The organism is Nocardia sp. NPDC003482, from assembly GCF_053588115.1.
In genome coordinates this window covers 113983-162850 of the sequence record NZ_JBSFPI010000020.1, presented here as the reverse complement: position 1 = coordinate 162850, position 48868 = coordinate 113983, and the positions used below count along the sequence as shown (strand labels likewise).

At 68.0% G+C, this 48868-nt stretch carries 50 protein-coding genes (1 of these 50 cut by a window edge); 17 read left to right on the top strand and 33 right to left on the bottom strand.

The features are described 5' to 3' along the window. Together ACWDSJ_RS28445 and ACWDSJ_RS28440 are read left to right on the top strand one after the other, a co-directional pair. On the top strand, positions 1–486 hold a 486-nt coding region (locus ACWDSJ_RS28445; RefSeq protein ID WP_450035509.1), incomplete at its 5' end, for a hypothetical protein. 147 nt (positions 487–633) lie between these two features. Further along, positions 634–1326, top strand: coding sequence for a helix-turn-helix domain-containing protein (locus ACWDSJ_RS28440; protein WP_450035508.1), 693 nt, complete (start codon positions 634–636; stop codon positions 1324–1326). Between the two features lie 33 nt (positions 1327–1359). Here ACWDSJ_RS28440 and ACWDSJ_RS28435 read toward each other — a convergent pair whose 3' ends face one another. The 8 genes from ACWDSJ_RS28435 to ACWDSJ_RS28400 form a co-directional block, all read right to left on the bottom strand. Beyond that, entirely contained in the window at positions 1360–1674 is a 315-nt protein-coding gene (locus ACWDSJ_RS28435) for a hypothetical protein (protein WP_450035507.1), read from the bottom strand. Beyond that, positions 1671–1883, bottom strand: a complete 213-nt coding sequence (locus ACWDSJ_RS28430) for a hypothetical protein (RefSeq protein WP_450035505.1) — start codon at positions 1881–1883, stop codon at positions 1671–1673. The genes ACWDSJ_RS28435 and ACWDSJ_RS28430 overlap by 4 nt, the downstream gene beginning before the upstream one ends. Positions 1884–1937: 54 nt before the next feature. Further along, positions 1938–2639: a hypothetical protein gene (locus ACWDSJ_RS28425; RefSeq protein WP_450035503.1), complete on the bottom strand. Its 702-nt coding sequence runs from the start codon at positions 2637–2639 to the stop codon at positions 1938–1940. 102 nt (positions 2640–2741) lie between these two features. Beyond that, positions 2742–3401: a hypothetical protein gene (locus ACWDSJ_RS28420; protein ID WP_450035501.1), complete on the bottom strand. Its 660-nt coding sequence runs from the start codon at positions 3399–3401 to the stop codon at positions 2742–2744. 144 nt (positions 3402–3545) lie between these two features. Next, positions 3546–3866 (bottom strand): hypothetical protein, encoded by a 321-nt coding sequence (locus ACWDSJ_RS28415; protein WP_450035499.1) that lies wholly within the window; start codon positions 3864–3866, stop codon positions 3546–3548. A gap of 141 nt (positions 3867–4007) precedes the next feature. After that, on the bottom strand, positions 4008–4628 hold the full coding sequence (locus ACWDSJ_RS28410) for a hypothetical protein (RefSeq protein WP_450035498.1): 621 nt from the start codon (positions 4626–4628) through the stop codon (positions 4008–4010). 161 nt (positions 4629–4789) lie between these two features. Beyond that, the gene (locus ACWDSJ_RS28405; protein ID WP_450035497.1) at positions 4790–5275 is read right to left on the bottom strand and encodes a phosphoadenosine phosphosulfate reductase domain-containing protein; all 486 of its coding nucleotides are present in this window, start codon (positions 5273–5275) and stop codon (positions 4790–4792) included. Between the two features lie 333 nt (positions 5276–5608). Beyond that, on the bottom strand, positions 5609–6145 hold the full coding sequence (locus ACWDSJ_RS28400; protein WP_450035495.1) for a hypothetical protein: 537 nt from the start codon (positions 6143–6145) through the stop codon (positions 5609–5611). Between the two features lie 167 nt (positions 6146–6312). Between ACWDSJ_RS28400 and ACWDSJ_RS28395 the strand changes: the two genes are divergently transcribed. Then, positions 6313–7641: a hypothetical protein gene (locus ACWDSJ_RS28395; RefSeq protein WP_450035493.1), complete on the top strand. Its 1329-nt coding sequence runs from the start codon at positions 6313–6315 to the stop codon at positions 7639–7641. Positions 7642–7982: 341 nt separating this feature from the next. On the opposite strand, the gene istB is transcribed toward ACWDSJ_RS28395, so the two are convergent. The 11 genes from istB to ACWDSJ_RS28340 form a co-directional block, all read right to left on the bottom strand. Further along, on the bottom strand, positions 7983–8735 hold the full coding sequence (gene istB, locus ACWDSJ_RS28390; protein ID WP_450035513.1) for an IS21-like element helper ATPase IstB: 753 nt from the start codon (positions 8733–8735) through the stop codon (positions 7983–7985). Between the two features lie 62 nt (positions 8736–8797). Continuing rightward, positions 8798–10054: an IS21 family transposase gene (gene istA / locus ACWDSJ_RS28385; RefSeq protein WP_450035492.1), complete on the bottom strand. Its 1257-nt coding sequence runs from the start codon at positions 10052–10054 to the stop codon at positions 8798–8800. A gap of 28 nt (positions 10055–10082) precedes the next feature. Then, on the bottom strand, positions 10083–10274 hold the full coding sequence (locus tag ACWDSJ_RS28380) for a hypothetical protein (protein ID WP_450035490.1): 192 nt from the start codon (positions 10272–10274) through the stop codon (positions 10083–10085). Between the two features lie 266 nt (positions 10275–10540). Next, positions 10541–12421, bottom strand: a complete 1881-nt coding sequence (locus ACWDSJ_RS28375) for a tyrosine-type recombinase/integrase (protein ID WP_450035488.1) — start codon at positions 12419–12421, stop codon at positions 10541–10543. Positions 12422–12956: 535 nt separating this feature from the next. Continuing rightward, positions 12957–14153: a tyrosine-type recombinase/integrase gene (locus ACWDSJ_RS28370; RefSeq protein ID WP_450035486.1), complete on the bottom strand. Its 1197-nt coding sequence runs from the start codon at positions 14151–14153 to the stop codon at positions 12957–12959. Positions 14154–14214: 61 nt separating this feature from the next. After that, positions 14215–14541: a hypothetical protein gene (locus ACWDSJ_RS28365; RefSeq protein WP_450035485.1), complete on the bottom strand. Its 327-nt coding sequence runs from the start codon at positions 14539–14541 to the stop codon at positions 14215–14217. 56 nt (positions 14542–14597) lie between these two features. After that, on the bottom strand, positions 14598–15260 hold the full coding sequence (locus ACWDSJ_RS28360; protein WP_450035484.1) for a hypothetical protein: 663 nt from the start codon (positions 15258–15260) through the stop codon (positions 14598–14600). A gap of 81 nt (positions 15261–15341) precedes the next feature. Then, a complete protein-coding gene (locus ACWDSJ_RS28355) occupies positions 15342–16247 on the bottom strand; it encodes a hypothetical protein (RefSeq protein ID WP_450035482.1) in 906 nt (301 codons plus the stop codon). A 170-nt stretch (positions 16248–16417) separates the two neighbouring features. Continuing rightward, complete coding sequence (locus ACWDSJ_RS28350; protein ID WP_450035481.1) at positions 16418–16774, bottom strand: hypothetical protein; 357 nt, start codon at positions 16772–16774, stop codon at positions 16418–16420. Positions 16775–16917: 143 nt separating this feature from the next. Beyond that, positions 16918–17286, bottom strand: a complete 369-nt coding sequence (locus ACWDSJ_RS28345) for a hypothetical protein (protein WP_450035480.1) — start codon at positions 17284–17286, stop codon at positions 16918–16920. 2 nt (positions 17287–17288) lie between these two features. Next, positions 17289–17834: a hypothetical protein gene (locus tag ACWDSJ_RS28340; RefSeq protein ID WP_450035479.1), complete on the bottom strand. Its 546-nt coding sequence runs from the start codon at positions 17832–17834 to the stop codon at positions 17289–17291. A gap of 532 nt (positions 17835–18366) precedes the next feature. On the opposite strand from ACWDSJ_RS28340, the gene ACWDSJ_RS28335 reads away from it, so the two are divergent. From ACWDSJ_RS28335 to ACWDSJ_RS28320, 4 genes are all read left to right on the top strand, one after another. Beyond that, positions 18367–18747, top strand: a complete 381-nt coding sequence (locus tag ACWDSJ_RS28335; RefSeq protein WP_450035478.1) for a hypothetical protein — start codon at positions 18367–18369, stop codon at positions 18745–18747. Beyond that, positions 18744–20375, top strand: a complete 1632-nt coding sequence (locus ACWDSJ_RS28330; protein ID WP_450035477.1) for a relaxase/mobilization nuclease domain-containing protein — start codon at positions 18744–18746, stop codon at positions 20373–20375. Before ACWDSJ_RS28335 ends, ACWDSJ_RS28330 begins: the two co-directional genes overlap by 4 nt. Continuing rightward, on the top strand, positions 20372–22048 hold the full coding sequence (locus tag ACWDSJ_RS28325; RefSeq protein ID WP_450035476.1) for a hypothetical protein: 1677 nt from the start codon (positions 20372–20374) through the stop codon (positions 22046–22048). Before ACWDSJ_RS28330 ends, ACWDSJ_RS28325 begins: the two co-directional genes overlap by 4 nt. Before the next feature lie 137 nt (positions 22049–22185). After that, a complete protein-coding gene (locus ACWDSJ_RS28320) occupies positions 22186–22794 on the top strand; it encodes a hypothetical protein (RefSeq protein WP_450035475.1) in 609 nt (202 codons plus the stop codon). A 123-nt stretch (positions 22795–22917) separates the two neighbouring features. Here ACWDSJ_RS28320 and ACWDSJ_RS28315 read toward each other — a convergent pair whose 3' ends face one another. The 10 genes from ACWDSJ_RS28315 to ACWDSJ_RS28270 form a co-directional block, all read right to left on the bottom strand. Continuing rightward, complete coding sequence (locus ACWDSJ_RS28315; protein WP_450035474.1) at positions 22918–23193, bottom strand: hypothetical protein; 276 nt, start codon at positions 23191–23193, stop codon at positions 22918–22920. Positions 23194–23372: 179 nt separating this feature from the next. Further along, on the bottom strand, positions 23373–24137 hold the full coding sequence (locus ACWDSJ_RS28310; protein ID WP_450035473.1) for a hypothetical protein: 765 nt from the start codon (positions 24135–24137) through the stop codon (positions 23373–23375). 30 nt (positions 24138–24167) lie between these two features. Next, positions 24168–24857, bottom strand: coding sequence for a hypothetical protein (locus ACWDSJ_RS28305; protein ID WP_450035472.1), 690 nt, complete (start codon positions 24855–24857; stop codon positions 24168–24170). A 19-nt stretch (positions 24858–24876) separates the two neighbouring features. Continuing rightward, positions 24877–26748: a glutaredoxin domain-containing protein gene (locus ACWDSJ_RS28300; protein ID WP_450035470.1), complete on the bottom strand. Its 1872-nt coding sequence runs from the start codon at positions 26746–26748 to the stop codon at positions 24877–24879. A gap of 98 nt (positions 26749–26846) precedes the next feature. Beyond that, a complete protein-coding gene (locus ACWDSJ_RS28295; protein WP_450035469.1) occupies positions 26847–27050 on the bottom strand; it encodes a hypothetical protein in 204 nt (67 codons plus the stop codon). Between the two features lie 95 nt (positions 27051–27145). Beyond that, positions 27146–27574, bottom strand: coding sequence for a hypothetical protein (locus tag ACWDSJ_RS28290; protein WP_450035467.1), 429 nt, complete (start codon positions 27572–27574; stop codon positions 27146–27148). Beyond that, on the bottom strand, positions 27571–28143 hold the full coding sequence (locus tag ACWDSJ_RS28285) for a hypothetical protein (RefSeq protein ID WP_450035465.1): 573 nt from the start codon (positions 28141–28143) through the stop codon (positions 27571–27573). The genes ACWDSJ_RS28290 and ACWDSJ_RS28285 overlap by 4 nt, the downstream gene beginning before the upstream one ends. A 42-nt stretch (positions 28144–28185) precedes the next feature. Next, the gene (locus ACWDSJ_RS28280; protein WP_450035463.1) at positions 28186–29187 is read right to left on the bottom strand and encodes a hypothetical protein; all 1002 of its coding nucleotides are present in this window, start codon (positions 29185–29187) and stop codon (positions 28186–28188) included. 106 nt (positions 29188–29293) lie between these two features. Then, positions 29294–30487: a MinD/ParA family ATP-binding protein gene (locus ACWDSJ_RS28275; protein ID WP_450035461.1), complete on the bottom strand. Its 1194-nt coding sequence runs from the start codon at positions 30485–30487 to the stop codon at positions 29294–29296. Positions 30488–30504: 17 nt separating this feature from the next. Further along, positions 30505–30945, bottom strand: a complete 441-nt coding sequence (locus ACWDSJ_RS28270) for a hypothetical protein (RefSeq protein ID WP_450035460.1) — start codon at positions 30943–30945, stop codon at positions 30505–30507. A gap of 415 nt (positions 30946–31360) precedes the next feature. Here ACWDSJ_RS28270 and ACWDSJ_RS28265 point away from each other — a divergent pair, with 415 nt between their 5' ends. After that, a complete protein-coding gene (locus ACWDSJ_RS28265; protein WP_450035459.1) occupies positions 31361–31879 on the top strand; it encodes a hypothetical protein in 519 nt (172 codons plus the stop codon). Between the two features lie 32 nt (positions 31880–31911). Then, positions 31912–38538, top strand: coding sequence for a helicase-related protein (locus tag ACWDSJ_RS28260; RefSeq protein WP_450035458.1), 6627 nt, complete (start codon positions 31912–31914; stop codon positions 38536–38538). 598 nt (positions 38539–39136) lie between these two features. On the opposite strand, the gene ACWDSJ_RS28255 is transcribed toward ACWDSJ_RS28260, so the two are convergent. The 3 genes from ACWDSJ_RS28255 to ACWDSJ_RS28245 form a co-directional block, all read right to left on the bottom strand. After that, a complete protein-coding gene (locus tag ACWDSJ_RS28255; protein WP_450035456.1) occupies positions 39137–39931 on the bottom strand; it encodes a pentapeptide repeat-containing protein in 795 nt (264 codons plus the stop codon). Beyond that, positions 39928–40155 carry a hypothetical protein gene (locus ACWDSJ_RS28250; protein WP_450035454.1) on the bottom strand — a complete coding sequence of 76 codons (228 nt, stop codon included), beginning with the start codon at positions 40153–40155 and terminating at the stop codon, positions 39928–39930. The genes ACWDSJ_RS28255 and ACWDSJ_RS28250 overlap by 4 nt, the downstream gene beginning before the upstream one ends. An 826-nt stretch (positions 40156–40981) precedes the next feature. Continuing rightward, positions 40982–41215, bottom strand: a complete 234-nt coding sequence (locus tag ACWDSJ_RS28245; RefSeq protein ID WP_450035453.1) for a hypothetical protein — start codon at positions 41213–41215, stop codon at positions 40982–40984. Positions 41216–41601: 386 nt separating this feature from the next. Here ACWDSJ_RS28245 and ACWDSJ_RS28240 point away from each other — a divergent pair, with 386 nt between their 5' ends. The 5 genes from ACWDSJ_RS28240 (at position 41602) to ACWDSJ_RS28220 (ending at position 45177) form a co-directional block, all read left to right on the top strand. Beyond that, on the top strand, positions 41602–41853 hold the full coding sequence (locus ACWDSJ_RS28240; protein WP_450035452.1) for a hypothetical protein: 252 nt from the start codon (positions 41602–41604) through the stop codon (positions 41851–41853). Between the two features lie 277 nt (positions 41854–42130). Continuing rightward, positions 42131–43456, top strand: a complete 1326-nt coding sequence (locus ACWDSJ_RS28235; protein ID WP_450035450.1) for a pentapeptide repeat-containing protein — start codon at positions 42131–42133, stop codon at positions 43454–43456. Positions 43457–43599: 143 nt separating this feature from the next. Beyond that, complete coding sequence (locus ACWDSJ_RS28230) at positions 43600–44220, top strand: hypothetical protein (protein ID WP_450035448.1); 621 nt, start codon at positions 43600–43602, stop codon at positions 44218–44220. Positions 44221–44411: 191 nt separating this feature from the next. Next, a complete protein-coding gene (locus ACWDSJ_RS28225) occupies positions 44412–44678 on the top strand; it encodes a hypothetical protein (RefSeq protein ID WP_450035446.1) in 267 nt (88 codons plus the stop codon). A 67-nt stretch (positions 44679–44745) separates the two neighbouring features. Further along, on the top strand, positions 44746–45177 hold the full coding sequence (locus ACWDSJ_RS28220; protein WP_450035444.1) for a hypothetical protein: 432 nt from the start codon (positions 44746–44748) through the stop codon (positions 45175–45177). Between the two features lie 235 nt (positions 45178–45412). Here ACWDSJ_RS28220 and ACWDSJ_RS28215 read toward each other — a convergent pair whose 3' ends face one another. Next, the gene (locus ACWDSJ_RS28215; protein ID WP_450035443.1) at positions 45413–46783 is read right to left on the bottom strand and encodes an OST-HTH/LOTUS domain-containing protein; all 1371 of its coding nucleotides are present in this window, start codon (positions 46781–46783) and stop codon (positions 45413–45415) included. A 71-nt stretch (positions 46784–46854) separates the two neighbouring features. Here ACWDSJ_RS28215 and ACWDSJ_RS28210 point away from each other — a divergent pair, with 71 nt between their 5' ends. The 3 genes in view from ACWDSJ_RS28210 to ACWDSJ_RS28200 are tightly spaced (at most 17 nt apart) and all read left to right on the top strand, a layout consistent with a single transcriptional unit that may run on beyond the window. Beyond that, positions 46855–47541 carry a hypothetical protein gene (locus tag ACWDSJ_RS28210; protein ID WP_450035442.1) on the top strand — a complete coding sequence of 229 codons (687 nt, stop codon included), beginning with the start codon at positions 46855–46857 and terminating at the stop codon, positions 47539–47541. 17 nt (positions 47542–47558) lie between these two features. Then, complete coding sequence (locus ACWDSJ_RS28205) at positions 47559–48299, top strand: aKG-HExxH-type peptide beta-hydroxylase (RefSeq protein WP_450035441.1); 741 nt, start codon at positions 47559–47561, stop codon at positions 48297–48299. 1 nt (position 48300) lies between these two features. After that, on the top strand, positions 48301–48868 hold the 5' portion of the coding sequence (locus ACWDSJ_RS28200) for a TIGR02466 family protein (RefSeq protein WP_450035439.1). The gene runs 71 nt beyond the window's last position; the window shows 568 of its 639 coding nt (coding positions 1–568); it begins with the start codon at positions 48301–48303; the stop codon falls past the right edge of the window.

Here is a 48868-nt window from a genome sequence, read left to right as displayed (position 1 = left end):
GATCTTCCGCTGGTGGTCTGCGTCCCCCTCGACGCGGACACCTACGACACCTACGGCGTCACCGGGCTTCCCTATCACCAGCGGGTCGACTGGGGCGACGGCCGCGGCCTGGTCCCCGACGAGCGCTTCGTCGCGCTCGACGCCTTCGCCTTCGTCCAGGCGCTGCGCGACGAACTGGACATCACCCCCATCGACGCCGAAGCTTCACCCGCGCAACAGGTTTTGGCCGGCCAGGTTCGCGACGCCCTCGCTCAGTTTCCCGACGATCTTCCGCTGGTGGTCTGCGTCCCCCTCGACGCGGACACCTACGACACCTACGGCGTCACCGGGCTTCCCTATCACCAGCGGGTCGACTGGGGCGACGGCCGCGGCCTGGTCCCCGACGAGCGCTTCGTCGCGCTCGACGCCTTCGCCTTCGTCCAGGCGCTGCGCGACGAACTGGACATCACCCCCGCCGAACCCGAACCGCGACCCGACACTCGGTAGGAGGCCGGGGACGGTGACCCGCGCACGAGTGCCGACACCACCGCCCCCGGCCCGCGAGTAGGGCTGCTACCCACGCAAACACGTCCCCGTCGGAAGACGATTTAGATACATTAGAACAACTAGAAACAATGAGAGAGGACTGGGAAATTGGCGCACACCGGACGTAGCGCGGAGCACACCCGCACGACCCTGTCGCTGGCGGCGGGCTCGGCGGAGGATCTCCCTGTCGGAGGGCCGCAGCCGGGTGAGCGGCTGGCGTTGACGGACCTGATCCGCACTGCGCGCGAGCGGTCGGGATTGTCCAAGCGGGCGGCGGCGCGGCGCGCCAACATCAGTGAAGGCCGGTGGCGGCAGCTGGAGAGCGGCTACGAGGAAGCGCATGGCCACCGCACCCCGTCTCACCCGACGCGGGCGACATTGGTGCGGATCGCCGAGGCGGTGTCTGTTCCGCCCGCCGATCTCCTGCGGGCGGCGGGGTTCGCTCCCGACTCGGCCACCGAGGTCGTCGATGTCACTGGCCTGCGTCCCGACGATGTGGCGAAGGTGCGCGAGTTCGTCCGGTATCTCAGGGGCGCGACCGCGGAACAGGAGAGCGATGCGCGCGGCGGCGCTCCGGGTGACCAGGCGCAGCAACTGCTCGCCGCGCTGGCTGTGGTCGCCGAGTTCGAGCGCGACGCGCAGGCTCTGGTGACGGAGGCAGCGGCGGCCCGGCGGTCGTCCCGTGAACTGGCGAAATCCGCAGCGCGAGCTCGTGCCATGGCGGCGGCCTGCGCCGCCGCCTACGCGGAGGTCGTGCGACTCGGCGAGGCCCCCCTCGCAGCGGCCCCACCCCAGGAATGACCCACTGCACATCGCGGTCCGGGGGCGGGCCCGTCACAGATCGAACCGGACGCCGATCACCATCTTGATGAAGTCGAGCATCGCGGTGGTGACTGTCCCGTCGTAGGTCCCGGCCTCCAGCACGGCTCGCACGCAGGGAATGAATCGGTGCACCGCGAGCACGCGTTGCCCGTCCCAGTCCACCGAGAAGATCCGCAGGTCCTGCGGCATCTCCCGGGCGTCGACCACCGGCACCGCCAGCGCGACATCGCGATGGCGCAGCATCGCCGGGCCGTCGATGATCACCACGGTCAGGTAGCCATCACCGGCGGCGAGGGTGTAGATGTCGCCCTGGCGCAGTTCCCTCACAGAGGCAGGCCCATACCGATGCGCAGCAAGTCGGTGTCGCTGTACTTCGGCGGGTTCTGCTGCTCGTGCGCGGCGATGCGCCGCAACTCCTTGTCCGCGAGCCGCTGGAGCACGGCCCGGTTGATCTCGGCGCTGACGTTGCCGTCCCCGGCGCTCTCGCGCAGCGCCTGGGCCGTCGCGTCCGGGAGGCTGATGTTCAGTTCCGCCACGCCACCACGGTAAAGCGTGGCGCTTCACCGCGGCAAGCCGCGGGACTCGCCGAATCAGAGCGGGAACAGCGTCGGCTGCTGGGCGGCGTCGCGGGTCCAGGACAGGGCGGTGGGGAGGTTCGCGTCGGGGGCGAAGGTCAGATAGGTCCCGTCGACGCTGTCGCAGCCGATCGCATGGGCGTAGGTGTAGCGACGGCGCGAGTTCACCCGCCCCATATGGACATGCTTGCCGACGCTCGAGGCCACCGCGGCGAGGTTCGCCGCCGCCGGGCCGAGCTTCCAGGCGGTGTCCCCCGCGAGGAACAGACAATCGATCTCGTCCCACAGATCCCAGGCGTCGTACTCCAGGAAATTCTGGGCCGCGAAGGCGACGGGAAAGCCGAGATCGCGGATGCACCGCAGCATCGGCCGGGAACGGGCGTAGGTGGCGAAGTGGTTGCCGACGACGTCGGGAGCGACCGCGAACAGGCAGCGGTCGGCGTGCGGGCGCAGCTTGCCGAGCCACTTCAGGTAGGCGCTGTCGCCCGGGTAGGACCCGCCGAACACGCCGTTGTCGGCGCACCAGAGCGGGTAGTCCCCGGCGAGCCGGTTGCCCTGGGCGGGGGTCATGATGGCGCCCAGTTCCCCGGCGCGGATCCGGTCGCGGATCGCGGGCGTGCTGGGCGGGGTGAGATAGAGGGGAGCGGCGGGAGCGCGCTCGAGCCAGCGCTCGGCTACCCAGTCCTCATCGAACTCAGTGCGGAGTACGGCAGACATCGGTGCCGTCCCTTTCCTGCTGGGGGCGGGGGTTCGGAGACGGGAGCGGAGGGGGACGGCCGCCGAGGACTCCGTCGGCCGCCCCCTCTCTCGACAAGAGAGCTAGAAGGTGAGGGTGCGGGTGAAGCGCAGCGCGGCGCGGTACTCCTCGACCTCCATGTCGCCGATCGTGCCGGTGTGCCTCGTCCAGCCACCGACCACGACGAAGCCCCGCTCGGCCAGCTGGCGCGTGGCCTCCTCGATCGTGTCGACCGGGGTCGTGGGCGGGTCCAAGGGGATGAACTCCCCCCTCGGGTGGGCGTGGTAGTCGAAGACCTCCAGCGCGCCGCCCGGTTCCCAGGTGGCGTGCATGGTGATCGCGTGCCGGAACCGGGCCTCCATGGCCTTGACGATTTCGGTCAGCCGATCGACGGCCGTGCGCAGGGCGGCCGCGCGCTCGTGCAGGTCCGGACGGCTGGCGGTGAAGGTGAACGAGGGGTCCAGATACGCGCGGGCGGTATCGGTGTAGGTGTGCATGGTCTCGCCCAGAACGGTGAACACGCCGTCGACCTCGGTGCCGCCGTGGAACGGGCCGACTGCGGCCGCCGCCGCGAGCGCGCGGACGGTCAGGTCAGCGGCGCAGTCGAGGAACCCGTTGGGGTCCGGGACGGCCAGCTCCTGCGCGAGGTCGGCCAGGAACTGCACGACCTCGCTGGGTTCAGTCGCGGGTTGGTCGTCCTCGGCGGCGGGGCGCAGCGGGAACGGGTTGGTGTTGTTCTCCATGATCGGGAGTGCCTTTCGTGAGATGCGAGTGGGAGTGAAGGAGGCGGGGTGTCCGGTCCCGCGTCCCTTCGGGTTGTGGACCACCTGTCCATCGGACGGATGGGGAGGTGGGTTGGGGGGCCGATATCGACTCGCGCCGCCGGGTCAGCGGGCGTCGGATCCCTGGTCGGCTCCGTGCGCGGGATCATCGAACCAGCGCTCGATGGCCGCGTAGTAGTTGTTGTCGGCCAGCCATCGGCGGGCGGCGTCCGGCGGGATCGTCTCGTAGACGCTGCGCTCGGCTCCACCCGCGTCGACGACGATGCTGTTGAGGATCCAGATCGCGGTGTCGGTGCGGTAGAGGTACTCGGTCGTGCCCTCCGCCGATGCCTCGAGGGCCTCGAATTCATCAGCGCTGGTGCTGTCGAACACGCCGAACTGTGTGCGACCGCTGGCGGTGTGGTGGGTGTAACTGATGCGGGCCACTGCCGTTTCCTTCCGTAGGGGTCGGGGGTTCGATCGGGGCGACGTTCGCGGGGCGCGTCGTGCTCCCCTGACACGACGGTCGGGTGGGGCGGCGGGCGCGGAACCTCCTGTGTCCGCCGCCCCACTCCGTGGGGGCTTGTGCTAGAGGCCGAGGGTGAACCGCAGCGCGGCCGTGTACTCCTCGTCCTCGGCGTCGCGGATCTCCCACTCCCCGATCACGACGAAGCGCCGCTCGGCCAGCTGCCGTGTGGCTTCCTCGATCGTGTCGACCGGCGTGGGGTGAGGGTCGAGCGCGATGACGATCCCCTGCGGGTCGTCGTCGTAGTCGAAGACCTCTACCTCGCGACCGGGGGCCCAGACGGCGCGCAGCGAGATCTCGTACTGGAATTGGGCGGCCAACGCGGTGACGATCTCGGTCAGCCGGGCGGCCGCCGCGTCCAGGGCGGCCGCGCGCTTGCCCAGATCGGGGCGGAAGAAGGTGAGCGCGGGGTCTCCGTACGCGCGGGCGGTGTCCGCGAAGGTGTCGGCCGTGTCGCCCAGGACGGTGAGCGCGCCGTCGACCTCGGTGGCGCTGTGGAAGCGGCCCACGGCGGCCGCCGCCGCGAGCGCGCGGACGACCAGGTCGTTCTCGTAGATGACGAACCCGTCCGCGTCCTGGACCGACTGCTGCTGGGCGAGGTCGGTCAGATACCGCACGATCCTGCTGGGTTCGGTCACGTCCTCGGCGGCTGCCAGCGGGAACGGGTTGCTGTTGTTCTCCATGATCGGGAATCCCTTCGTGGTGTGCGAGTGAGGGGTGAAGGGGGCGGGGTGTCCGGTCCCGCTCCTTCTATGTCATATATTACCCGAATTTGTCTGGCGGGGCAACCCCTCATCCATGCGGGTCTCTGTCTCTCCCGTCGGCGTGATGGGCGGGGCCGGGCCTAGACCTGGGCCGCTGGAAAGAGAGCGAGCTGCTCGGCCATACGCTGGTCGCCGTCGGGACGTGCTGCGGCGGAGATGACTTCGGCCATGCTGAGGTCCTGCCGGAACCGGTGCCCGGTCCGGGCCTCCACGGCGGCGTATCGGGCTGCGAGCGCGGGATTCAGACGTGCGGAGCAGATGAGGTCAGCGCGGGAGGCGAGCACGCAGAATCGGCAGCTCAAGCGCGACATTCCTGCGGCATATGCCGGATGGGGGCGGGTTCCGGCTTGCTCGATGCGTTGCCATACCTGCGGAGTGGTCCAGGTGTGGATGGGTAGCCAGGTGTCGACGTGGCGGCGGCCGTTGCTGGCGGGCCGGTCGACGCTGTAGGACGCGCGGCGTCGTCGAGCGGGGGATTCCTCGGCGCGTAGGCCCAGGATATTGAGCAGCCGGACCGGACGGTCGATCACTCCGGCCTCGCGTTGTTCGGTGGCGAGCCTGGTCATGAGGGTGCGAATCGGTCCACGTTTGTGGTCGGAGGTGCTTCTCTGCACTACGCTGGATGCAGATAGTCAGAGTTGTGGTGGGGCCCTGTTGACGTCATGCTCCAATCTCGAAATAATTCAGTTTCAGTACTTGCGTACAAGCGGAGTTCCGCCCGAGCAGTTGTTTCGCAACAATACCGGGTACGAGCTGATGCCAGACGCTGAATAATTGGGAGGTACCCGAAGACTCGCCACCATCGAATACTTCGATAGATAGGAAGGCGCACCTGGCATGCGTCAATTGGATCAAGTAATTCTTGGAATTTACCGCTACGCGAAAGGCGAATTGTAGTCCTACAGGCTGTATCTATTGCGTCCGTAGATAAACAAAAAGTAAGCGATCAATGCCAGGTCGATCACTGTGATTGCTGCCCTCGCCCATGCTGAGCCTGTGAGAGTCCAGGAGAGACCGATCGCTACTACGGAAGGAATAAGTGGAATCGCCGCATTGGGAATGTAGCTGACAATCAAACTCTCTCGAAGTCTTTTAGGTCGGTCTTCGTTTGAAAGGTGCCACCCAAGAGGATTGGCGTACTGTGCGTTCAGGCGCTTCTCGATATCATCGCGGATATATCCGGACATTCTTGAAATCTGCATTGTCTGGAAAATGGTTAGATTGCCCAAGATTATGGTTACCATCGGAACCAAAAGTAGCAGCAGTGCGTTACGGAGTTGGATACCCACCCCCATCGTAGCCATGCTTAGGGTTAGAGTGGCCAGTCGATATGTCGTCCTGTGGTCCATCTTCTTCATGATTTCGTCACGCAGAGTCTTATATTCCGCCAATATTATTTCGCGTGTCTCATCGTCAATGGGTGGTGGGGCGGTCATGCCTGCCTCCAGGTTGGTTTGGATGTCTTTAATTCATTGTCCCACACGGCGGGGGCTATGCGCTAAAGTGAGTAGCTCTCTTACTGATTGGGGATTCAAATATGCTCTGCTCTGCCGTCTAGGTGCCGACGTCAACTTGTGTAATCCTTAATAAAGGTGTGGATTGAGTGATCAATATGGCTAACTATTCTAAAGATATCCAGCTGTTTCGTAAAGCAACAGTGGAACGCCTGAGCGCCGACTGTTCTTACCATTCATTCGACGCCATGCGAGACTCATGCTCGATCGCTGGGAGTTATTTCAGGGATATATTTCGCGACCAAGGTTCATTCTTAGTTTGGGCGGGCGGTTCGCTTGGTCGCAACGAGTACATGCCGGAGTCCGATGTCGATTTGTTCCTTGTCGACGGTCCCTCCGATGGTGTCGAGACTGCACGGCGTCTTATTCACGGATTTGCTAAGGTCGAGGTCGGAGCTTATGGTCTAGACTTGGTGCAAGTATTAATTTCGAATTCGCTTGTAGACGGTAATCGAGTGATTGATGGCCGTTCTCTGTCATCACCGCACGCGGGCACGCTATCGGAAATGATTCTTGCGGCTAATACGCGGGACCGGCAACTCGCCAACATTATCAGTGAATATTTCTACTGGCATTATTTCGATTTTCCGGACAAGGCGGTCGACGGCGGTTTGAATTATAAATATAGCGGTGGCGGGAGTAGGCCGTTGATCCTATTCAACTTAGCTTACCGATTAGATACTGGCAGAATACCTTCATCTGGAGGCGACCATCCAGAGCTAGCGCTATCGCTATCCTATTTGGCGGCCAAATATGAGCTGCCCGTCACAAGCTTCGAAATCGACCTAGTTCTCGTGGTTAAGAATGCTGCCGCCCATCTATTCCCGCCAGGAGATCCGCATAGTCGCCGTGCATCCGCTCCTAGCCTCCTCCAGGTCTATAAGCTTTGTCGCAAACGTCTCTCAGGTCTCGGATTGATGAGCTTTGCAGACTTTCTTTATGCATATTTTATGGCACGACAGACGGTTCGACGCTCAACGAAAATCGTACTGGAAAGGACGGTGGTTGAGCACTTCGGTCTGCAAAACGTCAAGTATATAAATCAGGCTGGAACGCATGAATTGTTAATACTCCTGAAAGGTGATTTGGAGTGGCCTGAATCGGCGTACCGTCATTCGCTCAGATCATTGATTGCCTGGACACTTTACGTTAGATCGCCAGCGGCGTTTCCTGCTTCAGAAGTGGCGGAAATACTCATGCGTCATCCACTTAGAGATGTGTGGGGTGGTATTATGGCGGTGATCTGTTCCAAATCATCGGATGACCGTCTTTTATGCAATATTCTTACGTGGCTCAATGAGAACGAGGACGGGGCGTATTTAACGAAATTGATTACTAGAAGTGAATCTGCAACCAGCGAGACCAAAGCGTTTGCGCGGCGCTCTTATCTAACCCGTGAGAATATAGTGCAACTCTAACTCCGATTTTTCTCGGGTGGGCGGCCTGGCCCGATCGAGTTCGGATTGGTTTCTGGCGGCTGATCAGCGGCCGTGGGGGCCCGTTCAGTTGGTGGCTGCCGGGTTCCGCGGGCCCGGATGAAGGTCCTTTCGCTGGTTGTCGGGATGGTTTGGGCTGGTCAGCCTGGTTGTAGACGATCCATGGCAGTCAAAAGCAGGCCGGTGCCGCGGTGATGTCGGGACAATCGCAGATGGGTGCGGCGGGTGTGACGGGCGATCCGCGCGGGATGTCAACGACTCGTGAAGACTGACCCCCGGTCGAATCGTGGATTTTGACCCCCGGAGGGGTCGGTTTTCGAGAGTTAGTCGGCGGCGCGGTTTTCCTTGGCGAGGAGGGCGCGGCGCTGGCGGGTGCGGTAGGAGTCCCCGGTGAGGGTGAGGACCTCGGCGTGGTGGACCAGGCGGTCGATCATGGCCGCGGCGACGACGTCGTCGGAGAACGTCTCGCCCCAGCGGCCGAAGGGCAGGTTCGAGGTGACCATGATCGAGCCCTGTTCATAGCGGGAGGCGACGAGTTGGAAGAACAGGTTCGCCGCGTCCTGGTCGAAGGGGATGTAGCCGACCTCGTCGACGATGATCAGCTTGTAGCGGCGGATCTTCTTCAGTTCCGCGTCCAGCCGTCCGGAGTGGTGGGCGCTGGTGAGGCGGGTGATCCAGTTGCTGGCGGTGTCGAACAGCACCGAGTAGCCGGCGTGGGCGGCTTTGACGCCGAGCCCGATCGCGAGGTGGGTCTTGCCGATGCCGGGCGGGCCCAGCAGGATGACGTTCTCGGCTTTCGGGACGAAGGTGCCGGTTGCCAAGTGCGCCAACACATCTCGCCGTAGTGAGGGCAGGTGGTCGAGGTTGAATTCCTCGAGGGTCTTGACCTGAGGGAAGTGCGCGGTGCGGATCCGCATGATGGTGCCCTTGGACTCGCGGTCGGCGACCTGGCGTTGCAGCAGAGCCGCCAAATACTCTTCGTGCGACCAGTTTTCGTCGCGGGCCTGGTCGGCCAGCTCCTCCCAGGACCGGGCGATGGTGGGGATCTTCAGCACCCGAGTCAGGTAGGCCAGCATCGAGGGCAGCCCGTCGGGCGGTTTCGCCGAACCGTTGGTCGCGGGCCGGTTCTTGGTAGTGGTCATCCGTGGCTCGATTCTGTTGTCGGAACGGGGAAGTCGACGCCGAACAGGGCGTCGTAATCCGGCAACGCGCGCAGCGCGACCGGATGCCCATCGGGATGCCGCCGGGCCCGCTCGCGGCGGCGGCGGTCGGTGGCGAACCCGGCGCGCAGCTGCGCGGCCAGCGCGGTGTGGCCGGGATCGGTGACGACCTCCTGCTTGGTCCAGGACCGCTCGTGCCGAGCCACGACCTGGCCGTCGCAGTGAACCGTCACCGCGGTCGGCGAGGCGGTGACGTCGACGAACCGGCCGATCACCCGGGGATCGACCGAGTAGTCGACGGTGTCGACGCGCACGTAGTAGTCGCGCGCCAGCCGGATCCGCTGGGTCAACCCGATCGGCGGGCTCACCGGCGGCAGCGCGATCATCGACAGGTAGTCGGTCTCGAACAGATCGACCGGGCGGCCGCCGATCGAACGGACCGTTCGCGCGTTCGCGCGTTCGAGCCAATCGGTGAGCTGGGAATTGAAATCCGTTGGGCCGGTGAAGGTTCGGCCCGGCAGGAACGAGGTCTCGAAGAACCCGTTCATCCGCTCGACCATCCCCTTGTATTCCGGATCCCGCGGCGGTGCCAGCTGAATGCGGGTGGCCAGGGTCCCCGCGAACGCGGCCGCCGCCGCGGTCACCTTCCCCGTCCCACCGATCGCCGATTCCCGGTCCCAGACAAGGGTTTTCGTCACCCGCCCCATGCCCGAGATCAGCGACCACATCCCCGACAGCAGATCCCCGCCCTGGCGCGAGGGCAGCATCACCGCGGCGGTGAACCGGGAAAACCCCAACGTCATCACCAACACCGGGAACACCCGCTCCTGCCCGCGGCCCACCGGGATCCGGGTCTCGGGGAACCACAGATCGCACTGCGTCACCGACCCCGGCTCATACGACACCCGGTCGACCGGATCGACCCCGGCGTACTCGGGACGGATCTCGCGCAGCCGAATCCGCAACGGATTCATCGTGTACGGCCAGCCGATCCGCTCGGCGATCACCGTCGCGGGCATCCGCGGAAACTCCGCCAGCAACGCCCGAATCCGCGCCTCGTAGGCGTCCACCACCCGCCCCTTCGGCGCCCGCTCGTACTTCGGCGGCCGGTCCGACGCCAACGCCGCCCGCACCGTATTCCGCGCCACCCCCAACCGCCGCGCGATCTCCTTGATCGGCACACCCTCCGCCCGATGCAACCGACGGATCTCAGCCCAATCCTCGATAGCAATCACCCCGCAAGCTTCAACCCCCAGCAGGGGGTCAAGGTTCGGAATTCGCCAGAGGGTCAGTCTTCAGGAGTTGCCGACACGGGAATCGAGAATAGCTGTAGGCGTGTTGTTTCGGTTCCCAGCGGCGGCCGGGATGGTTGTGCAGGGCGAGGGTCTGTAGCCAGGCGGTCAGGTCCAGGGCGAGCGCGACGACGCGGTGCCGGTGGGCGACGGACAGGCGCATTGGTTGATGTGACCGCGTTGTCTGCCGGAGTAGGGCCAGTGAGGGGCCCAGCTGCGACCGACCCCTCCTTGCCGCGTATCACGGAGATAGCCCCTGATTGGAGTTGTCGACAGCCCGAGGTGCCTGAATCGACTGGAATCTGGTCAGGCCACAACGCTCGCGCCCTTCATCGCACGCGCGATGCGTCCGGGGCCTGCTCGTCAACGGAGTCCGGTAGCGGCCCTGGCACCACAGGCCGTCCCGCGTAGATTTCCGAAGGAGGCCGATCACACCGGTCGTTGTCGGGTACGGGAATGGCTGGGGAGGCCGAGGCTGACAGTCGGTCGTTGCTTTCGCCGCTGAGTGTCCGCTCGTTTGGCTCGCAGAAATGCGAGGGTCATGTCGATCCCCTCAATTTCCCCGGCCCAGCCTTCTGCCTCGGCGCGCTGGCGGCGTGAGAGCAGATCGTCCTCTAGTTCGTCGAGCCGGGAGATCATCCGCGGATCGACGTGGAGCATCGGGCAGCGTACGCACGCGTGTTCGTGCTGGCACCCCGTGCCGTAAGGGCGTCCACAGGATCCGAGTTCGACCTTTCGCTTGTCGAAGTGCTCATCGAATTCGTCCCATTCCCCCGTGGCGAGGGGCCGGTACTCGTCGGCTGGTCGGAGTTGTCGGCGTTCTTCGAGGAACGCGGTGTAGTGATGGACGATGTTCTCGTCGAAGGCCGCGACGTACCCGCGGGTGGTTTGAATGTTCATGTGGCCCAACAGTGCTGCGCCGATGTGGATGGGCAGGCCGCTGTTGACCAGTTCGGTGGCGAAGATGCGGCGGAAGTCGTGGGGGGTGAACTTCACGGTGCGGAATGCCGGGTGGTATTCTGCGATTTCGGTGCAGAGCCGTTTGAGCTGGTTCAACACGGTTCCGGTGGCGATGACGCTACGCTTCGGGCCGATTTTGCGTTGGAACAGGAATGGCAGGGGCGCGCTCCAGATCTTGTCGTGGTTGTCGAAGCGGCTCAGTGTGGAGATGGTCCGCCCGCCGCTGGTGTGGCGTCGCACGATCGCGGCGACGACGTGGAAGAGTTCGGCACTCATCGGTATGACGCGTTCGCGGTCGGTCTTGGAGGGCGCGATGACCAGCAGGGCGATGACTTCGCCGTCGGGGCGCTGGTATTGGCGGATCGAGAGGTGGGTGAGTTCGCACATCTCCTCGATCCGGGCGCCGGAGTGCCGCAGGGTTTCCACACATGCCCAGTCCCAGAACGTGGCTTCTTCGTCGACTTGGACGTGCACCACCGTGCCGGTGGCCTCGTCGCACACTCGGATGGGGTCGTCCGGTTGTGCGTGCTGGGGGCGCTCGATACGCCGGTAGGTGCTGCCCTCGTGGACGAAGGTCTCGTCGATCGCGACGGCGCGGGCGTGTTCGAGCAGGGTTCGGGCGCGGTCGTAGCGGTCTTCGACGTGGCGGACGAGGATCGGCAACAGTGGTTGTCGGATTCGGGTGCGGCTGGCGGAGCGATCGTTAATCCGGCGACGGCGGGCGCCGAGGCCGCGGAGCTCCGTCGGCGGGACCGGGCAAGGCGCTACCCACACGGCCCATCGCTCCGGTTCCTCGGCGGCCCAGGTGTGTAGGTCGTAGTAGAAGCTGCGGACGCCGATGAGGATCACGTCTTGGCCGGCTCGGGGTTTGCCGTCCTCGCGGGTCTTGATCGCTTCCCGCCACCGGGTGTAGGTGTCGCCGCTGATCCGCAAGTCGGCTTGGCCAGGATTGATCTGTTCGATCCGCACCCAGAAGTGGTACGCGATCATCAGGATCAGGTTCTTCAGACTGGAATAGTCGGTGTCGGCCGCTCGGCGGCGGAAGTACTCGATCAGCAGCCGGCGCACCGGCTGATTGGCGATCGAATAGCGGTCGACCAATTCCTCGACGCTGAGCTGCCCACGGTGCAGCGCCTCACGCATCGTCCTCGGGGTGTCGGCGGGAAAGTGGCCCATCGCGTGCAACACGGTCCACGCCGACTGACCATTGAACCGGTTGATCTGTGAGCCGTCGGGTTGCAGGATCGCGTTCACCCGTCGCATCTCGTGTGTGTGGTGCAGCATCGCTTCCGGAGTGAGATCAGCCAAGCTGACGCCCTGCACAGTCAACGCGACGGAGACGTCGAGCACCGCCTGATGGCGATACTTCCGCGCGAAGTCGTGCTCGTCGGCCAGCTGGACGAACCTGTCGAGCAGCGGGTCACGCTGCGCCACAATGAAGTCCGTGGAGTAGCCGTTCGGTGGGTTGGTGCGGAACGCCAGCAGGGTGGGTCGCACAACTCGCAGGCAGTACAGGGTCCGGATCCCGACCATGATCGTCGGGCCGACGGTCGCGGCCCGGATCGCGCCGGTCCCGAGTCGACTGGAGTCCCACTTCTGCTGCCAGCCGTGTCCCTCGAACTGACCGAGATAGCCCAGCACGTCGCGGGTACTCTCGCGCCGGCTCCTGCGGGTGGCCTGTGGTCGGTCGTCGTAGGTGTAGGCGTGCTCGGCGATGTGGTCGGCGGGTGCGTGGTCGAGTTCACCGAAAGGGCGTGGCAGGACGGTCGGCGTCGCGGGTTCGGCGCGGGCGGAGGATCCCCAGGCGAATCGGCTGGGGTAGCCCAGATCCGGGACGACAGGTCCGTGGCGGCGGCTGAGGCCAGTGGTGGTGCTGGTCTGGGATTTAGGCACCGAATACCGCCGCGATGTCGGAGGGGTCGTAGTTGGCGCTGTAGGACTGGGCGGGTCTTTCGCGGCTGTAGTGCTCGGAGAGTTTGTCGAACAGTTCCTCGATTCCCACGGTCACGTAGCGGCTGGTGGTCTCGATGTTCGCGTGCCGCAGGATCTCCTGGACCTCGTGCAGTAGCAGACGGCCGCTGTTTGCCATGCGTGTGGCCGCAGTGTGGCGCATGTCGTGCACCGTCCAGTTGGTGCCGAGAAGGTCGTTGGCACGTTGCAGCACCCGCCGTAACGCCCAATACGTCATCGGCCTGTCCGGACCGCGCCGGACGCGCCAGATCGGCTGTCCCTGGGGAGGTGTGCCTACCTCGGTGAGATAGCGGGCCAGTCGAACGAACGCTTGCGGTGACGCCGGAATCGGTTGCCGCAGCCAGGTGCCCTTGGAAATCACATAGATTCTGCGCCCGGCCCAGTCGACGTCTTCGGGAGTCACACCGAGGAGTTCGGCGGCGCGCGCACCGCTGGAGACGAAGAACTCCAGCAACGCGCGGTCACGTTCGCATCCCATCGCCTCGAACAGCGCGTCCCACAGTGGATCCGGGATAGCGCGCGGCGGGCGATCCACGACTCGCTGCCGCAATCGAGCGCGGCGGGTCTGCGGCGTCGGTTCCAGTGGGCTGCGGTGAGCCAGCGCTGCTCGGCGCTGCGGGGAGGCCGGGACCGGATTGATCACCGGGCCACGACCGAAGTAGCCATGGTGGGCGTAGAAGCCGCTGACTGCCGACAAGGCGTGATTGATTGTCGTGCGCGAATACCCGGCAGGAAGGGTGGGTTTGCCGGTGCGGAAATTGACCGTTCCCGCAGCTGCGGAAGCCGCCGAGTGTCGTTGACGCTGTGGGTTCGGTGCGGTGCGCAGCCATCCGACCATCACAGCCACCTCGGACTGGGTCGCCTGTGTCCAGTCCACCTCCAGCACCCATAAGAAACGGAACCAACGCAGCAGGTCGTAGGCGTAGCTGCGGCAGGTCAGGGGCCGTGAGTCGCTGAGTGCCAACTCCGCCAGATACTCGGTCACCGCGACGATCTCGACTTCGGCGTGATCCAGCACTACGAACGGTGGGTGCGCACGAGCGGCGGGCACGACCGAGCCGGTCCGGGGGACCGTGACGCGGCCCTGCATCAACTGCTGACGGATATCCAATCCAGTTCTCCTCCAACGCAACAACGGAATCGTTGCCATGATGCGTGATACCGGAGACCGGTCAGATAGTGCAGTCAACTGTGCACCAACGGCGTGCGGCATCGGGAAACATGCCCCGCTGTTCGACCCGTTCGAGGATCGTCTGCACCCGTCCTTCGCGCTGACGGGCTACGACTTCGAACCGCAGACCGTAGAACGCGGCGTGCTCAGCGGCCAGCCCGGCGGTCTCGGGCCATTCGGCGTCGCCCAGATCGGCGTGGACCACGACCAGACGATCCAGGACACCGGCGGTGCGGGCGGTGTCCGCGACGACATCGAGCATGGCTTGCGAGTCCTTGCCCGCACTCGAATTGACAAGACAGACATCGTATTCGGCGATATCGGGCACCGGGCGGGGTGTCACTGTGTGGGAGGGAGCGGGCGCGTCCCGCTTCTCGCGCGGCATCACGCCCGCCCCGCCTCGGTCAGCGCGGCCCACCAGCCGCCGACGAGACCGTGCGCGTCCCAGCGCGCGAGGAGGTCGTGCGCGCAGTCGCGATGCGTGGCCACCGCCGCAGCGCGCTCGATCGGGTGGCAGCGCGAGTGTGTCGAGCAGCCCTGGGGCCAGCCGGGTACGTCGTCGTCGAGCACGACGACGTTCGTGGGCACCAGGCCGTCGATGGCGAGCGGGGCGAGGAGGGCGCGTTCCTGCTCCGGGTCACCGAGGGCGGTGGCGGGCAGCAGCGTGAAATACCACTGCCCGGTGGGGCACAGGACCGCGACGTGGACCGGATCGTGCAGCAGCGCGGTGGCGCCCTGTACGGCGGCTACCGCGGTGTAGCCGAAGCAGACGAGGTCGAGCGGCGTGCCGTCGAGGCGGGAGTAGACCGAGGCGCACCACTCGGTCTGCGCGGTGCTGTCATCGCCGAGCGCCAGGCCGTCGTCGCCGTTGCACACCAGCATCTCCAGCGGGATGCCCCGCACCGGTGTGGCGACGGGAATGTGGATGATCGGGTTTCCGGCGATGCGGATCCGCGCGTCGTGGCCGAGTGCGGTCAACGCGATCAGTTCCGGCGCGTACCGGTCGCGCGCCTCGGCGGCGAGCGCGTCGAGCCAGGGGGAGGGCATGGTCCTGCTCCCTTCAGTGGGGGTGCGAGTGGGGAACCGAGGGGGCGGGTGTCCGGTCCGCCCCCTCGGGAGGGAGGGCAGCTAGCGGGGGGTGTGGGGCGCGATCCGGGTGGGGTCGAGGGTCCAGACTCGGGCGGGGAGCCAGAGGAACCGGAGGCCGAGGGGGTCGAGGGGGTCGGGTCCGGTGCTGAAACCGGTGTACTGGACGCTGATCTCACCGGTCGGCCGGACGTCGGCGGGATCGATGATCTGGCCGTCGCCGAGTTCGAAGAACTCGGTGCACTCCACGTCGCCGGTCTCGGTCAGCGCGAAGGCGGTCTCGTCCTGCGACGGGATCGGCAGCGCCACGAGCACTCCGTCGAGTTGCGCGAGACGGGTCAGGCTCTCACCCGGTCCCCGGACCACGTCGCCGGGCAGAGGGCCGGTGGCCTGTGCCTCGCACTCGGCTCGCAGAGCAGCGGCCGTGCGGGCCCGTCGCCAGTCGGGGGGGTTCCAGCCGTCGTCGTCGGTAGTGAACGCCGCACGTACGCCGTGGTTCGTGGGCCGGGACATGAATGCCCGGACCATCTCGCGCTGCCATTCGAGGTGCCTGCGGTGCGCCTCGCGGCGGTGCGGCGCGTGCCACTCCTCGCCGGGGATTCCGCCGAGCGCCGGATTGACCTCCTGGTAGCAGGCCCGGCACCCCACGTAGCCGTCACACCCCGTGGCGGAGACGCCACAGCAGTCGGTGACGTAGAAGGCGATGCCGTCCGCGGTGCAGGCGATCTGGCCTGTGTCGTCACGGCCGACGATGAAGATGCCCATGGTTTTCTCGCTCTCGGCACGCCCGGCGGGGGCGGGGGTCAGCGGGGAAGGTCGTCCTTCGGTGCCGCTGCGCGCGGCGTGGTGGTGGTCGGATTGCCGGGTGGACGTCCTGTCGGGCGGGGGTGTGTCGCCAGAGTCGTCGTTGGTGGCCGCAGGCTCGCCGTGGTTCGTGGGCGGGGTCATGAGAATGCCTTTCGTGGTGTGCGAGTGGGGGTGGAGGAGTGAGAGGAGGAAGGTGACCGGGGATCGCGGCCACGCCGTCGACCCGGCCGCTCGGCATACCCCCGTCCCAGCGACGCCGCTGGACGTTTTGTGGGACGGGGGGTGCCGAGGCGCAGATGGCAGCGCGATCGTCAGTACGCGCCCTCGGGCGCTGCGTCCGCTTCGTCGTCCCAGTCGGGCACGCCGTCTGCCCACACCAGGGCCTGTGTGCTGGCGTTCCAGGTGACGTTCGCGAGGTCCTTCATCTCCGGCTCGCCGGTCTTCCCGGTGGGGATCTCCGCCGGAATGCGCCAGAGATCGCCCCGGAAGTCCCAGCCCGATCCGAACTGCTGGACCAACTCGCTGACCACGTCGGCCGCCCGGGTACGGGCCTCGTCCTCGGACGAGAATTCCTGCTCCTCGAGGGTCTCCCGCTCGCAAGTCCGCCGGAGATAGGAGACGACCACGCAGTAGCGGTGCTGATCGGGAGCTTCGAGGGGAGCGTTCATCGGAGTGCCTTTCATGAGGTGCGAGTGGGGAGTGAAGGGGGCGGGGTGTCCGGTCCCGCTCCTTCTATGTCATATATTACCCGAAAATGCGGAGGCGGGGAAGCGTTTTCGGTGAGCGAGTCGGGTCAGGTCCGGGCGCACGCTCAGCGGGAGTGAGCCGAGCGGTTCCCCCTCCGCCCGCCGCGCGGTGTCGGAGGCGAGTAGACCGCGCGGTCTGCGTCTCGGCGCGCCCTGCGCGCGGCATTCCGCAGCCGCACCGCCTCGGCGGACAGGACCGCGACACCGACCGCGAGGGCGGGCCGCGCGAGCGGTGCAGGCGGTGGCGTGGTGGCGACGAGCCAGACCCAGGCCAGGGCCGCGAGGCCGCCGTAGGTGGTGGCCGCCAGGGCCGCGCCGCACCGCTCCTCGATCGTGGTGGATCGACGGCCCTCGCGGCGGTAGGACAGCGCCAGCGCGGCGAACACAACCCCCGGCCCCGCGAGGAGGACCGCGAGAGCGGGCGTGGGCGCCACGATCAGCTCCGCGCCCGCGCGGGGGCGGGCGAAGCGCCCGCGTCGTCGGGGACCGTCGTGGCGACGCGCATCGCGTCGGCGGAGGCGGACGGACCACCGGAACCGGCGGGTACCGGATCGGACTCTGCCGCCGCGGGCGGTGTCGACGCCGCCCGCGGCGAGGCGGGCGTGGCGTCCGATAGCTCGTCCGTCGGCGGGGTCAGCGGCGCTTCGGCGGCGGCGGTGGCGGCACGCGAGGGACGCGGCCGGGGCTTGGCCTTCGCGCGTTTCGCCACCGCGCGCAGCGCGGCGGTGGGCTTGAGTCCGATCCGTTCCAGCGCGTCGGACTCCGCTCCCGCCCGCGTGGCCGCTTCGTAGGCGGCCACCACGGCGTCCTCGGCGGCCTCCTCGTCCGCGATCAGCCGCGCCATCTCGGTCTCGCGCGTCTCGCATGCCTGCTTCCATTTCCCGACCCTCACCGCGAGGTCGCCGATGCACGTTTCCACGCTGTCGTCGATGACCGCACGCCGGTACGCGGACAGGGCCTCGTTCGCCGTCTTCTTCGCCATGAGGGGACCTCTCTCGCTCAGCGCTCCCCAATGGAGCGATCGCATCTAGTGTATCTAATGTATCGCCAAGGAGGTCGGCCGTGCGGACAGAGCGCCGAGGGAGTGCCGCTCCCCGCTTCCCGATGTCCTGTCGACGGACCCGAGCGGGGCGGAACCGCCGCCTCGGCCGCCGCGCACCTCGTCTCCGGAGCCTCGTCGCGCGCCGTGCCCGCACTGCGGACCGACGCGCTCTGCGTGTGGCGATCACCGTGTACCGCAGGGTGCCTGACCAGCCTTTTCCGGTGAGCAAGATATCCCAAAACCCCGGGGTTTTGGGTTGCGCCCGGGGACGGGCGCGGGCCACACTCGAAGTGGTTCGAGTGTTTCTAAAGCCTCCATAGGTTCTGGAGTCTCCGATGTATCCAGACCTGCGGTCCGGCTCCATCGGTTGGTCCGGCAGGCGGCTGCCGGACCGGCGAGCGCACCAGTGCGCTCGGTAGCGAAAGGACGTGAAGTGCCCTCGAAGACCAGGCAGGGCCATCGGCCTCACTCGGTGGAGAAGCGGACGCGCCGCCACGAAACGCTGTTCGCGCCCACCGAGTGGGCGCTGGTGAGCGCCGCGGCGGCCACTGTCGGGTTGAAGCCCGGCGCGTTCATCGCCAAGGCGGCGGTCGGGGCCGCGAAAGCTTTCGCCGCCCAGCGCAACGGCACGGCTGTTCGTACCAGCGGTCAGGTGGAGATCCTCATCGCCGAGGTTCGCGAGCTGCGTCGCCTGTTGGGCAATGTCGCGGGGAATGTGAACGATGTCGCCAAGCACGCGAACTCCACCGGTGACCTCGGTCGCAACGCCGACGCGGTGCTGGCCTACACCCGCAAGATCAACAGTCGGATCGATGCGTGGTTGGTCGGCCAGCTCCGAAGCGGTGCGTTGTGATCGGCAAGGCGATCCGGGGATGGGACGGGCAGCGGCTCGTGCGGTATCTGTTCTCGCCGGGCAAGTACAACGAGCACACCAACCCCACGGTGATCGCGGCGTGGCAGTCCGATCCCGACGATCTCCAGCCGCTGCGCGACGGTCCCGGTGATTTCGACTTCGCGCCGGGAGAGATCGGGAAACTCGCGCGTGCGGTCACCGCCCTGTCGGACGCGATCGGCCTGCCGACCGAGCAGCCCGAGCCCGGCCAGCCGGGCTACACCAAGCACGGCTACATCTGGCATCTGCCGGTGGCCATCGGAGTCGAGGACGGCGTACTCGACCCGCAGACCTGGCGGCGCATCGCCGAGGACATGCTGCACGAGACCGGGATCGCGAAGGCCGGGGACGCCGGGGCGTGCCGGTGGATCGCGGTGCACCACGGCGCATCCGTCGAGGGCAACGACCACATCCATATCGCGGCGGTGCTCGTGCGCGCCGACACCGGCAAGCGGTTCTACCCCGACAACGACTGGAAGGCCGTGCGCCGGGTCGCGCGCCGCTGGGAGGACGCGCTCGGGCTGCGGTTGACCGCCATCAACGATCCGCTGGCGGTCCCCACCCCGACGCGCGGAGAGCAGGAGAAGGCCGAGCGCCGTCGCGCCGCCGGCGACGAGGGCATGCTGCGCACGACCCCCGGCGCCGCGGCCCGGATCCAACTGCGGCAGATGATCACCGAGACCGCCGCCATCGCGACCAGCAGCGACGAATTCGTGGCCCGGCTCCGCGACGCGGGCATGCTCGTCGACCTCAAATACGACACCGCCGGGACGATCACGGGGTGGGCTGTCGCCGCCCCTGGCGATGTGTCGGCCAAGACCGGCGAGCCGATCTTCTTCGCGCCCAGCCGACACCTGGGCGCGGACCTGTCGTGGCCACGAGTCACCGCCCGCTGGTCGGCGAGCCCGCCCCGCCACTCGGGCAGAGCGCGGACGGCGGCCGCCGCCGAGACGACCCGCGCCCCGCACACGGTGCTGGGCGACAGCGCCGCGCGGGTCCGATCGGTCACCACCTCGGTGCGCGGCGGACGCGCCGACGTCGCGGCCGTGGCGCGCGAACTCCAGGACGTCATCAGCAGCTGGGCGTCCATCGCCGACGGTGCCGCGCGCCAGGGCCCGCTCTCACGAGCGGCTTGGGCCTACGACCGCGCGGCCCGCACCCCTCGCGGTGTGACCGCCGTTCCCGCCGGACGGCTCGCCGCCGAACTCCGCGGCGTCTCCCGCGACCTCGCCGCGGTCCGCGTGCTGTCCGGGCGCGGTCTGCAACGTGACCCGAGCGTGCAGCTCGGTCTCGCCATCGCCGAACTGCTGCTCGAGATCGCGGCCTGGCATCAACAGCACCAGCGCATCGCCGCCGCCCGCGGTGCCCGCGACGCCGCCAGCCTCGTGCGCGCGCACGGCGACGCCACCGGCGCTGTTCCGGGTCAGCTCCCACCACGGCACGCCCCGGCGGGCACCGGGCACACGCCCACCGCCGCGCCGCGCCCCGCTCCGGCCGCGCCGCCGGGCGAACGCCGTCGCGACCTACCCGCGGTCCGCGGCGTCCGTGAATTGCCGTCCCGCCCCACTAGGAAGGAACCCCGACGATGAACCAGCCGGTCAGTGAAACGCCCGTGATGGGCATCCCCCGTGAGGACACCATGCGCATGGCGTTGGCAGCGCGCACGCTCGCCAGCGTGCTGCGCCAACTGCGGGAGCAGCGGGGCCGCTCCGCCTGGGATGACGCCGAGAACGTCGCCCGCAAGAACGCGGTCCTGTCCCGCCACGCGGTCGCCAAGTTCAGTCGCGCCGACGCCGAGGAATGGAATACCGCGGAGAAGGAGGGGCGCATCCACGCCGAACGGCACCCGGACACCGGCATGACGATCCGAGTGGCCCCGCTCTCGCGCGGCCGCGTCGGTGTCCAGGCCGGATGGGAGGACCATCACGCCGAGGCCGTGGTCGGTTCCGAGGACCTCGCCGACCGCGTCACCGAGTGGCTGCGCGCCAACCCCACGGCCGAGGCGGTCGACGATCTGCGACGCAACGCCGACGATCTGCACGACGATGCCCTGCGTCGACGTCGGCACACCCAGGACCGGCGACACGAGGCCCGGCTCGCGGCCGCCCAACGCTGGCTGGAGGAGACCGATCCCGACCGGTTCGCGGCCTGGCAGCGGGCCGCGGCCGCGCCCGCGGCCGGGAATCGGCCCAGCGAGGAGGAGCTGATCACTGAGTGGGCCCAGGCCACTGGAGGGGATTTCCCGGCAGCCTTGGAATGGGTCCGGGCGCACCGGCCCGAGTGGTACGACGACTGGTCTCTGAGGTACGCGTACGCGGACTCGGTCTCCGCGCGCCGCAGCGACGAGGCCACCCTGATCGACTATTGGCGGCGGGAACGCAGGGCCGAGCCGACCGAGCCGACGCAGTCGCGCGCCGAGTCCGACGACCATCATGCGACCCGGCCGCTGGCCGACCGGCTGCGCGGCCGAGTGCCCGATCGGGTCCTCGACGATCCTCGCTGGCGGGAAGTCGCCGAGAATCAGTTCGCCGCGCTTGTCGCGCAGGGCGCCGACCCGGACATGTTGATCGGCGCGGTCGCGGCCATCGACTTCAACAACGGCCGGATCCGCGCGCCCAGCGGGTTCGCCGCCTGGGCGATGCGGGAAGCGGCGAAGAAGGGCCACGCCGCCGACGCGCACACCCGCAGCGAGGAGGACGCACGCCGCTCGGTCGCCGAGGAATGGCTCACCACCGCCGATCCAGACGATCCGTTCGACCGGGCCCGCGCCGCGCACCTGGTCGGCGAGATCGACGACGACTTCGACGCGTTGCTGGCCCGCAAATATCCCGGCCTGCTCGACGGCGACGCCGACCACGCGCGGGCCCACGCCGCGCAGCACACGGCCGCCGCCGGCGTCGCCGACGCACAGGCCCGCACCGAGGAGACCACCGCACCCACGCCCGAAGCGGAAGTCGACGACGCCGTGTTCGTCGTCGACCGCGACGGCAGCGTCATCACCGTCCCGTTCACCGCGGCACCACAACCGCAGGCCGAGGCGGACGCCGAAGCGGCCGACCACCGAGCCGACGCCGCGCGCGACCACGGCGCCGCCGACGACGAACACCAGCAGGCGACGCGCACCGCGGCCGCCGCGGCTCAAGCTCCGCTGACACCGCCTGCGCAGGCCAAGTCCCACGCCAAGACCCGGCGCCGCACCCCGCCCCCGGCCCAGCCCGCCGCGACGCACACCCGCAACCGGGGCAGGGGCCGGGCTCACTGACCACCTCGGTCACCGACCGACACCGACCGGCCCGGTCACCGCGGCCGCGCGGTCTCCGTGACCGGCTCGCGCTGCTCGCGTCCGGCACGGGTTCGCCTGGGCGAACGTGTCGGTGGGTGGGCGGATGATGCAGGGCTATGAGCAGCAGCTTCGACCAGGCGGTCGCCGCCGCGCGCCGCGACGCCGAATTCCTCGACCACACCCAGCAGTCCCAGCAACGCTGGCGTACCGAGTTCGACGAGAAGGTCACCGCGATCCTCGTCGAGGCCGCCCAGCAGTTCCGTCAACTCCCCGTCTCCCGCAGGATACGGTTGGTCCGACCGAAGAAGCGGTTCGAGCGCGCCCACGCGGTGGTCGAATCCCTCGGTGACCGGTTCGTGGTGCTCGACGACTGGCGGTGCTGGATCGTGCCGCCCTACGGCAACCGCGACCACGGCGCGGACATCGTGTTCACAGAGCACGCGGGTCTGGTCGCCGTGACCACCGGCTACGGCGAGAGGTTCGGCCGCTTGATCAGCGCCGACCCGAACGCGATCCTCCTCACCCGCGCGCCGTGGCCGGTCGATGTGTCCAAAGAGTTTGCGCACGGCCAGCGAAACCTCTCCGGGGAAGGCCCCGGCGAGGGCGCGCTGAGAGCGCTGCGCAGCGCTCTGGCCCAGTGCCTGGTCGAATACGACCGCGCCGCGCGGGCCGGAGAGTCCATCGACGGGCTTTTCTGCAAGCATCCCATCCAGTGGCGGCGCTGACCCTCCGCACCGATGCTGCCGATCCTGGATGCCCCTCGATCCTGAATCACAGCAATGCCCCACCGGATCGACGCCGGTGAGGCATTGCTTTTTCGGGGTCGGTCCCGGATGGGTCGGTGCGGGTTACAGGACCGCGCGGAATTCGATGGTCACCACGACGCTGACCAGGTACTCGACGGGTGCGGCGAGCAGCGGCACGATCGTGTGGTCGATGCCGACGACGGTGGGGGCATAGGTGCCGCCGTTCAGAGCGTTCTCTTCGGCCGCGGCGGTGCGGGCACGGTCCTGGCAGTTCTCGACGAGAGCTTCGACGGTGTCGGCGATCTTCTCGGGGGAGGGGGTGGTGCGGGTGGCGGCGTAGGCGATCACGTCGTCGTGCAGGGATGTCGGGCTGGGCATGATCTCAGTGTCCTTGTCTGTGGAGGTTGGGGGTTCTCGGGTGTGAGGCTCAGTGGCCGCGCCGATGCCGGGGTGCGGCCGCAGTCTGCGGTGCGGCCACGGGAGCGGTGGGCGCGCCGGGTGCGGCGGGACGGCCGCCGGGCGGGACGGTGAGTGGGCCGGACGCCGCGCGCACCGCATCACGCTCGGGGGTGGGCGTGATGCGGTCGCGCCGCGGTGGCGCCTCTTCCCCGAGGTCCGTGTGCTCCCGGGTCTGGTCGGGGTCGACGGTGCGGGACAGGTTCCTTGACGAGGTGCGGGAAACGAAGTCCCGGGCCGGGCACGGGGAGGCGTTCGGCGCGGGCGAGCCCGTATTCGATCTCGGTGCGCAGCTCGACGACCAGGCGGGTGAGGAACCGATCCGCGGTGGTGAAATCGAACCGCTGGTGCATCACCGCTTCCCAGTCCGCCAGGTCCGAGGCGTCGAAGCGGCCACCGCTGGCGTGCCAGCCTTGCGCCCAGCGGTGCGCGAACTCGTCGGTGCGGTGCGGGAGCAGCGCGCGGGCGCGGACGAAGTTGGCGTCCAGATCCACGATCGGCGGCAGGCCCGCGGCTGCGGCCTGCTCACCGAGCCGGGAGAAGTCGACGTCCTCGCCGATGGGTTGCTCGTCGGCGACGTACCAGCCGGGCCGGGTGAGCGCGTCCACCCGCCGGCGGCCCACGGGATTCACCAGTACATAGCCGGTGGCGGAGCTGCTCGGCTCGACCCACCGGTCCCCCTCGGGGTCGCTGGTATGTCCGAGGACGGTGTAGACGGGCTGGTTGAGGACGGCGGGGTTGGTGCGGAAGTCCAGATAGTGGACGCCGGTGCCGTTCATGAGGGTTCCGGCGTCCACCACCGGGGTCTCGTGGACGATGATGCGCGGTTCCGGGAACTCGTCGCGATCGGAAACTGGAACGGTCATGGTGCGGGCCCTCCCTTCTCGCGCAGGTGCTCACCTGTCGGCGTTGGTGATGGAGTCGATGAACGTGCGTCCGTCACGGTCGACGGTGGTGACGTTCTGCCGGTAGGTCTTGGTCTCGCCGGAGGGCCTGCGCTCGAACACTTCCACCAGGAAGTGGGTGGGCTGGTGCTCGGTGACGGTCAGGCAGTAGGCCGTGGACGCGGGGATGGTGTCGATGCCCTGCTGGATCGTGGCCGCCGGGGACACCGGGGCGTCCGGCAGCACCAGCGCCCGGACCTGCTCCCCGGAGCGCGCGTCGTAGTAGGCGTGCTGGAAGGCGAAGATCACCGCGACCGCACCGACCGTGCCGCCGGGGCCGTTCCCGCGATGCACCGCGCCGTCCACCGTGTTCGGACAGGGCCCGCCCGCCAGGAAATCCGCTGTCGTGGTGGTCGCCACCGCAGGTGCGGCGCTCGGCGGTGCGGGGGGTGCGGTCCGCGTCGACCCCAGACTGCTGAGCCCCAGCGCGAGCGCGCCCAGGCCGAGCGCGCCCACGGCCGCCGAGATTCCCAGCACCAGGCGCCGGGGGCGGCGGGCGGCGGGCGTGGCCTCGGTGCCGGTCGAGGGCGCGGGATCGGACCGCGCGGGCCCGGGGTCGGGCGGTGCGGGGAGGGGCACGGGCGAGAGCACGGGAGTCCAGCGTCCGGAGGCCGGGACCGAGCGATCGGTGTGGGTGTTCATCCTGATTCCCCTTTTTCTGTCAGCGTGCGCGGCCGGGTGTCCGCCGCGGCGCGGGGGCGGCGGTGTTCGCCGCGGCGGCCGGGGACAGGGGAGCGCCGGTCGCGGCGGTGGTGGCGGTGGTGGTCGGGGTCAGCGGTCCGCTGGCCGCTCGTAGCGTCTGGTTCCCGCGGCGGGCCTCTTGCAGCTCGGCGAAGGTCGGCCGCGCGCCGGTGTTCCGGGCTGCCGTGGCCGTCGCGTTCTGGGTGCGTGGCGCCGGAGCAGTCGCGTCGGGCCCGCTGGCCTGGCGCACCCAGCGCAGGGCCGCCTGCACCACCGCCCCGGTCTTGCGGGGATCGCCGTGGGGCAACGCCGTCCATTGCGCCGAGCCCAGTTCCGGGATCTCGCCGCGCCGCTGGGCGGCGCGCAGGTACGGGCCCGCCCACTGCTGCACGGCGTCGACGCTCAGGCGATCCGCCGCCTCGGCGGGGTCGCGAAACCCCGGCTGCGCAGCAGCCGCCTCCTGTTCCGCGACCACCTCGGCGCGCATCACCCCGGGCAGCGTCTTGAGCCGGTCGGGGCGGAACCCGGAGAACCGGATGTCCCCGGCCTCGACGACGGGCGCGCCCTGAAATCCCATGTCCCGCAGGCGTTGCCGCGCGGCGGGATCCTGCGTGACATCGACGACCCGGTAGGCGAACCCGCAACTGTCCAGGGTGCGTTTGGTGGCATCGCATTGCGCGCATTGGGGTTTCGTGTAGACGGTGATCTCGACGCCCTCGCGAGGCGCCGCTGTGGTGGGGGGCATGGTCGTCTCCGGATTCTGTGGGTGGTGCACGGAGGTCGCGGGCCCTCTCTCGGCGGGGGCGGCGGCGTCGGGGGCCCACTGCCACCGCCATCCGGTCTGAGGGTCGAACGACCGTCGGAACACCCCTTCCATGGCCTTCTCGGCGTGGGCGAGGATTTCCTCGGCGGAGGGGAAGCCCTGCTCGAGTTGGGCATCTGTCAGGGGCACGAGATCATCGAGGTCGTGACCGAGGTCGAAATGGTCGCTGAGGTCCTTGCCGGTGGCCGCCTCGACCACGACCACCTCTCGCACCCGTCCCGTCAGTAGCAGCTTGACCCCAGCGGCGTGCCGGTAGCCCGCCTCGTCACGGTCGGCGACGATCACCACCCGCGCCGCACCGGTGAGCTGGCGAGCGTGCTCGCGCTGAAACTTGCCCGCCCCCATCGCGTTGCAGGTGGCGACCAGCCCCGCGCTCCGCGCCCGGTCCGCGTCCTTCTCGCCTTCGACGAGGAGGATCTCCTCGCCGTCGGCGACGGCTTGGGCGACCTCGGGAAGGTGGTAGAGCACCGGCTCGAACCCGCCGTAGAGCCAGCGGCCACCGGCGTCCATCCTCCGCTGGATGAACATCTTGTCGATGCCGCGCTCGTGCGGGACGTGCATCCGCAGGACTTCCCCGATCGGATGGCCGCGCTCATCGGTGTAGTGGTAGATCGCGGCCTGATAGCGGGGCCCGACCACCTTGCCGAGTCGCTGTTTCTTCGACGGCTTCGAGGGATCGCGTGCCGGTCGCTTGCGCTCCGGCGGGTCCGGGCGGGGAGGGCGCGGGCGGGGCGGTGTGCCGGGCTCGCGTACCCACTGTCGGTCCCAGATCGCCGCGGCAGGCAGGCCGATAGCGGCCAGGATCTCGGTGTCGGGGCAGCCGGTGAAGCATCGGACGATCGTTTTGCCCTTGTCCCGGTTGTGGATTACCCCCAGGCTCGGGTCTTCGTCGTCGTGGGCGGGGCAGTGGTACATCGTCCACTGCCCGCGACGGGACGCGGGCCCGGTGGGACGGTCGTTTTCGAATGCCCACTCGTCCAGCGCCCGGGTGATCCGGACCAACGACGGAGCGACGGGATTCTCAGCCACGACGCACCACCTCCAGAGGTGCTAATGGGTCTGATGTTTCTAATGTATCTAAAGCGAAGACGGGCGCGACCTCGGCCCGGCCAGGCCGATCAGTTGCGTCAGTTGCGCTTGGCCACTCCGGCCAACCCGGCCAGGGTCATGGCCACGGCCGCGCCGAGAACACCGCCCACGACTCCCAGCACCGTCCGGCCCGCCCGCTTACGACCCCGCGCGGGGGTGGGGTTCGGGTGCGCCACCTTCACGGCGATCACCACGACCGCGACCAGCACGGCGACGACCGGGTACACCAGCAGCATCGACATCGCGATCCGACCTCCTCATTGGTCGTCGGTGCCTCGGTGAGGCGGCGTTCGAATGTATCTAAAGGTAGTGTGGCAGGTCCGGCGAGCGGCCGCAATCACGCGACCTGCTGTTCCTCGGCGCTGGCTCTCGCCTGCGCCCATTCGCGGCAGTAGTTCAGGGCGGTCGCGGGGAGGAAGCCGGGCACCGATTCCTCCCAGCTCAGCGGCGGGGTGATCCGGCGGTCGAGGCTGGGCCCGCAGATGTACCACCCCCAGCGCGCCCGCTCGGGGACGCGGTCGAGGGCTCGGGGATCCTGCGGTCCGATCAGGAACCAGTGCCCGCCGATGCGGGCGGTCGTCACGGCGTGGGTGGAGAACAGGGTGCGCAGCACCCGCCGCCATCCGCGGCCCTGGGCTCTGGCCAGCAGCGCCAGCCGCAGCGCTCGGCAGTACCGCACTTCCGCGCCCAGGGCGCGGCCGCGGCACCCGATGACGAAGACCAGGTCCGCCACGAGGGTCGCGGCCCCTGCTCGCCGCGCGCTCACCGCGCCCGCCCGACGGCCGGGGCAGCCGAGGCGGCCCCCACGGCCGGACGCGCGCCGAACGCGAACCGGTGGTCGGGCCCTGCCGTCGCCGGGAAGGACAACGGACCACCGGCGCCCGCCTGCCCGGCCATCGGCAACGCCGCATCACGGGTGGCGCTCGTGTCCTCGCGGCCTCGCCGGGACTGGTCGGCGCCCCTAGGGGGGCCGTTCTCGTCACGGGATACGTCGTCGCGCAACGACTCTCGTGGCCCGTCCGCGTCTGCGGGCCGGGAGGTCAGGGCGGCGGCGTGATCGAACTCGGCGTAGTAGCTCCGCCAGTGCCGCTCCTCTCCCAGGATCTCGCGGTGCTCGCGCAGATATCGCGTGAGCTGTTCCTCCGCGTGCGCGGCCGCCTCGGCGGTGGCCTCGTCGGGTCCGACCCGCACGAGGGCGCCGTTCTCGTCCACCTCGAGGTAGGAGGTCTCCTCGGCGACGCTGTTGGCTTGGTCGAGAACGGTTTCGAGGTAGCGGGCGGTGACGTGGATCGTTTCCGGTGATTTCCGGCCGGTGGGCTCGGTGGGCTGGGACATCGGTCCTCCTCGGACTCGTGCTCGGACAGAAGGGGAGTCGCTTCACCGTGCGCGGCGGGCCGCGGCGGCGAGCGGGACGGAGCGGTCGGCCGCGGGGGCCGTGCCGAACGCGAACGTGTCCGTGCCCGCGGCCGCGGCGGCGGGCGGGGTCAGTGGTCCGCGGGCGGCGGCCTGCACCTTGGACCACAGACTCTGTTCCTGGGGGGCCTCGGCCTGAAGGGCCTCGGTGCGCGCGGCGAGCAGGGCGTCGTTGATGCGGTCGGGGGACACGCCCATCTGGCGGGTGGTGGTGAGCGCCGCCTGGAAGGCGTCGAGCCGCGAGGCCAGATCGGTTTGCGTGTCCTTGGCCATCCGCGCGTGCTGCGCGGCGGCATCGAAACTCTTTGCCGCCGTGGTCAGTTCGGCGAGCGAAGCGGCCTGGCCCGGAGTCAGCCAGCCCTGCCCGTGGCGGGTGCGGTGCTCCGCGATCAGATCGGCCTGCTGCTGGGCCACCCAGAACTTCCCGAACCGGCGCACCCGCGCGGCCGCGGTGGCAATTCCCATGCGGATGGCCGACACCTTCTCGGCCACCCGAGCGGTGAGGGCGTCGGTCGGACCGGCCACCTCCCATCTCACCCGCACCGCGGCACTCGGCACGGTGTGGGCGTGCTCTAGCGCCTGGAGCGCCCGCCCCCGGTCGGTCGCGCTCAGGTGGGGCAGGTCGTGGATGCGGCGTTCGAGCGCGAGTGCGGCGTCCGACAGGGCGCCGTTCTTGCGCGCCCACGCCTCGTAGGCCGGGCGATCTCGGGTGGCGTCGGGCTTGCCGCCCAGCGACACCAGGGCCTTCTGGTGATGCAGGATCTCCAGCTCCACCTGCATGCGGGTGATCTGCGCATCCAACTGCTGCGCGCGGGCGTCGGTCCGCACGGCCCGGGAGATCTCCCGGCGCACCGACGAGGGCATCTCCGCGGCGGTCGGGTTCTGCGCCCGCCACGCCGTGATCGTCGCCGCGATCGCGGCGACGAGAGTGTCGGGCTGTGGCCCGGATGTGAGTGTGTCGGCCATCTTCGAGGCTCCCTTCCTCGGGATTCGCTCATTTCGAATGATTCGAGTTATTCGAGTGTATCTAAAACATCTAATGATGCGGTGGGTCGAATGGATCGGCGGAGTGTTATTCAGCGGAGCGCAGCGGACCGAGGGCGGGGGAGTGCTTCCTCGGAACCAGGTCCGCCAGGGTCGCGGCGAGGATGCGGTAGGCCCGCAGTGTGCGCGGGTGCAGCCGCTGCGGGTCGATCACCCCGCCCTCGTCGAGGTGGCGGTCGTAGGGGATTTCGTGCACGGCGTGCACCCATTGGGTGAACCAGCCGACCGCGGCGGTCGTGTCGAACCTGCGCCGCCCCGGCTGCTGGTGGGAGATCACCACCACCGTCCGCGCCAACAGGTTCCGGTAGGGCCGTCGCGGTTCGTCGCGCTCATCGAGGAGTGGCGCTCCGCTCACCGGGTCCTCGGCGGCGTGGTACAGGTACTCCACCGTGGCCGCCGCCTCCGCGGCCGAGTCGTCCTTCGCGTCGAGCGGGATCACCAGAGCGTCGGCGGCGTCGAGGACGGCTCGGGTCGCCGGATGGGTGATCCCGGTGCCGCAGTCGGCGAGCATCAGCGGGAAGTACTCGCCCGCGAGCTCGACCAGGCGGTGGTAGTCCGGTGCGGAGAGGCTGTCGCCGGTCGCCGGGTCCGCCGTCGAGGCCAGAATGTCCAGGCCCGCCGGGGTCGGCCGGGTGTGGGCGCGGATGTCCTGCACGCGCCGCGGACGCGGGGCGGCCAGCAGAGTCAGGGTCGAGGTGTCGGTGCGGCACGCGGTGCGCCGCGCCAGATTGCCCCGATCGGGGTTGAGGTCGACAGCGATCACGCCGTCGGTGCGGCATGCCGCGAAGGCGCTGCCCACCCCCAGGGCGGTGGTCGTCTTCCCGGATCCGCCCTTGAACTGGACGAACCCGATCCGGAATTCGGACTCGATCGCGGTGCGGATGCGGGAGTCGAGTTCCCGGGCGCGGGTCTGGGCCGGGCTCTCCCCGGGATCGAGCGTCCCGCCCGACATCCGGTACAGCGCCCGTCGCCACCCTCCCCCTGGGGCCGGGCGCACCGTGTCGCGGCGCCAGTCGCGAGCGGTCGGGGGCACCGGGGCCGCCGGATCCGCCGGAGGGTGCGGGTGTGGGCGGGCTTCCGCCGCTGCCCGGTCGTTGGTTCCCCCACCACCGGGCGCGGTCGCGCCGCTGGTCGGGGGTCCGGCGCCGAGGCGGACGGTGGGGGGTGTGGTCTGCGTGCTCCACGGTGCCGACACCGGCGGGGTCGGGTCCTGCTTGGCCATCTGCTGATCCCTTCTCCTCAGGGGGTTTTCGACGAGACCCTCTCCGTGGTCGCGGCCGGTTCGTCCTCGGGGAGCTTCTCGCGCACGGCCTCCTCGGCCCAGTCCGACCACGCGGGGTACACCTCGACTTCCGCCCACCAGGCGCTGCGGGCCGCGTTCCACACCTCGACGTCGCAGCTGAACGAGCGCCGCGGCCGGGTTCCCGCCGGCTCGGGCGGTACCCGCCGCCCCGGCGGCAGCCGATCGGGGCCCGGTTCGAACTCGGTCACGCCCAGTTCGTCGCGCTTGCGCGCGGTCTTCTCGGCCATGGCCGCCTCCAGCCACCTCGCCCACGTCGGATATTCGCGCTGCTGCTTCAGCCACGTCTCCTTGGCGGCGGACCAGACCTCGTCGCTGCACGAAAAGCTGACCCGGCTCCATCGACGCCCCCCCGCCGCGCCGGACTGCGTATCGGCCACAGCTGGTTCCTTCCTCCTCGTCGGCATCGCGGGCCGCGCGGTCGGAGTGCGACCGCACCCGCGGGGTTCCACTGTATCTAAAGGTGCGGTCGCATCTAATGGCGCGAGTGTCCCGAGGTGTCGCTGGGTGAGGCTCTCCCCGGCTCTCGCAACATTAGATACATTGGATGCACGCCACAGTTTACCCGGGCTGCTCGCCTGGTAACCCGAACGGATGCTTTAGATACATCAGATGCTTCAGATACATCAGATCCACTGGGGCTGGTGAGGATCGCCCGCCCCGCCACCAGCAAGGAGGCGACCATGGGGCGGCGAATGCGAAGAATGCAGAGCGAAGGCCAACTCAGCCTGGATCTGTGGGGCGATCCGGACCCGGCGCCCTCGACCGTCGACACCCGAAAGGACAACGAGCGCGATGATCATCGATCAGGTCAGGACGTACTACTCGACGTACCTGCCGCAGGCGACCGCGGCGCTGGAGGATCCGGAGACGCACTTCCGGGAGCTGGCCGAGCGGATCAGCGAGCGCGTGGCGCAGATCTCGACCCAGCTCGAAGCGGACGCGATCACGCCGGGGCAGGACTACCTGGAGCGGGTGGGGACGCTGACCACGGTGCGCGCCCAGGCGCTGGAAGCGGCGCTGGCGGAGCTGTTGTACTCGATGCCGCCGGAGAGCCAGGACGACCCGGAACCGAGCGCGACCGAGCGCGACCTGCTGGTGATGCGGCAGGAGGAGCGAGCGGTGGAGCAGCGGCTGGAGATGGAACCGGGCAGCCCCGAGGCGACCGAGTGGGACCGCCGGTACCCGCATCTGGTCGAGGAGGTGACCTGGCTGCTGGCCGACCACGAGGGACTGACCGAACAGCAGAAACGCGAGCAACTGGCGCAGATCCTGGCGCGCCAGGACGCCGCGAGGCCGACACCCCCGCGGTAGCACCCGCCCCCGCCGCCGCGCCCGCGACCCTCGTGGCCGCCGGAGGACGGCACTACCTGATCGACGGGGTGCAGACCTGGGAGGCGCGCCGCGGCGAGACCCCCGGCACGGCGACCGAGTGGACGCGCGCTCGTCTGGTCGGCACGGCGACCAGCGCTGCCGAGGCCGAGCGCCTGGCGCAGGCCGACGCGCTGTTCACCCCGATCGAACTGGCGACACTGCGCTGCACCGTCGAGGACGAGGCATACGCCTACGGCGGCTACAACCGCCCGCAGGAGATCTTCAACCCCGCCAGCGCGCCCCGCTATCTGACCGAGGGCCCGCTGCGGGCGCTGTCGGCGGGCGACCGGTTCGGGCCGACCTGGCTGTGGGTCGAGTGCTATCTGCGCGCCCGGCCCGACCTCTACGACGAAACCCCGGCCTCGGTCCAGGCGCGTCAGCAGGAGCGCGCCGACACCACCGCCCCGATGATCAGCGAGGCCGCCGAGCACTTGCGTGCCGGACGCTTCGATCAGGCGCACGCGCTTGTCGACCGCGCCGCGCTCGTCAACCCCTTCGACGGCAGCACCTATGCCGGTATGCACTCCCGCATCGACCGGGTGGCCGGCGTGGTCGACGAGCTCGGACTGTCCGGCCCCCAGGAGCGGTTCGAGGGAGTCGTCGGCCGCCTCGCCCAGGTCACCGTCGGTGACCGCACCTTCTTCCTCGAACCCCAGGGCGGAACCGCGGCGTGGGTCGTCCGCTCCGGCGCCGACGAGGAATCCGAGCCGATCACGCCCTCGCTCCCCACGCGCGAGGTCATGCCCCGCCTTCGCGCCTATGTGACCGAACACCCCGCCGCCCCCCAGCCCCGCACCGAATCCGACGACCGCGATGCCGCGGCGGATCTCACTGCTCCGCAGAGCGATCCGCGCCAACCCGCCGCCCCGGCGCGAGATCCGGGGGATCCGGCGGCTCCGCTACCCATCCTCATCGAGCACACCGCCGAGGGCACGCTGGTGCGCAACACCGACAAGGAGAACCTCGCGCTCCGGCAGGCGCTGCACGAAGCGAAATTCCAGTGGTCACGCCCGCAACAGTTCTGGTATCAGCGGCGGGCCACCGACTTCGCGGTGCGCACCCGACGAGTCGGGTACCTGCGCGCCGCGCTGACCCGACTCGGTCTGCCCTTCACCGAGACCGGGGCGACCGCCACACCCGACACCGCCGCCCCTACCCCCCTCGCGGCCGAGGCACCCCAGACCGCGCCGTCCATTTCCGCCGAACCCGCAGAGACACATCAGGATTCGTCTGCGCCAGCCCCGGTGCCGCAGACACCACCGCAGGGCCGGGACACCGGCTCGGCCGCGGTCGCGGCCGCACCGGAGGCGGCGGCCGGACCCGAGACCCCGGACCGTGCCGACGCCGACACCGCCGCCACACCCGGCCCCGCCGCCGAACCCGACGCCGACGCCGGGGCCGTGCCGGTCGCTCGTGGGCGCGTCGACGCCGCCGTGCCCGTGAGCGCGGGGTTCCGGCGAGACGAGCGGCTTCCCGCACCCCAGGTGGAGGTGCCGCAGTCGGCGCGGCGGCGGGTCGAGGCGAACCTCGCCGCGATCCGCACCGTGCAGCTGCTCGAGCGCGAGAATCGCGCCCCGACCCCCGCCGAGCGGGAAACACTGGCGAAATGGACCTCCTGGGGTGCGGCGGCGCAGATCTTCGACGACGGGCGCGAGGAGTTCCGCGACGACGCCGCGGAACTGCGGACCCTGATCGGCGAGCACGGTTGGAAGCAAGCCAATCGCACCGTCCTCAATGCCCACTACACCGACCCGATGATCGTGCGGGCGATGTGGGACCACCTCCAGCGTCTCGGCCTCACCACCGGCCGAGTGCTCGAACCAGGCTGCGGCGCAGGCGCATTCATCGGTCACGCCCCGCACGCGGTACGCATGACCGGGGTGGAGCTCGACTCCACCACCGCGCGGATCGCCCAAGCGCTCTACCCCCACGCCGACATCCGCGTCGAGTCCTTCGCCGAGACCCGCCTGCCCGAAGGGCACTTCGACGCCGCGATCGGGAACGTGCCGTTCTCCTCGGCGCGGCTGCACGACCCGGTCCACAACACCGGCGAGCACACCATGCACAACCACTTCATCCTCAAATCGCTCGCCCTGGTGCGCCCGGGTGGCGTCGTGGCGGTGGTGACCAGCAGCTTCACCATGGACAACAAGAACCCCGCCGCCCGCCGCGACATCGCCGACCACGCGGACTTCCTCGGCGCGATCCGGCTCCCCAGCGGCGCGCATCGCCGTGTCGCGGGCACCGCGGTGGTCACCGACATCCTCATCCTGCGTCGCCGCGACGGCGACCCCCGCCACCTCGGCGGCCCCTTCGAACTGGCGACCAGCACCGAACTCCCCCTGGCACGCGGACACGGGGAAACCGACACCGTGTCGGTCAACGAGTACTTCCTGCGCCACCCGGAACTCGTACTCGGCGAGCTGCGCGCGGGCACCAGCGTCTACGGCGGCCTGGCGGTCGAGGTACTCGCCACCGGCGATCTGGAACCGCAACTGCGCACCGCCCTGGACCACATCGCCGAGCGGGCCTTGGCCGAGGGGATCGCCCACCAACCGCGGGAGCTGGCCCCCGGCGAGCGCCGCGCCGCGGCCGCGCCGCCCGGCGACCCGAACCAGTTCCCCGGTCATCTCCGCGCCACGCCCCGCGGCTTCCAAGCCCTGCACAACGACGGCACCTACCACGACCTGACCGTGCCCAGCACCCAGGCCGAGGAACTGCGGGCCCTGCTGGGCCTGCGCGACACCGCGCTCTCGCTGCTCGAGCACGAGGCCGCCGACGCCGAGGACACCGACGAGATCGCGGCCCTGCGCGCCCAGCTCAACCAGCGCTACGACCGCTACACCGCACGATTCGGGGCGATCAACCGGTGCTCCTGGCATCCGACCGGACGCGTCGACGACGCCGGGGAGCCCGTGATGTCGGTGCGGCGGCCCCCCGTGATGCGGGTGTTCCGCGACGACCCGCACGCCCCGGTCGTGCTGGCGCTTGAGGACTACGACGCCACCACCGACACCGCGGTGAAGATGGCGATCATGCGTCAGCGCGTCGTCGCGCCGCGCAGCCCCCGCCTGGGCGCCGACACCGCCGAGGACGCGGTGGCGATCTGCCTGGACACCCACGGCCACATCGACCTCCCGGTGATCGCGGGCCTGCTCGGTGTCGACGACGAGCAGGCCCGCGTCCAATGCCGCGGTCTCATCTACCCCGACCCCGCCGCCGAGGGCCGCTTCGTGCCCGCGGCGGAGTACCTGTCGGGCAACGTGCGGGCCAAACTCGACCGGGCCCGCGAGGCGGCTGCGGAGAACCCCGAGACCTACAGCGACAACGTCACCGCGCTGACCGCGGTCATCCCCCCCGATCTCGGTCCCGCCGAGATCGACGCGCGCCTGGGCGCGGTGTGGATCGACGCAGCCGACGTGCAGGCATTCCTCAACGAGGTCCTCAACGACGACACGATCACCGTCGAGCACCCCAAGACCGGGGAGTGGAAGGTCAGCGGCGGCCGTCGCGGCGTCCTGTCCACCCAGGAGTTCGGCACCTCCCGTGTCCCCGCGCCCAAGCTCGCCCAAGCCCTGCTGCGCCAGGCTCCGATCCGGGTCTACGACCCGGACGAGAACGGCACCTTGTCCATCCCGAACCCCACCGAGACCGAAGCGGCCAACGAGAAGGCCGAGCAGCTCAACGAACGATTCTCCGAATGGGTGTGGGAGAACCCCATTCGCGCGGCCCGGTTGAGCGCGGAGTACAACCGCCGCTTCAACAACCTGGTTCTGCGCAATTACGACGCCGACGGCAAGACGCTCAGCCTGCCCGGCCTGTCCAAGGTCTACACCCCGCGCCCGCATCAGCGCGCCGCGGTCGCCCGCATGATCGCCGAACCCAACGTCGGCTTGTTCCATGCCGTCGGCGCGGGCAAGACCCTCGAAATGGCGATGGGCGTCATGGAGCTCAAACGCCTCGGGCTCGTCCGCAAACCGGCGATCATGGTGCCCAACTCCATGCTCGACCAGTTCGCCCGCGAGTTCCTCCAGGCATACCCGCAGGCGCGCATCCTCGCCGCGGGCACCGAGGATCTGGCCGGGGAGAAGCGGCGGCAGTTCGTCGCCCGCGCGGCCACCGGCGACTGGGACGCGATCATCCTGACCCGCGGCAGCTTCCAGCGCCTCGAGGTCTCCCGCGAGACCGCGCACTGGTACTTCGACCGCGAAATCGAGCCCCGCCGTGAATATTTGGCCGAACTCATGGCCAGCGGCGCCAAGCGCACCACCGTCAAACGCATCGAGGACGCCATCCTCAAATCCGAGGAGAAGCTGAAGAAAAAGCTCGGCGGCCCCACCGATCCCGGCATCACCTTCGAGCAGACTGGCATCGACTACCTCGTGGTCGACGAGCTGCACGACTTCAAGAACCTGGCCACCGACACCCAGATCGAGTCCGCCGCCATCGCGGGCAGCCAGCGCGCCCAGAAACTGCACATGGTCACCGAATACCTGCGCGACAAGCACAACGGGCGCGCCATCACCGGCGCCACCGCCACCCCCCTGGCGAACTCGATCACCGAGGCATACGTCGTGCAGCGGTACCTGCGCCCGGACCTGCTCGAAGAAGCCGGGATCCGCACCTTCGACGAGTGGGCGGGCACCTTCGGCAAGCCCAAGACCGAGCTGGAGATGTCGGTCGACGGCAACTCCTGGAAACTCAAGACCCGGCTCGTGGGCTTCCGCAATGTGCCCGAGCTGCAACGCATCTTCCACGTCGCCGCCGATGTGAAGCTGCCCGAGGACCTGAACCTTCCGGTGCCCCAGCTCGCCCGCCGCGCCGACGGGCAGCGCGCCCCGGAAGTCATCTCCGTTCCCGCCACCGACACCCAGCTCGCGTACGTCCGAGACCTCGGGGACCGCGCCCTGCGGGTACGGTCCCGGGAGGTCGACCCGCGCGACGACAACATGCTCAAGATCTCCTCCGACGGCCGCGCCGCCGCCTTGGATCTGCGGTTGGTCAAAGCGCTCGGACTCGGTTCCAGCGCAACCGATTCCAGCGCCGACCCGCACCGCCGCGACACTCCGGTGCTCGACGGCATGGACGGTGTCGCCGTCGCGGCCGTCGAGGGGGGTCTGGACTCGATCGGCGAGGACCAGTTCGGTCTCAAGCTCGAGGCGGCGGCGGATTGGATGTTCGAGAAATGGGCGGCGGCCAAGGATCGGGTCTACCTCGGCCGCGACGGGCAACCCCACCCCCGCCGCGGCGGGCTGGTCGTCGCGTTCTGCGATCTGGGCACCCCCGGCGAGGAGTGGAACGCCTATGACGAGCTCAAGACCAGGCTCATCGCGCGGGGCGCCCCGCCCGAGCTGTTCGCCTACATCCACGACGCGAAGAACGACAAGGGCAAAGCGAGCCTGTTCACCAAGGCCCGCAACGGCAGCATCCAGTTCCTGTTCGGCTCCACCTCCAAGATGGGTGTCGGGGTGAACATCCAGGACCGCATGGTCGCCATGCTGCACGTCGACTGCCCCTGGCGGCCCGCCGACATCGAGCAGCGTGACGGCCGCGGCATCCGCCAAGGAAACCAGAACCCCGAGATCGCGGTCGCGCGCGTGGTCACCGAAGGCACCTTCGACGCCCGCATGTGGGCGGCTCAATCCCGCAAAGCGGCCATGGTCAACCAGTTCATGAAGGGTTCGCTGACCGCCCGCGAGATCGACGACATCGGCGACGCGGCCCTCAACGCCAACGAAGCCCTCGCCATCGCCTCCGGCAACCCTTTGGTCCTGGAGAAGGCCGAGGTCGATATTGAGGTCACCAAACTCGAACGCCTGCGCCGCGCCCACCAACGCAGCCAGTCCATGCTCAACATCCGCATCCGCGAAGCCAACGACGTGATCCCCAAACTCGAAGCCGAGATCGACGCCTACACCCGGGCCATCGCCCTCCGCACCCCGACCAAGGGTGACGCCTTCGCCGCCAAGGTCAGCGGACGCGTCTACGACAACCGCGGCGACGCCGGGGACGTGTTGGCCGCCCGCCTGCTCAAACTGATCGCCGACCCCCGGGCGGTGTGGAAGGAATTCGCCGACCACCGGGTGGCCGAAATCGCGGGCTTCTCCCTCGACGCCCGCAACGTCCCCACCGGCCGCGACGCCCTCGTCTCGGTCGTCTTCTCCGACATCAGCACCGACCTCTACGTCACCCTCGACCGAAAAGTCCTCGAAAAGGGCGGCACCGGGGTGATGTTGCGCTTGGAGAACGCCATCAACGGCCTGGACAAACGGCTCGACATCGCCACCAGCCGACTCGCCACCGAACGCACCGAACGCGAACGCTCCGAACAACGTCTGGGCAAGCCCTTCGAACACACCGAACGACTCGACACGCTGCGAGAACGACAGAAGCAGATCAACCACGAACTCCTGGGCAAAGACAACCCACCCGACACCACGGCGCCCCCCGGGACGGAGGCCGCGTCGAGCGGGGACGACTTCCTCCGGTCGGCCGTGATGCACGACGCCATGGAGATGGTCAACCAGATCGGCGGCACCGCAACAGTCAACGGCCCCAACGGAATAACCGTCATCACCGACCGCGGACGAACCCGATGACCGAAGCGAACGCCCCCGCCCGGTGACCTCCCTTCAACACGTCACCCGCGACGCAGTGCAGGATCACCGGGATCGGGTGTGCGCCAACCCAACTCGACCCCTCGCAAGGTCAGCACCAGCTGAACCCAGCGCTGCGCAGCCCACTCCTCCGGATCATCCGGATCCAACCCGGCGTCAACGAGCGCCTGACGATCCACCGAATCCTCCACACCCAGGAATTCGTCACCACCCCACCCTCCGGCCTGGTGCCCCCTTCGAACAGACGGCCACCATTCGCCCGTGACGTGCCGGGAGGCCGCTCCGGCGAATGCGACGAAGCCCCTCGCCACACCAGAAGCCAGACCTGCGGTGGGGAAGGGGAATGCACCCCGATCGGTCGCGCCCAGCGGCGCTGATGGTCACACTGGGTTCAAAACCCTTTCGCACCCAGGGGCCTTCACCCCGACGACCGACATCACCCGACCCCAGACACCATGCCGGGCCTCACCGCGGCCCAGCGCGCCACCGCCGTCCGCCTCGAAATCACACTGGGCCACTCACATCCCGGGACCGATTGGGGACGCGCAGTGGTCCTGACGTTAACGAGCAGATCCTCCTGCTATCCAGGGAAGGGGTTCAAGATATAAGTGCCGTCGCCGCGCTGGACTGAGCGCGCACGTACCTCTTCTGCGCCGCGCCCCCAATCGGTTTTATCCGACCACCACACCCTGACGAAGCGGTCGAGTGCTGGCAGGACTGCGTCGCTGAGCACCGCGCCGCGCAGGTCCGTGTCGCGCAGGTTCGCGCCGCGCAGGTCCGCGCGGCTCAGGTTCGCCGCATACAGGTACGCGCGGCTCAGGTTCGCCGCATACAGGTTCGCGTCGACCAGGCGCGCGGTGTTTAGTTTCGCGCCGCGCAGGTTCGCGCGGCTCAGGTTCGCGCCGAACAGGCGCGCGCCGATCAGGTTCGCGCCGATCAGGTTCGCGCGGCTCAGGTTGGCGTCGATCAGGTTCGCGCCGAACAGGTCCGCACGGCTCAGGTTGGCGTCGATCAGGTCCGCGCGGCTCAGGTTCGCGCCGAACAGGTCCGCGCCGCTCAGGTCTGTGCCGCTCAGGTTCGCGCCACGCAAGTCCGCTCTCGGGCGCAAGTCCGCTCTGGGGCGGACTTCGACCGGCAGTTCACTAGGGGTGTCGAACCGCGCAGCGGCAGGGTCACCACTTGCAACCGATGGTTGTGTGTCACGGTGGGGCCGATACTCGTCGGGGTGTCCCGGGGTGAAGGCCGGAGTCGTCCCGGCCAGCGCCGCCAGGATTCGGCGCGCGACGCCTGTTTCCTCCGTCGCGATCGGAGTGAAGGCGGGGGTGGACCCAGCCAGCGCCGCCAGCAGGTCACGGCCGAAGCGAAAGACGCTCATGACACGACCCCCGGGCCACCGCGGTTCTTCTCACCGGTGTCGTCCTTATCGGATTCGTCCTGTCCGGGCACGAGTCTTCCCACGTACTGGCTGATCTTCTTCACCACCACCGGGGTGGCCGTGCCGATTCCGAAGGCCAAGCCGTTCGCGGCAACGGTGGTGACGATCAGCCCGCTGTCGAGCACCGCCGCGGCGGTCGCGGCGCCGATACCCAGCTGCACCACAACCGACACCGCGTACGGGCCTGCCCCCGGCCCTTTGGGTCGAGGCCACGGCCACCCTTTGACCCTCTGAGTCGCCTCAAGGAACACCACCCCGCAGTTGACGGCCGCGCCCACGCACCCCCATACGGCATACAGCCACATACCCGACACGATAGGCCGCCAGGCCCGACCACATCGTCGGACGGCGTAATGCACAGCACCGTGCCTGTAGTCGGACCCGACTAGCGAGTTGGATCCGACTACGGATCAGAAGGCTGGGAACTCAAGTCCTGGTCGCCACGCTGCCCGTCAGGAAGACCCGGTTGCTCAGCTTTCCCTTCCTTCTTTCGGCGGCGGTAGGCCCGCTGACGGCAGGAGCTGCTGCAATAGATCGGTCTGCGCCCGGGTGGGTCCAAGTGCGGAGCAGGGAAACAACTGCGGAGCCGACAGGGGCATTCGGCGCATGACGTCCACTCCGGCCAGGCCCCTTCGACCCAGCCGTGGAAGGAGCACCACACCAGCCCATGCTCTCCGCCCCGACCGACCCCTTTGTCGTACATCCTCGACAGGAGCAGCAGGAGCTGTTCTTCAGTGGGTCTGTCAGCGTCGGCCGACAATGGCCAGAGCTCGTCGGCAGCGGCGCGAAGACGGACGAGCACGACCTCAGGGCTTTGGAAGTACGTGGCTTCTGCAACGGCAGTAGCCATCCTATAAAGCAGCTGTCTCGCAGCCTCGGCATCCCCATATCGCACGGTGGCCCTGTTATAGAGCCACGCGAGATCGAGATTCGCGGTCGCAGCCTTCTCAACGCGACGTCCCCGCGCGACGCTACGGCGACCATTCCTGGTCATGCTTCTTCTTCCCCCGGCTTCTCGGTATCCGCAGGACGAAGCATCCCAGTCTCCTCCGAGTCCTTGGGCCGCGCGGCGGTCCTGTGGATGCCGAACGCTTGGGCGAAGGCAGCGAAGACCTCCGGGATGTCTTTTCGATCAGCACGCATGAGAGCGATGACCGTAACAGTGACCACTGCGAGAAGAAGACACACCAACGGCCAGATATTCATTGCGGTGAGCAGCGACATCGCGAGCTGGACCGGGACGGGCAACGGAACCTCCAGAGGACATAGAAAAGGCCCTCAGCGATTCAGCTGAGGGCCTCAGGCAGGATGCGTTAGAAACGAAGAGAGCCCCAGGCGCTTCTGCGCTCCAGGGCTCCAGGGCTCATAGGCACGTCGGTGCCCGAACGATATGGAATATACTTCGCGCCGGGCGGCGGCGGCAAACCGACGTTCCCGCATAATCGCAGCTCACTCCCCGTATGTAGGTTGCGTGACTGAGATCACGCCTTTCGTAACGCTGCCTAGCCGCGCGGCTGCTGGGGCGTCGCGGCCCCGCCCTTCGGCCGCCCGGACCGCCCTCGGCGAGTAACAGGATGGGCCGCTGGAGGCGTGGAGGAGAATTGAACGCCATGAGCGAGGTCGCCGAGGACGATGAGCGCGCGATCCTGGATCAGGTCGCGCAGCTCCGGAACGCCCACGTCGCGGGCGATCGGGCCGCCGCGCTTCGGATGGTCAGCGAGTTGGTCGCCGAGTTCGGCCTCGGGGCCCTGGCGGATGTCCTGGCTGACCGCGCCGACCGGGAGCACCCGGTCGAGCAGGTCGAGCTGTTTCGGAGACCGAGGACGAACCCGATGACCGAAGCGAACGCCCCTGCCCGGTGACCTCCCTTCAACACGTCACCCGCGACGCAGTGCAGGATCACCGGGATCGGGTGTGCGCCAACCCAACTCGACCCCTCGCAAGGTCAGCACCAGCTGAACCCAGCGCTGCGCAGCCCACTCCTCCGGATCATCCGGATCCAACCCGGCGTCAACGAGCGCCTGACGATCCACCGCATCCTCCACACCTAGGGATTCGGTGCCACCCCACCCCGGGCCTGGTGCCCCCCTCCGCTGATACCGCCGGTGTGGCGGCTATTTCTCCGCGAGAATCAGGGCCATGACGGGGCGGAAGAAACATGGTTCGACGCGGATCACGCTCGCGGGCGGGTTCGTGCGCGGTGGGAAGGCGATTACACGCCGCACCGCAACGATCGGATTGTTGTGGTCGGTCGTCGCGGCGTTGACGTTGAGTTTGGCGCTTGCTGTGACCGCGTATTGGCTGCTGACCAGGTCCATCGAGACCGACGAACATGCGAAGGCGGCGCCTGCCGATCTCACCAAACTGTCGCTGACCGTCGTCGCTGGCGTCGGCGGTGTGGTGGCGTTGGTGATCGCCTACCGTCGGCAGCGCGACCTCGAACAAGGCCGGTTCGTAGAGCGTTTCGGCGCCGCGGCCGCGCAACTCGGTTCGGCCGACGTCGCGGTACGCATAGCCGGGGTGTACGCGATGGCCGGTGTGGCAGATGAGTCTCGCGGGCTGCGCCGTCAGCAGTGCATCGACGTGCTGTGCGGCTATCTACGCTTGCCTTTCGACGCGGGCCACGGGAGCAGCGGACGCACCAAGTTCGTGGTCAAGGCCCCCCGCTTCGAGCGCGGGCGAGTGAGGGGGGAGACAGAGGAACACGTCGAGTACCGGCAGAACGATCACGAAGTGCGTGCGACGATCGTCCGCGTCATCGCCGATCATCTCCGCGACTCAGCCGAATACAGTTGGTCGGCAAGTGAATTCGATCTCCGCACTGCTTACCTGGAGGACGTCGACTTCAGCACTGCAACGTTCGCAGGCATTGTTCGGTTCGGGCATGCAACCTTTTCCGGCCCCACCTCGTTCATGGATGCGACCTTCTCGGACACCGTCTGGTTCAACGACGTGACCTTCTCCGGCACCGTCGGGTTCGAGTTCGCTACCTTCTCCTCAGCCCTTTTCAGTAATGCGACCTTCTCGGACACCGCCGACTTCTTCGCAGTGACCTTTTCCGACAATACCTGGTTCGACGGCGCGATCTTCTGCAACAATGCGCGATTCGACCACGCCACATTTTCTGAGTCGGCCTGGTTCGACGGGGTGACCTTCTCCGACACCGCCGACTTCAACGACGTAACCTTCTCCGGCGTTGCCGAGTTTGGGAGGGCGACCTTTTCTAGCGCGACCTCATTTGCGAAGGCGCACTTCAGCGGAAGCCGGACGTCCTTTGCCAACCCAAAACGGTGGGGACCTCCGGCTCCCACCTTCGACTGGGATGAGGATGTCGCGCAGAAGCCTGCCAACCTCCAGCCGAAGGATTGGCCGCCAGTTGTCAAGAACGACCCGCAGGGCCACTCCGGGGATGGACGATGTGGTGGACCGCCGCGCCCTGTCCAGGGCCGGACTGGCCCTCGGTGACCGCGCGGGCGGGCCGCGCTTCTCTTGGGCTTAACGAGGGAACAAAGGCGATTCACTCAGAGATTTTCGAGCAGTTCGATGGCTTTCGAGATGACTTCAGCGAATCACGACAAGTGTCGTGCGCGTGCTGTCAGGATGATCGTGTGACCACTTGGCGCCCAACCAATCTCGCGCTGGATGTGAAGGACTACACACCCCTCATGCAAGGACGCGGCGCGATCATCGCGGCGCTAGTGGGAGCGTTGATCGCTGGATACTTCGCTACCAGGACCGCAAAACATACGCCGTACGAGCGTTTGGAGACCCTTCTAAAGGTGCGGCAAGCATGGCCCGTCGGTCACGATGGAGTAGAAACGGTTGATATCTCTATTAGCTACGCCTTGGCTCAGATCCGGCACATCGAAGCGGACGTTCACGAGCGCGAGACGTGGATCGACTCGGTAGTTACAGCCCAAGTCGCGCAGCTGAGACTCCGAAATTCGACAAGAATAGCGATGGCTTCAGGGGCATCGGTGGCGCTGTACGGCATGGCGCTCGCCTTGTCCCATCACAGAGCGGGCGCCATCCCCCTCACCGTTGGCGTTTTTACAGCACTCGTAATGGGATGGAAGCTGCTCCAGCGGAAGGTCCCGGATTGGGACGAAGAGGAGGATGAAGCCATGTGGAGAGCCGATCTGGCACGAGCGCTACAAGAGGAGAGGCCAAGCCCATGGAAGGCAGGCAACCGCTGGGGTAACGGTTTCCTATATGTGGGGAGGGATTGATGATCGCAATCACCGTGAGTACCGGCGCGGGGGGAGAACGGCCCGAGACCCTGTCGGCGAAGGTTCCTCTTGTGCGGTCTGATTGCCGTTCAGGGGCAGATCGGGAACTGACTGCGCCCCATGCCATTTCGGATTCGCGTGCCCGGCGATCTGCGACAGCCGCAGAGCCGCGCGGAGGAGAAACGAGCAGCATGAGCGAGGACGACGAGAACGATGAGCGCGCAATCGTGGATCGGGTCGCGCGCCTCCAGACCGCCCACCTGGCCGGAGATCGGGCCGCCGCCCTTCGGATGGTCCGCGAGTTGGTCGCCGAGTTCGGCCTCACGGGCCTGGCGAATGTTTTGGCCGACCGCGCCGACCAGGACCGCCTGGTCGAGCAGGTCGATCTGTTTCGGATCTTCGGGCCCGACGCCCTCGGCCTCGGGCCAGGGCCGAGGGAGCGCGCCCCGGGTGCGTGAAAATATGCCCGCATGCATATTTGGAGGGGCCGCCGCACCGCAGGCGGCCCCGTACCCGGGAGGCACCGTGCCCACCTTCCCCGCCCTACCCCCGCTGGGCGAACGGCTGTTTGACGATCCGCGCTGGGCCTATCGGGCGGGGGGGGGGTTCGGCGTTGGTGTCGCACACCTGCGGGTGTGGGCTGCGGGTGATCACACCGATGCGACGGTGGCCGTGGTCCGTGATCTCGCGCAGGGTGTGTCGATCACCAACGCGATCGAGCACATCGCCGCGGCGGTGCGCCACCGCTACCGGGCCGGTCGGCTGATCCTGCTCGAACACTGGCCCGCCGACCATCCCCACGGTGGCGGGGAGCACCTCGATCAGGCTCTCGTGGCCGAGGGTGGGGTGACGTGGCGGGAGCTCTGGCCTACCCCGCCTGCCGACGCCCCCGACCACACCCACGTCCTCGCGTGGATAGCCGCGCACGGCACTACGGTGCTGGACCGGCAGCGATAGTGCCTGACGGGCCGTCGCGCTGGTGGCCGCGGGTACGGTCAAACGGTGACCTGAGTGCGCTTCGCTACTGTCGGATCGCGATTCGGTCGTGGCGCGATATGGGCCGTGGCAGGCTGTCTGGTGTGTCAGGGGTGGAACCGCCGCGGTACACGGCGTTTCGTCATCGGTGAACCGGCGGTGACGTGGGCGTCGCAGTGGTAGCGGCCTGACACGAGCAAGGCACGGCAACAGATCCTCACGGGTGACGGGCACGAACCTCGGGAATCTGTCGGCCATCGCGGTCGACCTTGCGGATGTCGAATTCGGTTGTCGCATTGATCAATCCGAGGTCGGTGTCATACCCCCAGCGCTCGGGCATCCACTCGGGATCCGTGCGCCGCAGCGCGGCCACGATCTTCTTCAACCCCGCCCACCCGTCCGGCCCGGCGCTGGCGGTGACCGCCGCGCGCAGCTGCTCGAGCAGCGCGGTGTCGGCCCGCAACGCCTTGCGTCCGAGCCGCTGAGGAACCTTCGCCGCGACGACCCGCCGCGTCAGATCACGGCGGGTGTCGATCGTTTCCGGCCGGGCCAGTTCCAACGCCATCAACGCGGCGATCCGGCATGCCCGCCCGTCGTCGAGTTCGACGGCGTATCTCTCTGCCGCCGTGAGGAGTTCGTGAACCCGTAACCAGATCGTCCGAGCCCCGGTGCGCACGATCTCCGCCCCCACCAGCTCCCGCTTCTCCTCAGGCGCGAATCCCGGCAGCTCCGCGAACGCGGGGGCCATCGCCGCCTCGGCCACCTCCCGCGGTACCAGCGCCGCGGTCAGGAATCCGGGTTCTTCCGCGGAGTTGGCGACGTTGGGCAGCGATGGTGCCGCCTCCAGCCAGGACATCGCGATATCCAGCCGTTGCCGACACGAACCGGGCTGCCACGTGAACCCCGGGAACGGGAGCCGATCCACCGGCGTGATCCGCCGCTCCAGCAACATGTCCAGCACCAGCGTCAACCGCAGCCCCTCCCACGCGGCGAACAACACCGCCTCCGTATCACGGGGATCGGTGGCCCTCACCCGATCAATCATCTCCCCGGCGACGTCGAGCGCGGTTGCGGGATGTGTTGCGGGAGTTGCGGAATCGGTCATGAGCCGATCATCCCGCCACAGCCGTGCCGACTCACCGATTTCTGCCGCACCGACTGGAGGGGCGAGGGACGCGCGCCACACGGCTCTTCGGAAGAAGCGCGGTCCAGGATGGATCGAGCGCATCACAAGCAGGATGCCGCGAACTGCAACGGCTTCGGCCGTCGCACCGCCGCGAACGGATTGTTGTGGTTGGTCGTGACCGCGCTGCTGCTGGGGTAGACCCTCGCAGGCCGCCGCATACCGGGTGTTGGACGACGGCTCGCGGTATTCCGCCACCGATGACGGCGCGGGAAGGCAAGTAGTTCCAGGTAGCAGCAGTGCGAGATCCGGGTTCATGTATTTTGAGCGCGGGGTGTTGCAGACCGCGAGGCATCGTGTAAAGATGATGAAGCAGGTAGCGATCGCAATAGCCGGTCGAACTTGATGAACGATGAGATTACAGGGGGGCTGAATCTTTCGACGGTAGGAAAAATCCTCGCGCATCCGTAGGATGCTATAACGCGAAGATTTTGGACGCACCGAGAACGCCATTAGGCTGGCAACTAGGGGGGATTTTGCGCGAAGGCTCGACTGATCTTCTGTTTTTCAATTTCTATAGCACGCCGCGCGCGGGTGCCCCTCTTCTTTCCGATGGTGGAGGCCCCTTCGGGTTCGACATCCAGGCGGCACTTCAGTTCGATTTCATTGTGAAAAGCTACGGTATCAGCCACATCCTGGAGACCGGATGCTGCCTTGGAGATACCACCGAATTTTTGGCTCGCAACTACCCGTCTCTGCCGATCTGGACCTGCGACGTCAACAGGCAGTACGCAGATTTCGTCGGAACGCGCCTGAAAGAATTCTCCCAGGTCCACATCGCGCACGGCGATTCGGCGGAACTCCTCCCAGCGGCGCTCGCCCAGACCGATGTTCCGCTGGTCTACCTGGACGCGCACTGGGGCGAGCAGTGGCCGCTGACCACCGAATTGAACAGCATCACCCGAGGAGTCGTCGTTGTCGATGACTTCGACATCGACGACCCGAGATTCGGTTTCGACGTTTACGACGGAGTGGCGTGTGATCTGGAGCTCATCCGGCACGCCAGACCGGATCTGCGGAAAGCGTTCGCAGGTAATCCAACGGCGCGCTACCCCTACCCGTGCCTTCAAGTGGGCCGCCGCGCAGGACGCTGCTACATTCCGATCGACCTTCCCTCGGACCCGTTCGAACAGTCGGAGATGTTCACACCGCTGAAACTCTAGGAAAGGCACTCGACATCATGACGACGGGGGGCGTGAAGTCACGCCTTGCTTCCCAGGTGCCGTTTCTCGACACGCCCTGCAACACCGGCCCGCTCATCGCAGCGGTGATCGCCTCACGGTGCTGGACGCTGAAACGACAAGAAATAGGCGACTTACCCGAGCATACGGATCTCGAATTCTGGCTCCGGCCACTTACCGGTTGCAGAGCACGTTCGAACAGTGTCGGACCAGAACTGCCGGAATGCACCGATCGTCAGCACGAGCAGATCGGCGACGCCCTTCGGTTCGTCATTGACACAAAGCCTCATTGGGCATCGTTCTTTCAGCTGCCGGTCCGTTTCCTGCAACTCCCGACCGACAGCCGAGCGATCTCCTCCTCCGCGCCGCACTGGCCCCAGCACATCATGCTCGCCCCGGCGGCCTTCGCCTCCGACGAGGAGTTGCGCGAACAAGTGGTCCACGAGTTCTGCCATCAATGGCTGTACCTGCTGGAAGAAGTCTGCCCGCTCGAAAAAGCCGAGGCGGCAAGGGATCTCACGCTTCCCTCCGGCACCACCGAACGGTCGGCGAGGGAAGTGATCGGCGCCGCGCACGTCGGCTTGGCACTGGCGGACCTCTACGACGACTGCGGCCAGCCCCACCAAGCCGCCATCCTCCGTGGCTACGCCACCGACTGCCTCACCGTCCTCGACGAGCACGCCGCGGACCTCCTGACCGACGAAGCCGTCCAGATCATCCAGAGAATGAGGAGGTCCTAGCTTGTCCGTCGACACCGCAGCACGCGTCGTCAAGATGTGGGCAACACCGCTGTATCAGCACGACTACGTCGAGGACTTAGGCCAGCACCGCGTCGACGCCATCAACGCCGAACTGCGCGAACTGGTCCTCGAGGGCGAAAAGCGCCAACAGGATCCCTTGCTGTTCGGCGTCATCGGCGCCACCAAGACGAGCATGGACATCCTCCGCTGGAATCATCCGGCCATCGACTGGCTCCGCGATCGGGTCCTCGACGCGGTCACCGAGATCTCCCACGACCTCGTCGGCGACATCCAGACCGAAGCCGAAGTCGATATGGTCGCCGAGGGGTGGGCGGTGGTCTATCGGTCGGGCGGCAGCCATCGCCTCCACACACATCACGAATCCGCTTGGTCGGGCGTGTATTACATCGACACCGGCGGTGTCGACCAGGACGCAGGGCACCTGCAACTGCTCGACCCCCGACCAGCAGCCATCGCCCGCCAGGCGAGTCCGGGCGTCCAGTACGTCCAGCCGAAACCGGGAACGATGGTGTGTTTCCCGTCCTGGTTGCCGCATTCGGTCAAAGCGA

Coding starts and splice junctions, on each gene's coding strand:
- ACWDSJ_RS28265 (WP_450035459.1), top strand. CDS start 31,361: ATGATCATCGATCAGGTCAGGACGTACTACTCGACGTACCTGCCGCAG.
- ACWDSJ_RS28320 (WP_450035475.1), top strand. CDS start 22,186: ATGAGCAGCAGCTTCGACCAGGCGGTCGCCGCCGCGCGCCGCGACGCC.
- ACWDSJ_RS28285 (WP_450035465.1), bottom strand. CDS start 28,143: ATGTCCCAGCCCACCGAGCCCACCGGCCGGAAATCACCGGAAACGATC.
- ACWDSJ_RS28425 (WP_450035503.1), bottom strand. CDS start 2,639: ATGTCTGCCGTACTCCGCACTGAGTTCGATGAGGACTGGGTAGCCGAG.
- ACWDSJ_RS28215 (WP_450035443.1), bottom strand. CDS start 46,783: ATGCGCGAGGATTTTTCCTACCGTCGAAAGATTCAGCCCCCCTGTAAT.
- ACWDSJ_RS28280 (WP_450035463.1), bottom strand. CDS start 29,187: ATGGCCGACACACTCACATCCGGGCCACAGCCCGACACTCTCGTCGCC.
- ACWDSJ_RS28410 (WP_450035498.1), bottom strand. CDS start 4,628: ATGGAGAACAACAGCAACCCGTTCCCGCTGGCAGCCGCCGAGGACGTG.
- ACWDSJ_RS28420 (WP_450035501.1), bottom strand. CDS start 3,401: ATGGAGAACAACACCAACCCGTTCCCGCTGCGCCCCGCCGCCGAGGAC.
- ACWDSJ_RS28350 (WP_450035481.1), bottom strand. CDS start 16,774: ATGAACGCTCCCCTCGAAGCTCCCGATCAGCACCGCTACTGCGTGGTC.
- ACWDSJ_RS28310 (WP_450035473.1), bottom strand. CDS start 24,137: ATGACCGTTCCAGTTTCCGATCGCGACGAGTTCCCGGAACCGCGCATC.
- ACWDSJ_RS28325 (WP_450035476.1), top strand. CDS start 20,372: ATGAACCAGCCGGTCAGTGAAACGCCCGTGATGGGCATCCCCCGTGAG.
- ACWDSJ_RS28240 (WP_450035452.1), top strand. CDS start 41,602: ATGAGCGAGGTCGCCGAGGACGATGAGCGCGCGATCCTGGATCAGGTC.
- ACWDSJ_RS28245 (WP_450035453.1), bottom strand. CDS start 41,215: ATGTCGCTGCTCACCGCAATGAATATCTGGCCGTTGGTGTGTCTTCTT.
- ACWDSJ_RS28400 (WP_450035495.1), bottom strand. CDS start 6,145: ATGACCGCCCCACCACCCATTGACGATGAGACACGCGAAATAATATTG.
- ACWDSJ_RS28295 (WP_450035469.1), bottom strand. CDS start 27,050: ATGTCGATGCTGCTGGTGTACCCGGTCGTCGCCGTGCTGGTCGCGGTC.
- ACWDSJ_RS28275 (WP_450035461.1), bottom strand. CDS start 30,487: ATGGCCAAGCAGGACCCGACCCCGCCGGTGTCGGCACCGTGGAGCACG.
- ACWDSJ_RS28305 (WP_450035472.1), bottom strand. CDS start 24,857: ATGAACACCCACACCGATCGCTCGGTCCCGGCCTCCGGACGCTGGACT.
- ACWDSJ_RS28205 (WP_450035441.1), top strand. CDS start 47,559: ATGACGACGGGGGGCGTGAAGTCACGCCTTGCTTCCCAGGTGCCGTTT.
- istB (WP_450035513.1), bottom strand. CDS start 8,735: ATGCTGGCCTACCTGACTCGGGTGCTGAAGATCCCCACCATCGCCCGG.
- ACWDSJ_RS28380 (WP_450035490.1), bottom strand. CDS start 10,274: ATGCGCCTGTCCGTCGCCCACCGGCACCGCGTCGTCGCGCTCGCCCTG.
- ACWDSJ_RS28235 (WP_450035450.1), top strand. CDS start 42,131: ATGACGGGGCGGAAGAAACATGGTTCGACGCGGATCACGCTCGCGGGC.
- ACWDSJ_RS28355 (WP_450035482.1), bottom strand. CDS start 16,247: ATGACCCCGCCCACGAACCACGGCGAGCCTGCGGCCACCAACGACGAC.
- ACWDSJ_RS28360 (WP_450035484.1), bottom strand. CDS start 15,260: ATGCCCTCCCCCTGGCTCGACGCGCTCGCCGCCGAGGCGCGCGACCGG.
- ACWDSJ_RS28255 (WP_450035456.1), bottom strand. CDS start 39,931: ATGAGCGTCTTTCGCTTCGGCCGTGACCTGCTGGCGGCGCTGGCTGGG.
- ACWDSJ_RS28340 (WP_450035479.1), bottom strand. CDS start 17,834: ATGGCGAAGAAGACGGCGAACGAGGCCCTGTCCGCGTACCGGCGTGCG.
- ACWDSJ_RS28225 (WP_450035446.1), top strand. CDS start 44,412: ATGAGCGAGGACGACGAGAACGATGAGCGCGCAATCGTGGATCGGGTC.
- ACWDSJ_RS28315 (WP_450035474.1), bottom strand. CDS start 23,193: ATGCCCAGCCCGACATCCCTGCACGACGACGTGATCGCCTACGCCGCC.
- ACWDSJ_RS28405 (WP_450035497.1), bottom strand. CDS start 5,275: ATGACCAGGCTCGCCACCGAACAACGCGAGGCCGGAGTGATCGACCGT.